The organism is Parahaliea mediterranea, from assembly GCF_003402235.1.
In the GTDB taxonomy this organism is placed as follows: domain Bacteria; phylum Pseudomonadota; class Gammaproteobacteria; order Pseudomonadales; family Halieaceae; genus Parahaliea; species Parahaliea mediterranea.
Genome location: NZ_QEWO01000005.1, coordinates 510,179 through 567,849, shown reverse-complemented (window position 1 = coordinate 567,849; position 57,671 = coordinate 510,179). Strand labels below are relative to the sequence as shown.

Annotated in this window: 43 protein-coding genes (2 of these 43 running past the window's edge); 20 read left to right on the top strand and 23 right to left on the bottom strand. The window is 64.5% G+C overall.

From position 1 onward, the window contains the following. The 3 genes from DDZ17_RS17390 to DDZ17_RS17380 form a co-directional block, all read left to right on the top strand. Positions 1-640, top strand: partial view of a pirin family protein gene (locus DDZ17_RS17390; RefSeq protein ID WP_116368224.1) — the 3' portion only. 302 nt of this gene lie to the left of the window's left edge; 640 of the gene's 942 nt are visible here — the last part of the coding sequence; the start codon falls outside the window, past its left edge; its stop codon occupies positions 638-640. Between the two features lie 2 nt (positions 641-642). Beyond that, the gene (locus DDZ17_RS17385; RefSeq protein WP_116368223.1) at positions 643-2,418 is read left to right on the top strand and encodes a monovalent cation:proton antiporter-2 (CPA2) family protein; all 1,776 of its coding nucleotides are present in this window, start codon (positions 643-645) and stop codon (positions 2,416-2,418) included. Positions 2,419-2,608: 190 nt separating this feature from the next. Further along, complete coding sequence (locus tag DDZ17_RS17380; protein WP_241505936.1) at positions 2,609-4,972, top strand: TonB-dependent receptor; 2,364 nt, start codon at positions 2,609-2,611, stop codon at positions 4,970-4,972. A gap of 24 nt (positions 4,973-4,996) precedes the next feature. Here DDZ17_RS17380 and DDZ17_RS17375 read toward each other — a convergent pair whose 3' ends face one another. Then, on the bottom strand, positions 4,997-6,361 hold the full coding sequence (locus tag DDZ17_RS17375) for a glutamine synthetase family protein (RefSeq protein WP_241505935.1): 1,365 nt from the start codon (positions 6,359-6,361) through the stop codon (positions 4,997-4,999). Between the two features lie 194 nt (positions 6,362-6,555). On the opposite strand from DDZ17_RS17375, the gene DDZ17_RS17370 reads away from it, so the two are divergent. Together DDZ17_RS17370 and DDZ17_RS17365 are read left to right on the top strand one after the other, a co-directional pair. Beyond that, positions 6,556-7,923 carry an aspartate aminotransferase family protein gene (locus DDZ17_RS17370; protein ID WP_116368220.1) on the top strand — a complete coding sequence of 456 codons (1,368 nt, stop codon included), beginning with the start codon at positions 6,556-6,558 and terminating at the stop codon, positions 7,921-7,923. Positions 7,924-8,063: 140 nt separating this feature from the next. Next, complete coding sequence (locus DDZ17_RS17365; RefSeq protein ID WP_116368219.1) at positions 8,064-8,648, top strand: nuclear transport factor 2 family protein; 585 nt, start codon at positions 8,064-8,066, stop codon at positions 8,646-8,648. 2 nt (positions 8,649-8,650) lie between these two features. On the opposite strand, the gene DDZ17_RS17360 is transcribed toward DDZ17_RS17365, so the two are convergent. The 14 genes from DDZ17_RS17360 to DDZ17_RS17295 all read right to left on the bottom strand — a co-directional run bounded on the left by DDZ17_RS17360 (position 8,651) and on the right by DDZ17_RS17295 (position 25,993). Next, complete coding sequence (locus DDZ17_RS17360; protein ID WP_206613579.1) at positions 8,651-9,298, bottom strand: HAD-IA family hydrolase; 648 nt, start codon at positions 9,296-9,298, stop codon at positions 8,651-8,653. Further along, on the bottom strand, positions 9,295-10,713 hold the full coding sequence (locus tag DDZ17_RS17355; protein WP_116368218.1) for an alkaline phosphatase D family protein: 1,419 nt from the start codon (positions 10,711-10,713) through the stop codon (positions 9,295-9,297). The genes DDZ17_RS17360 and DDZ17_RS17355 overlap by 4 nt, the downstream gene beginning before the upstream one ends. Beyond that, positions 10,710-12,095, bottom strand: a complete 1,386-nt coding sequence (locus DDZ17_RS17350; RefSeq protein WP_116368217.1) for a HAMP domain-containing sensor histidine kinase — start codon at positions 12,093-12,095, stop codon at positions 10,710-10,712. Before DDZ17_RS17350 ends, DDZ17_RS17355 begins: the two co-directional genes overlap by 4 nt. Continuing rightward, complete coding sequence (locus tag DDZ17_RS17345) at positions 12,082-12,753, bottom strand: winged helix-turn-helix domain-containing protein (RefSeq protein WP_116368216.1); 672 nt, start codon at positions 12,751-12,753, stop codon at positions 12,082-12,084. The genes DDZ17_RS17350 and DDZ17_RS17345 overlap by 14 nt, the downstream gene beginning before the upstream one ends. Then, a complete protein-coding gene (locus DDZ17_RS17340; protein ID WP_157976706.1) occupies positions 12,753-13,316 on the bottom strand; it encodes a PepSY domain-containing protein in 564 nt (187 codons plus the stop codon). Before DDZ17_RS17340 ends, DDZ17_RS17345 begins: the two co-directional genes overlap by 1 nt. Before the next feature lie 80 nt (positions 13,317-13,396). Then, a complete protein-coding gene (locus DDZ17_RS17335) occupies positions 13,397-14,215 on the bottom strand; it encodes an inositol monophosphatase family protein (protein ID WP_157976705.1) in 819 nt (272 codons plus the stop codon). Then, positions 14,208-14,693 (bottom strand): hypothetical protein, encoded by a 486-nt coding sequence (locus DDZ17_RS17330; protein ID WP_157976704.1) that lies wholly within the window; start codon positions 14,691-14,693, stop codon positions 14,208-14,210. Before DDZ17_RS17330 ends, DDZ17_RS17335 begins: the two co-directional genes overlap by 8 nt. After that, complete coding sequence (locus DDZ17_RS17325; RefSeq protein ID WP_116368269.1) at positions 14,680-16,062, bottom strand: MFS transporter; 1,383 nt, start codon at positions 16,060-16,062, stop codon at positions 14,680-14,682. The genes DDZ17_RS17330 and DDZ17_RS17325 overlap by 14 nt, the downstream gene beginning before the upstream one ends. Before the next feature lie 80 nt (positions 16,063-16,142). Beyond that, positions 16,143-18,983, bottom strand: a complete 2,841-nt coding sequence (locus DDZ17_RS17320; RefSeq protein ID WP_157976703.1) for a TonB-dependent receptor — start codon at positions 18,981-18,983, stop codon at positions 16,143-16,145. A 171-nt stretch (positions 18,984-19,154) separates the two neighbouring features. Next, positions 19,155-20,168 carry an inositol 2-dehydrogenase gene (gene iolG / locus DDZ17_RS17315; RefSeq protein WP_116368211.1) on the bottom strand — a complete coding sequence of 338 codons (1,014 nt, stop codon included), beginning with the start codon at positions 20,166-20,168 and terminating at the stop codon, positions 19,155-19,157. Then, positions 20,165-21,067: a myo-inosose-2 dehydratase gene (gene iolE, locus DDZ17_RS17310; protein ID WP_116368210.1), complete on the bottom strand. Its 903-nt coding sequence runs from the start codon at positions 21,065-21,067 to the stop codon at positions 20,165-20,167. Before iolE ends, iolG begins: the two co-directional genes overlap by 4 nt. Continuing rightward, on the bottom strand, positions 21,064-22,923 hold the full coding sequence (iolD, locus tag DDZ17_RS17305) for a 3D-(3,5/4)-trihydroxycyclohexane-1,2-dione acylhydrolase (decyclizing) (RefSeq protein WP_116368209.1): 1,860 nt from the start codon (positions 22,921-22,923) through the stop codon (positions 21,064-21,066). The genes iolE and iolD overlap by 4 nt, the downstream gene beginning before the upstream one ends. After that, positions 22,920-24,854, bottom strand: coding sequence for a bifunctional 5-dehydro-2-deoxygluconokinase/5-dehydro-2-deoxyphosphogluconate aldolase (locus tag DDZ17_RS17300; RefSeq protein ID WP_116368208.1), 1,935 nt, complete (start codon positions 24,852-24,854; stop codon positions 22,920-22,922). The genes iolD and DDZ17_RS17300 overlap by 4 nt, the downstream gene beginning before the upstream one ends. 2 nt (positions 24,855-24,856) lie before the next feature. Continuing rightward, on the bottom strand, positions 24,857-25,993 hold the full coding sequence (locus tag DDZ17_RS17295; protein ID WP_116368207.1) for a Gfo/Idh/MocA family protein: 1,137 nt from the start codon (positions 25,991-25,993) through the stop codon (positions 24,857-24,859). A 216-nt stretch (positions 25,994-26,209) separates the two neighbouring features. On the opposite strand from DDZ17_RS17295, the gene DDZ17_RS17290 reads away from it, so the two are divergent. The 11 genes from DDZ17_RS17290 (at position 26,210) to DDZ17_RS17240 (ending at position 41,418) form a co-directional block, all read left to right on the top strand. After that, on the top strand, positions 26,210-27,109 hold the full coding sequence (locus DDZ17_RS17290) for a MurR/RpiR family transcriptional regulator (protein ID WP_116368206.1): 900 nt from the start codon (positions 26,210-26,212) through the stop codon (positions 27,107-27,109). An 85-nt stretch (positions 27,110-27,194) separates the two neighbouring features. Continuing rightward, complete coding sequence (locus DDZ17_RS17285) at positions 27,195-28,550, top strand: phytase (RefSeq protein ID WP_170150232.1); 1,356 nt, start codon at positions 27,195-27,197, stop codon at positions 28,548-28,550. Positions 28,551-28,575: 25 nt separating this feature from the next. Beyond that, positions 28,576-29,376: a 5-deoxy-glucuronate isomerase gene (gene iolB / locus DDZ17_RS17280; RefSeq protein ID WP_116368204.1), complete on the top strand. Its 801-nt coding sequence runs from the start codon at positions 28,576-28,578 to the stop codon at positions 29,374-29,376. Between the two features lie 92 nt (positions 29,377-29,468). Continuing rightward, on the top strand, positions 29,469-30,332 hold the full coding sequence (locus tag DDZ17_RS17275; RefSeq protein WP_206613578.1) for a 23S rRNA (adenine(2030)-N(6))-methyltransferase RlmJ: 864 nt from the start codon (positions 29,469-29,471) through the stop codon (positions 30,330-30,332). A 152-nt stretch (positions 30,333-30,484) separates the two neighbouring features. Beyond that, the gene (locus DDZ17_RS17270; RefSeq protein ID WP_116368203.1) at positions 30,485-31,252 is read left to right on the top strand and encodes an SDR family NAD(P)-dependent oxidoreductase; all 768 of its coding nucleotides are present in this window, start codon (positions 30,485-30,487) and stop codon (positions 31,250-31,252) included. Between the two features lie 99 nt (positions 31,253-31,351). After that, positions 31,352-32,650 carry an efflux RND transporter periplasmic adaptor subunit gene (locus DDZ17_RS17265; protein ID WP_116368202.1) on the top strand — a complete coding sequence of 433 codons (1,299 nt, stop codon included), beginning with the start codon at positions 31,352-31,354 and terminating at the stop codon, positions 32,648-32,650. 10 nt (positions 32,651-32,660) lie between these two features. Beyond that, on the top strand, positions 32,661-35,738 hold the full coding sequence (locus DDZ17_RS17260) for a multidrug efflux RND transporter permease subunit (RefSeq protein WP_116368267.1): 3,078 nt from the start codon (positions 32,661-32,663) through the stop codon (positions 35,736-35,738). Next, positions 35,735-38,839 (top strand): efflux RND transporter permease subunit, encoded by a 3,105-nt coding sequence (locus DDZ17_RS17255; RefSeq protein ID WP_277749334.1) that lies wholly within the window; start codon positions 35,735-35,737, stop codon positions 38,837-38,839. Before DDZ17_RS17260 ends, DDZ17_RS17255 begins: the two co-directional genes overlap by 4 nt. Positions 38,840-38,868: 29 nt before the next feature. Beyond that, the gene (locus DDZ17_RS17250; RefSeq protein WP_116368265.1) at positions 38,869-40,275 is read left to right on the top strand and encodes an efflux transporter outer membrane subunit; all 1,407 of its coding nucleotides are present in this window, start codon (positions 38,869-38,871) and stop codon (positions 40,273-40,275) included. Between the two features lie 31 nt (positions 40,276-40,306). Then, positions 40,307-40,855 (top strand): DUF2878 domain-containing protein, encoded by a 549-nt coding sequence (locus tag DDZ17_RS17245; RefSeq protein WP_241505934.1) that lies wholly within the window; start codon positions 40,307-40,309, stop codon positions 40,853-40,855. Continuing rightward, positions 40,852-41,418 carry a chalcone isomerase family protein gene (locus DDZ17_RS17240; protein WP_116368201.1) on the top strand — a complete coding sequence of 189 codons (567 nt, stop codon included), beginning with the start codon at positions 40,852-40,854 and terminating at the stop codon, positions 41,416-41,418. Before DDZ17_RS17245 ends, DDZ17_RS17240 begins: the two co-directional genes overlap by 4 nt. 33 nt (positions 41,419-41,451) lie before the next feature. Here DDZ17_RS17240 and DDZ17_RS17235 read toward each other — a convergent pair whose 3' ends face one another. The 5 genes from DDZ17_RS17235 to DDZ17_RS17215 all read right to left on the bottom strand — a co-directional run bounded on the left by DDZ17_RS17235 (position 41,452) and on the right by DDZ17_RS17215 (position 48,323). Further along, the gene (locus DDZ17_RS17235; RefSeq protein ID WP_116368200.1) at positions 41,452-43,287 is read right to left on the bottom strand and encodes a sulfatase-like hydrolase/transferase; all 1,836 of its coding nucleotides are present in this window, start codon (positions 43,285-43,287) and stop codon (positions 41,452-41,454) included. 94 nt (positions 43,288-43,381) lie between these two features. Continuing rightward, positions 43,382-44,677: an MFS transporter gene (locus DDZ17_RS17230; RefSeq protein WP_116368199.1), complete on the bottom strand. Its 1,296-nt coding sequence runs from the start codon at positions 44,675-44,677 to the stop codon at positions 43,382-43,384. Between the two features lie 75 nt (positions 44,678-44,752). After that, entirely contained in the window at positions 44,753-45,817 is a 1,065-nt protein-coding gene (locus tag DDZ17_RS17225; RefSeq protein WP_116368198.1) for a sugar phosphate isomerase/epimerase family protein, read from the bottom strand. 143 nt (positions 45,818-45,960) lie between these two features. Next, on the bottom strand, positions 45,961-47,121 hold the full coding sequence (locus DDZ17_RS17220) for a Gfo/Idh/MocA family protein (RefSeq protein WP_241505933.1): 1,161 nt from the start codon (positions 47,119-47,121) through the stop codon (positions 45,961-45,963). Positions 47,122-47,306: 185 nt separating this feature from the next. After that, positions 47,307-48,323, bottom strand: coding sequence for a LacI family DNA-binding transcriptional regulator (locus tag DDZ17_RS17215; RefSeq protein ID WP_157976702.1), 1,017 nt, complete (start codon positions 48,321-48,323; stop codon positions 47,307-47,309). Between the two features lie 180 nt (positions 48,324-48,503). Between DDZ17_RS17215 and DDZ17_RS17210 the strand changes: the two genes are divergently transcribed. The 4 genes from DDZ17_RS17210 to DDZ17_RS17195 all read left to right on the top strand — a co-directional run bounded on the left by DDZ17_RS17210 (position 48,504) and on the right by DDZ17_RS17195 (position 53,574). After that, complete coding sequence (locus DDZ17_RS17210; protein WP_116368195.1) at positions 48,504-48,767, top strand: hypothetical protein; 264 nt, start codon at positions 48,504-48,506, stop codon at positions 48,765-48,767. Next, positions 48,764-49,408 (top strand): gluconate 2-dehydrogenase subunit 3 family protein, encoded by a 645-nt coding sequence (locus DDZ17_RS17205; protein WP_116368194.1) that lies wholly within the window; start codon positions 48,764-48,766, stop codon positions 49,406-49,408. Before DDZ17_RS17210 ends, DDZ17_RS17205 begins: the two co-directional genes overlap by 4 nt. Beyond that, positions 49,398-51,107 carry a GMC family oxidoreductase gene (locus tag DDZ17_RS17200; RefSeq protein WP_116368193.1) on the top strand — a complete coding sequence of 570 codons (1,710 nt, stop codon included), beginning with the start codon at positions 49,398-49,400 and terminating at the stop codon, positions 51,105-51,107. The genes DDZ17_RS17205 and DDZ17_RS17200 overlap by 11 nt, the downstream gene beginning before the upstream one ends. A gap of 142 nt (positions 51,108-51,249) precedes the next feature. Continuing rightward, positions 51,250-53,574: a TonB-dependent receptor gene (locus DDZ17_RS17195; protein WP_116368192.1), complete on the top strand. Its 2,325-nt coding sequence runs from the start codon at positions 51,250-51,252 to the stop codon at positions 53,572-53,574. A gap of 18 nt (positions 53,575-53,592) precedes the next feature. Here the strand turns inward: DDZ17_RS17195 and DDZ17_RS17190 are convergent, their stop codons facing one another. The 3 genes from DDZ17_RS17190 to DDZ17_RS17180 form a co-directional block, all read right to left on the bottom strand. Beyond that, positions 53,593-55,092, bottom strand: a complete 1,500-nt coding sequence (locus DDZ17_RS17190; RefSeq protein ID WP_206613577.1) for a sulfatase family protein — start codon at positions 55,090-55,092, stop codon at positions 53,593-53,595. A 64-nt stretch (positions 55,093-55,156) separates the two neighbouring features. After that, on the bottom strand, positions 55,157-56,611 hold the full coding sequence (locus DDZ17_RS17185) for a sulfatase-like hydrolase/transferase (protein WP_157976701.1): 1,455 nt from the start codon (positions 56,609-56,611) through the stop codon (positions 55,157-55,159). Between the two features lie 461 nt (positions 56,612-57,072). Continuing rightward, positions 57,073-57,671, bottom strand: partial view of a glycerol-3-phosphate dehydrogenase/oxidase gene (locus DDZ17_RS17180; protein WP_116368189.1) — the 3' portion only. The gene runs 1,009 nt beyond the window's last position; 599 of the gene's 1,608 nt are visible here — the last part of the coding sequence; its start codon lies beyond the right edge, outside the window; its stop codon occupies positions 57,073-57,075.

Genomic DNA, 57,671 nt, shown 5'->3' with positions numbered 1-57,671 from the left:
AATTCATCCCGGTGACATCAACCTGATGGTGGCCGGGCGGGGCATTGTTCACTCCGAGCGAGAACGCCCTGAAGTCAATGCCAGCCATCACCGGCTGCACGGCCTGCAGCTTTGGCTGGCACTGCCAGAGGCGGACGAGGAAATTGACCCTGCCTTTTATCATTACCCCGCCAGGGATATTCCCCAGGTCGATGTTGCCGGTGTACCCGCAAGGGTAATGATGGGCTCCGCATTCGGTGTTACCTCACCGGTAAAAACCTTTGCCGAAACACTGTACTTTGAAGCGCGACTCAAGGCAGCCCAGTCAATACCGCTACCCGAAGCGGAGGAAAGAGCCGTCTATGTGATACAGGGGCAGGTGACCATTGGTGACACCCTGGTGCCGGAGCACGCCATGGCCGCCTTGTCCGCTAAAGCCGGCATAGTGCTACGGGCCGACTCCGACGCGATTATTGCCCTTGTGGGTGGCGCGGCAATGAGCCACCGCTACCTGGAATGGAATTTCGCATCCAGTCGCAAAGAGCGGATTGAACAGGCAAAAGACGACTGGCGGGAAGATCGGTTTCCGAAGGTGCCGGGCGATGACATCGAGTTCATCCCCCTGCCTGGGGAACAGGTACGCGAGCAGGGAGAAGACTGACTTTGGATATCCTTCAATACACACCATCAGCCCTTGAGCTGATGTTCTGGCATACATTGGCGCTGATCGTCGCAGCGTGCGCGCTGACTCCATTATTCAAGCGCCTGGGGTTAGGTTCGATACTCGGGTATTTGATCGCAGGGCTGGTTGTTAATTTGCTGTTCGCGGGGAACTTCTCGGAACATCCCGAGGAATTACTGCATTTCTCGGAATTCGGTGTTGTGCTGTTCCTGTTTGTGATCGGGCTTGAGCTGAAACCACAAAACCTGTGGCGCATGCGCGGCGACATCTTCGGGCTGGGAACGGCGCAAATGCTCGGTTGTGGCGCCATCCTTGGTGGTGCCGCATTGGCGTTTGGTCTGTCTGGAAAAACCGCCCTCATTGTCGGACTGGGGCTCGCACTGTCATCCACCGCCATTGTCATGAGTCAGTTGGACGAGCGCAATGAGCGCCACACCGCCTATGGCCGCAAATCCTTCGGCATTCTGCTGCTGCAGGATTTGGCCATTGTGCCCCTGCTATTGATGGTTAGCCTGCTCGCTTCAGTCGCCGAGCAGCCCCAGGTCGGCGACCTGCTAATGGGCATCGCCACGGTGTTGGCGGCAATCCTGCTGTTGATACTGATTGGGCGCTATGCACTCGATAGCGTGTTCGCCCTGTTGGCAAAATCTCGCATGCCCGAAATCATGACTGCCGCGGCGCTGGGGGTAGTGATCGGTGCTGCACTACTGATGGATGTTGTCGGCATGTCCTACGCCATGGGATCGTTCCTGGCTGGCGTGATGTTGGCGGAATCGACTTTTCGACACGAGGTAGAGGCCAATATCGAACCATTTCGAGGGTTGTTTCTCGGGCTGTTTTTCATGGCAGTCGGACTGAGTCTTGATCTGGATGTCATCGTGCAATACTGGTATCTCATTCTTGCCATCGCCCCCTGCACTATGCTTATCAAGGGTCTGGCCATCTATGGGGTCAGCCGCGCCTTTCGCAATGAACACGCTACCTCCGTCAAGGTTGCGCTGGCACTGCCGCAACACGGCGAGTTCGGTTTTGTCCTGTTTGCCAGCGCTGCCGCAGCGGGCCTGTTACCGACAACCCTGTCGTCCGTCCTCATCGCCGTGGTGGCCGTGTCCATGGCACTGTCTTCACTCACTGCCCGACTTGAGCCGTTGCTGCTGGCAAGCACCGGCCAGAAGGCCACCATGGACGAGGACTTCTCCGACGCCAACGGCCGCCTGCTTGTTATCGGCTTTGGGCGATTCGGCCAGATTGTCTCCCAACCCCTGTTTGCTCGGGGGCTGGACGTGACCATTCTCGATCACGATGCCCAGCGCATTGATGATGCGCGGCGCTTTGGCTTTCGCGTTCACTTTGGCGATGGCACACGAAGGGACATTCTGCGCATAGCCGGGCTGGACAAGGTAGATGCCGTGGTCGTGTGCACTGATCGCGAGGAAGCCACTACGCGCATTGTCGATGAAGTACGCGCTGCCCATCCGGACGTGCCACTGTATGTACGCGCACGTGATCGGCACCACGCTTTGAAGCTCTTCGACAGGCACCCCACCTACATCGTGCGTGAGACTTTTGAATCTGCGCTGTTGATGGGCAAGCACATCTTGATGGGACTGGGGATCAGCGAAGCGGAAGCGGCTGAAACCAGCTCGGCAATACGCAGCAAAGACCTCAGCCGATTGGACAAGCAACGCAAGGAAGGCCTGTACGCCGGCAACGAGCACCTGTTCGTGAGCGCCGTCAAGCCCGACCCCCTCAATTAGCGCCTGCGCTTGATTTGTGGCCCCGGAAAGACGCAAGCCCATGCCGTAAATAAGTCACAGTAAGCAGCGCAGGGCAATTGGCACGCTTGGGAGTATATTGTTGCCAGCGCCCTATCGGGTCCGAGCGCCACGCCTGGCAGACCCGAATGGCAGATAGACTTATTACACCAACAAAACGGGGAAAGCAGGCATGGGTAAGGCGGCAAACGTTGGCGGACGGACAGCGCTGCACGCTGGAGGCAAAACCACCCTGGCGCGGGCGGTTTCCGCCGCAGTCATGGCCACGGCGCTGGGAGCGCCTGCCTTCGGCCAGTCGCTGGAAGAGGTGGTGGTCACCGCCACCAAGCGCAGCGAATCAGTACAGGATGTGCCCCTGGCCATCACCGCCCTCTCCGGCGACTTTGTCAATAAGGTCAACCTCAACGACGTGAAGGACCTGGTGTCCTACACCCCGGGCATTACCGGCAACAGCCAGGACAGCTTCATCGACGCCATCAGCGTGCGCGGTGTGCGCACCCAGGACTTTGGCGTGGGCGGCGACCCTTCCGCCGCATTCTTCAAGAACGACCTGTACGAAGGACGCAACGGCTCCGCCGTTACCAGCCTTTACGACATCGAACGGGCCGAAATTCTGCGCGGGCCACAGGGCTTCCTCTTCGGCCGCAACTCCATCGGCGGCGCGGTGAGCGTGCACACCCGCAAGGCGGAAATTGGCAGCAGCGACGGCTACGTCGACCTGGACGTGGGCGAGCGCAACCACGGCGTGGCCGAGGGCGCCATCAACCTGCCGATGGGCGACACCTTTGCCATGCGCCTGGCGGGCTACTATTCCACCGAGGACGGCTTCGCCAAGAACGTGTTCGACGGCGATGATGTGATCGAGCACGACAAGTGGGCCCTGCGCTGGTCCACCGCCTTCGAGGCCCACCGCCTGTCCGTCAACACCCTGGTGGAATACGAAGACCGGGAGCAGAGCGGCTCCATGTACCGCGCCATCGATGAGGGCGACATCTGGGAGGCCTTCGATAGCGCCCTGGGCGGCGTGACACTGGGTGGCAGCGACGAGGACATCGACTCCGACCGCACCGTTGGCGATGACGACACCGCCGACATCCTCACCCTGGGCCTGGCCATCGACTACGACCTCGACTTTGCCACCCTCACCTCCAACACCGGCTACAAAGACCACGACTACTACTACAGCGAGGACTACGACGGCACCCCGCTGAACATCAACAACTACCAACAGGACCAGACCGGCGACTACTTCCAGCAGGAATTGCGCCTGACCTCCAACACCGAGGGCCCCCTGTCCTGGTACGCCGGGGTGAGCTATTACAAAGAGAGCATCGACGCCAAATTCGGCTTTATCGGCGAAGAAGACTTTATGTGCCAGTACTACGGCGCCTACTACAACGCCGGCATGACCTTCTCCGGCTGTGAGGACCTGTACGCCTACTACGGCTCCAGCTTTTCACCCGCCGCCGACGGGCTGCTACGCGAAACCGGGCGCATCAAGGGCGACTATTCCGGCTGGGCCACCTACGTCAACCTGGACTACTACATCACCGACAATTTCGATGTGGAAGTGGGCGTGCGCTACACCGACGACGAGAAGGACTTTGCCCTGTCGGTGCCCACGCCCGAGAGCGAGCTTGGCCCCTACTGGGCCTATGGCTTCTCCACCGATGGCTTTATCAGCGACACCCAGAGCTGGGACGACACCACCCTGCGGGTGATGGCCAAGTACCGCCCCACCGACGACATGCTGCTGTTTGCCAGCTTTACCGAGGGCTTTAAATCCGGCGGCTTCGGCAGCTTTAACCTCGGCAACAACGCCGCCGGCGAGCCGGCCATCGGCAACACCGATCTCGTTCAGGCCGACGGCTTTTTGCCCAACCAGTTCGACCCGGAAACGGTGGATTCCTGGGAAGTCGGCTACAAGGATTCCTGGTTCAACGGCAACGCCAACGTGGACCTGACCGCCTTCTACTACGAGTACCAGGACCTGCAGGTAGTGATCGCCGATGGCGGCGCGGCCCTGGTGGAGAACGTGGGCGAGGTGGAGTCCTGGGGCGTGGAGGGCTCGCTCACCACCCGCCTCAGCGAGTACTTCGAGTTCTATCTGGCCCTGTCCTACCTCGACGCCGAGGCCACCGAGCTGCAGTCCATCTGCGGCCTGGAAGACCCCAACGGCTGCGAGGGCAGCCGCCTGTTCTGGGCACCGGAGTGGTCCGGCGCGGCGGTGCTGGATGGCCGCTACCCGCTGTCTGGCGGCTACCTCACCGGCAGCCTGGAGGTGTTCTGGGAAAGCGAGCGCGGCGGCGGCTGGGAAGACTTGAGCGAAACCAAGATCGACGACTACGCCGAATCCGCCCTGCGGGTGGGCTACGAATCCAACGACAACTGGTACGTGCAAGCCTACGTCGAAAACCTCACCGACGAATTCACCTGGGACGGCCAGAACAACAACGGTGGTTTGGTGCCGTCCCACTTCTTTGGCCCCAAGCGCCCGCGCACCTTTGGCATGCGGGTGGGGTTGAGCTGGGAGTAACGGCCCTCGCCAGCCTCTTCTTGCTCAGAGGCTGGCGTCGTACTCCAGCGGCGTGACCTGGCGGTCGAACTCATCCATCTCCTGCTGCTTGATCAGCGTGTAGACACGCTGGAACTCAGCGCCAAAATACTCGCGGATGAAGTCGGAGTTGGAAAAGGCCTCGATGGCCTCCGGCCAGTGCCGGGGCAGACTGGGGGGCACCTGCTCGTAGGCGTTGCCCTCCAGCGGGTCCGGCGCCTCCAACTGGTTCTCGATACCGTGCAGCATGCCGGCCAGAATCGCCGCCAGCACCAGGTGGGGGTGGGCATCGGCCCCGGCGACCCGGTGCTCGAGCCGGGTGGCGGTGGGCGCATCCGCGGGCACCCGCAGCGACACCGTACGGTTCTCGTAGCCCCAGCAGGGGGCCAGCGGGGCATGGGAGTCGCGCTGGAAGCGGCGATAGGAATTCAGGTTGGGCGCCAGCAGCAGCATGCTGTCGGCCATGGCCGCCATGCAGCCGGCAATGGCCTGGCGCAGCAGGGGCGTGCCCATGCCGGTGCCATCGTCAAACACGTTGTTGCCCTCGGCATCCACCAGGCTGCAGTGCACGTGCATGCCGCTGCCAGCCAGGTCGCCAAAGGGCTTGGCCATGAAGGTGGCCAGCAGGCCGTGTTCGCGCGCCACACCGCGAATGGCCCGCTGCAGCATGATGGCCTGGTCGGCGGCGATCAGGGCGTCGTCGCAGTGCAGCAGGTTGATCTCGTACTGGGAGGGCGCGCTCTCCTTGGTGAGGGTATCCACCGGCAGCTGCTGGGCGGTGGCGGCATCGCGCATGGCGTGCATCACCTCGCCCATCTCCGCCATGGTGTCCAGGCTGTAGGTCTGGCCGGCGCAGGTAACGCCGCCCACGCGGTCGGTCTGGGTGTGCAGGGGCCGGCCCAGGTCGTCCTCACCGTCCTTGAGCAGGTAGAACTCCATTTCGCTGGCCATCACCGGCGTGTAGCCCAGCGCCTTGCAGCGGTTCACCAGCCCTTCCAGCAAAAAACGGGTATCCAGGGGGCTCGGGGTGCCCTCGGGGTCGCGCATGGACATCATGATCTGCCCGGTGGGGCGGCTGGCCCAGGGCACCGGCACCAGGGTGTCGATGTCCGCCTCGCAGTAGCTGTCGCCATCGCCGGTGTCGAACACCAGGGCTTCCACATCGCGGCCAAACACATCAAAGGCCAGGGAACTGGCGGGCAGCTTCAGCTCCCCCGCCAGCACGCTGTGGATTTTGTCGCGGGTGACCCATTTGCCGCGCAAACCGCCGGCGATATCGGGGAGAATGACCTCGAACACTTCAATGTCCGGGTGGGCGTCGAGAAAGGCCTGCAGGCGTTCGCCGCTGTCAGCCATGATGATTGCTTCCATCTTTATGTCGTTACGCGGTTACTTGAGACCTGCCAAAACACCACCTTTGGGGTAATGGCGAAAAGTGAGCGCTGTGACAGACTTATGATCACAGCATTAAACACCGAACCGCAAACCGCGACTATAACACTTCCGGGTAGAGTCCCGGCGCCGCGGCGAGCCGCCCGCAGGGCACTGGCACCGGAGGACAGGCCATGAACACAACCGCAGACAGCGCCGCGCTCAAACAGCTCGACCGCGCCCACCACCTGCACCCCTTTACCGACCTGCACACCTACGCCGAGCAGGGCGGGCGCATCGTCAATCGCGCCGAGCACATTTACATCCACGACACCGACGGCAACACCATGCTCGATGGCATGTCCGGCCTGTGGTGCTGCAACCTAGGCTACAGCCAGCAGCAGATCGTAGACGCCGTGTACCGCCAGTTGCAGGAACTGCCCTTCTACAACAACTTCTTCAAATGCTCCAACCAGCCGGCAGTGGAGCTGGCGCAACTGCTGGCGGAGGTCACCCCGGCCCAGTTCAACCATGTGTTCTTCACCAACTCCGGCTCCGAGGCAAACGACACCAACATCCGCCTGGTGCACCGCTACTACGACCTGATCGGCAAGCCCGAGAAGAAGCTGATCATCAGCCGCAAGAACGCCTATCACGGCTCTACCATTGCCGCAGGCTCCCTCGGCGGCATGGCGCCCATGCACAAGCAGGTGATTGGCCTTGATTACGTACACCACATCAACCAGCCGCACTGGTTTGAAAACGGCGGCGACCTGAGCCCGGAAGACTACGGCGTGCAGGTGGCGCGCGAGTTGGAAGCCAAAATCGACGAGCTGGGTGAAGACAAAGTTGCCGCCTTCATCGCCGAGCCAGTGCAGGGCGCCGGCGGGGTAATCATTCCGCCGTCCAACTACTGGCCGGAGGTGCAGCGCATCTGCGACGAGCGCGACATCCTGCTGATTGCCGACGAAGTGATCTGCGGCTTTGGCCGCACCGGCAAATGGTTTGGCAGCGAAACCTACGGCATGAAGCCCCACCTGATGACCTTCGCCAAGGCCATCACCAACGGCTACATGCCCCTGGGCGGCGTGATGGTGGGCGACACCGTGGCCGATGTGCTGCTGGCCGGCGGTGGCGAGTTCACCCACGGCCTCACCTACTCCGGCCACCCCGCCGCCTGCGCGGCGGGCATCGCCACCCTCAAAATCCTGCGGGAAAGCAACATCATCGAAACCGCCGCCAGCGAAGTGGCCCCCCACTTCCAGCGCCGCCTGCGCGAGTTTGAAGGCCACCCCATCGTGGGCCAGGTGCGCGGCGAAGGCATGTTTGCCGCGCTGGAACTGGTGAAGGACAAAGGCAGCCGCGAGCGCCTGGCGCCGGAAAGCGCCGGCGCCGTGTACTGCCGCGACCGCGCCAACAGCAACGGCCTGATGGTGCGCCAGACCGGCGACGCCATGATCATGGCACCGCCCCTGGTGTGCTCCACCGGCGAAATCGACATCCTGATCGAGAAGCTGGGCATGGCGCTGGACGAAACAGCCGGCCACTTCGGCATCCAGTAAGCGTTTTACCTGTGCCCGGCCCCGCGCCGGGCTTTTTTTGCCGGCAACGGCTTAACTATCTAGCCCCCGCTGGCGCGCGCGGCACTTAACCGCCTGGCGCCCCCTCCGTACACTGGTCGCACGTAAACGGAGGATCGACCATGAGCGAACAGCGCCAGGTACTGAACAAGCAGAACATGAACATGGGCGGCGGCCTGCCGCTGGAGGCCGACGGCACCGACCTGGAAGGCCTGCGCCGCAATATCCAGCAGCTGATGGATATCGAGGCCATCAAGCAGCTCAAGCACGCGTATTTCCGCTGTATCGACACCGCCAACCTGGACGAGCTGGCCACCCTGTTCCACGACGATGTGCTGGTGCACTTCATCGGCGGCCACTACGAGTGGAAGGTGGAAGGCCGCCAGGCCTACCTGGACAACATCCAGCACGCCTTCACCAAGGCGTCGGTGGGCCACCACAACGGCCACCAGCCGGAGATCGAAATCCTCAGCGCCACCGAAGCCCGCGGCATCTGGTACCTGGCGGACCACATGTGGATTCTGGCCAACCAGCACCACACTACCGGTACCGCCCTGTACTGGGACAGCTACGAGAGGGTGAACGGCAAGTGGCTGATCAAGGAAACCCGCTACGAGCGGCTCTATGAAATCAACACCCAGCTGCCGGAAAACCCCAACCTGGGCTCACACTACCTGGGAGTGCACGGCACGGCGCCGGCGGGCTGAATTCAGCGCCGGGGCAGACCCAGCAGCGCAGGCAGCTGCGCCATCCGCTGGATAGTGGGCACGTCCCCGGCATCAGACCCTGCATCCGGGCAGTAGCGCAGCACCGGCATACCAGCTGCCCGCGCGGCGCGCACGCCCACCGGACTGTCTTCCACCACCAGGCAATGCTGCGGCGCCACCCCCAGACCGCCAGCGGCGGCCAGGAACAGCCCCGGATCCGGCTTCCAGGCCCCCACCTCGTAGGCGCTGTAAATCCGTTCGCCAAAGTAGCCCCGCAAGCAGGTCAAACCAAGGGAGTATTCTATTTTGGCCCGCGGCCCGTTGGATGCCACGCAAAAAGGCAGGGTGAGCTGGCGCAACACGGACTCGATGCCGCTCACCGGTTGCAGGCGCTCGGCAAACAGCGCCTGCACCCCTGCCCGGTAGCGAGCCTCGAATCCCGCCGGCAGGTCGACACGGTGCCGGCGCTCCATGGCTACAAAAATCCGCGCCAGTTCGACGCCACCAAACTCGGTGTACAGCGCCTGGGCGGGCTCATCAATACCCAGGTCCTGCAGAGCGGCGGACAGCGCCACATGGCAGAGGTATTCGCTGTCCACCAGCACCCCGTCGCAGTCAAAAATCACCGCCTGACAGTGGGTGAATATCACGCGTTGATGTCGTCCCTGCGCGGAGAGGGCAACTCGGGATCCACCTTCTGCCGCCAGCTGGACACACCGTTGCGCAATTCACTGGCGCGCACTGTGACCGGCTCATCCCAGACGCTTTGCGCCCCGGCATTGACCACATTGAAGCGCACCTGCGGGTCATCGAGTGTGAGGTCAAAGTCGACGATGCCGGCGTTGTGACCGCCGGTGAAGGGTTCCCGAAGACGAATTTCCGGCACCTCTATCGATTCGGGTATGGGCGTATCCTGGGCCAGGCCCGAGCTGACAAACTCATAAAGGTCATAGCCTGCCTCGCCGGAACGCGGGATACAGTTGGCTTCCGCCCGGTGAACGTCACCAGACATCAGGATTACCCCGCCGATCTCTTCATCACGAATAAAATCAAACAGGCCGTCGCGCTCGTGGCGGTAGCTGGTCCAGTTGTCTTCGCCAAAGGCCGCCGGGTTGTGTGACCACCCACCGCCGCAGATCAACAACTTGAAGGGGGCCCGGCTCGCCTTCAGCCCGGCCTTCAGCCAGGCCAACTGGCCCGCGCCCAACTGGCTTTTGCCCGGGCCGTCGGGCTGCTCATTAGGGTCGCGATGATAGCGGTTGTCAAGAAAGAAGAAGTCCACGCCGCCGTAGTGATACTGGAAGAATACGCCGGGTGTCTGCGCGGTGCCATAACCCGGATTGGCCCAGTAGCGCTTGAACAGCGCCAGGCTCTCCTCGCGCATCGGATTGTTAACATCGCTGTTGTTCAGGCCGTAATCATGATCGTCCCAGATCGCCAGCTGCGGCACCCGGTTCCCGAAGCGCTGGTATTCCGGCACCGCCCGCTGGATTTTATACAGGTCCGACATAATTCCAGGCTCGACTGTATCGGCATAGATGTTATCTCCCAGCCAGCAGAACAGATCGGGCTCCCAGCGATCCAGTGCATGCCAGATGGGCTGTTGGGGAAATTCCTGCCAGCGAGCACAGGAACCAAAACCCAGGCGAAAGCGCGCCGGCCCCGCCGGGGCTGTGGTGAACTGGAAGGGCGGCACATTGTCCAGGTACTTGGCGGGCTTGCCGTCCACCCAGGGGCGATAGTAGTAGGTGGTGCCCGGTTGCAATCCGGTCAACGCGATACGCGCCACAAAGTCGTCCCCGGGGCCGGCCTGCGCAATCTCGCTTTGCCGTGCATCGGACAGGTCTGGCCGCTGTCCGTATCGCACACTCACAGGATAGCGGCCACTGGCCCGCATCCACAACTGGATACTGTCTGCAGACACTGCCCCGGGCAAGGGGCCGTGTAATAGTCGGGGGTAGCCTGTACTGCCGGCCAGCGCCTCACGCCAGCTACCTGCCAGCAAGCTCAGGGAACCGCCTGCGTAGGCCAGCGATTTAAGAAAATGTCGACGCGCAGGTTTCATAGAGGCTCCTGTGGTGGAAATTCCAGGGTGACGACAAGACCCGGAGCGGCCTCGCCCAGTGTGATATTTGCTCCGTGCAGGCGGGCAATGGCGCGCACCACCGACAATCCCAGACCGGTGCCCGGGTGATGGCGACTCTGGTCCAGGCGGTACAGCCGCCGGAACACCCGCTCGCGCTCAGTGGCGGGAATCCCCGGCCCGTTATCCGCTACGCAAAGCTGCCTGCCATGCTGGCTGATGTGAATATGCGCTTTATCGCCAGCGTGTCGAATGGCGTTGTCGAGCAAGTTGTAGATGAGCCGGAACAGCAAACTGGCGTCTCCCGACACCTGACTCCGCCCGTCGCAGTGGACGGCGACTGTCTGCCCGCGCTGCTCAGCCAGCGGTGTCAGCAGTTCCGCAGCATCGCGGGCAATTGCGGCCAGGTCACAGGGGCGCCCTTCCATCTGCAAAATACCCTGTTCCAGGCGCGCCAGTTCGAGCATGGCATCAAAGGTTTGCAACAAGTCATCGAGATCCGCCTGGGCCAGGCCAAGGGTCTCTGTGGCAGCGGATGCCGGCGCAGTCGGCAGGGCAGAGGCGATATCGTCCAGCCGCAGGCGCAATCGCGAGAGCGGCGTGCGAAGGTCGTGGGCGATGTTGTCAGTAACACCAGCCACCGAGTGCAGCAGTTCGTCGATCTCATCCAGCATCTGATTGACCTGGCCGGCCAGCACGTCGAACTCATCGCCATCCGCCCGGCTCGGCAGGCGGGTATCCAGCCGGCCGCGCTGGATCTGCTCGATGCCCTCACTCAAATCCCGCAGGCGCCGAACCTGGCGCCGGTTAAACAGATAACCCGCCACCAGCGTCAGCAGCAGGGCCAGTACCAGCGCCAGCACACTGGCCAGCAGGTAGTCGCGTCGGTAGGCACCCTGGTCCGCCTCCAACTGGGCCACCATCAATCTGCCTGCGCCCACCTCTATCCAGGTGCCACGGGCCAGCTCTACGGTGGCATCGCCGCTGAGATTGGATACCGCTACAGGAAAGCGGCCCGTATCAGGATAGCGCGGCAACTGGCGCGGCAACTCGCTGAGGTTGCCGCTGACCCCATCGCTACTCTCCAGCGCCAACAGGGTGTTGGCGGCGCCCCGCGCGTGGGCCTCTACCAGTCGGCGAACAGCGACATCACTGCCGCGCTCCACGGCAGCCAGCTGCCGAAAGGTATCGGCGGCCATCAGCACATTGCGCTGTAATTGGCGCTCCTGCTCTGACACCGTCAGCCAGTACACCGCTCCCAGCACCAGGGCGTTCACCAGCAACACCAGCAGGGTAAACAGCAGAGTAAGGCGCCATACGGAGGTGCGCGGGTAGCCAAGACGCCGCGCGCTACCGGATGACATAGCCCGCCCCACGCACGGTATCGATCAGCTGGCTACGTCCTCCGGCCTCAAGCTTTCTGCGCAACTTGGCAATATGCACATCAATCACATTGGTCTTTGGGTCGAAGTGATAATCCCACACGGCCTCAAACAACAGGGTACGGGACACCACCTGCCCCCGGTGCTCCAGCAGATAGCGCAACAGCTGAAACTCTTTTGGCTGCAGGGCGATGTCATCGCCAGCTCGCGTCACCCGGTGGCCCACCAGGTCCATTTCAAGGTCGTCGGCACACAACTGAGTGATGCGGGCCTCACGGTGCGTTGCGCGCTGTAGCAGGTTGTCGATACGCAGCTGCAGTTCGGCGAAAGAAAAAGGCTTGGTCAGGTAATCATCGCCACCCGCCTTCAGCCCGCGGATGCGCTCATCCACATGGGACAGGGCACTGAGAATAATCACCGGCGTGCGGTTGCCCCCGGCGCGCAGCGCAGATAGCACCGCCAAGCCATCCAGCTGTGGCAACATGCGATCGAGCACAATGAGGTCGTACTGGCCAGTGGTGGCCAGATGCAAGGCATCAACGCCGTTGCCGGCTTCATCGGCGGTGTAGCCCTGCTCCCTCAGCCCCTTCGACAGGTAGGCCAGGGTGGTCTGGTCATCCTCTACCAGCAGTAACTTCATCAACCACCGGGACTGGTCAAGGAGGGAATCGTCTGGCCGTTGTCGATATCAATAAGCTGGTCGCGCTCACCCTCCGGGCCAACCCATTCCAGTTTGAAGTAACGCACGCCGCGCTCCAGTTCCACTTCGGCTTCCTCCAGCAGCTGTTTTGTCCCTGCGCCCCCCTCGGCAATGGCCCGCCGTAGGCTGTAGCCGGCGTCCTGCAAGGCGCGGGCCGCCAGCACCTCGTCGTCGCGACATACCACGGCGCAGCTACGCGGCTCCTGCTTCTGGCTCAGACTGCCGTCAGCCACGGCAATGCGCAGCTTGTGCCGCACTTCACCTTCAAGGTCCATAACTTTGATTTCATGGAAGAGCTGGCCGTCGTCATCTTCCAGCTCGTATTCATAGGCAATGCCAGGCACCGCCTGTTCAGCCTGGGCCAGGGCCTTGTCCAGCGTTACCCCGGAGCGCTCGATTGCGTACAGGGCCACCGCGGCCTCTTCAGGATCACTGCCAGCCAGCAGCGGCGCCGCAACAATGGCGGCTGCCAGGGCACCAATACCCATTGATAAGCGATTCATAGTCGTCCTCCTGTGTTGACTGCCCACCTACCCTATCCCGGCGCGGGTTAAACACGCATGAGGCTGAGGTTAACAATTCTTCATGTAAGACCGGTGACAGTCTCGCCGCCACTCACCACTTCCAGCAAGGCTTGGTAGACCCCGGCACCGGCCGCCAGCACCGCGCAGCCGTGCTCCAGCACGCCCTCGCGCTCCAGTGCCGGATTACTTCGGCCGCCCGCCTCACGCACCAGCAACCCACCGGCAACCGCATCCCAGGCATTCATGTGCGGCTCGTAATAGCCAATCAAGCGCCCTGCTGCCACGTAGGCCAGGCTGAGGGCGCCGCTACCGCAGCGATGGAACATGCCCTGCTCCTCCAGCAGGCGCGACAGGGGCCCCACGGTGGCGGCTGGCGCCACTCGATTGGAGTAACCCAGCCCCACCAGGCCATCCGCCAAACTGGCAGCCGGGCTCACTCGCAGCGGGCGATTGTTTATTGAGGCACCGCCACCGCGGCGCGCGGCGAACAGTTCATCCCGCACCGGATCGTATACCACCCCCAGCAGGGTTTGACTGTCACGCACATAGGCCAGGGCTATACACCAGGAGGTGATATTGCTGATAAATGGCTGGGTACCGTCAATGGGATCGACCACCCAGACGCCACGCCCGGCCTGTGACCGGAATTCGCTGCAACTTTCTTCACCAAGAAAAGCGTCCCCGGGGTAGAGTTCGGCCAACCCCTTGCGCAGCAGTGCCTCGGTTTCAACATCGGCCTCGGTGGCCATGTCCTGCACACCCTTGCTGTGCACGGTGAGGCTGCCCAGGTCAGCGAATTTGCCGGACGCAAAGCATCCTGCCTTACGCGCCAAGCCACAGGCCGTTGCCAGTCGCGCATCCAGTTCCGCGTCAGTCACCGGCAGCCTCCCCGCCCACATTGAACAATGCCCGCTCACAATCGCGATGGATGACAAAGTGCTTGCGCACCGCCGGGGTCGTCATAGTCACCTCCATTTCCCGCAGCCCGCCCGGCCCCTCCAGCAATGGAACAGACAAATCCGCCGGTGGCTCATCACCACAGTCGGCCTCAAACCGCAGGCGAACACGCCCGTCGCGGCGGTCCCGCCGCAGCGCGGTTGCAGAGCAGCCGGCAGGCAGCTCGAGAATATCGCGCGGAGCGAGGTCGCTCCCGATTGCACCCCCTTCTGCAGGCAACAACAGCTGCACCGCCAGTTTGCCGCGTGCTGCATAATCAACTACCAGCGCCGGCTGCTGGTCGCGGTGTCGCCAGTGCTCGCCGCCGTGGGTAGCGCAAAAACTGCTCTCTCCCTGCCCGCCGCAGGCAGTCAGCCAGGCGCTTACCACCAACCACCCCCCGCGTTTAATCCGTTGCACGCACCCTCCACAGGCTGCTCGCCAGTACCAGCGACACCACCGACGCGCCGACCCAGAACAGGATGGGCGCACTGTAATCATAGAAGTAGACTACCGTCTCGCCGCCCTCGCGCGGGAAGCGCAAGGCAATTTCGCTGGCAGAAATCAGTCGGCCGCTGATGTAGTCCTGCAGGCCTGCGCCAACATAGCTGAATACGCCAATAAAACCCATGGCCGCCCCTGCAACCCGCTTGGGGGCGATGTCGATGGCAAACAGCCCCCCCAGCGAGGCGAGAATACCGCTGAGGCCAAAGCCATAAACCACCAGCGCCGCCGCCAGTATGAGCGGGTCGTCTGGCCCCCAGAAAATCACGAACAGCGGCAGCAGTTCCATCAGGCCAAACAGCAGGTTGGCCGGTGGACGGCGGGCATTGAACCATTTGTCTGATGCAAAGCCGTAGGCAACACAGCCCAGAATGCCTGCCGCGGTATTGAGGAAAATGAACAGATTGGCATCGAACAGGTCAAATCCGCGAATTTCCTGTAAATAGACGTTACCCCAGCTGTTAATGGCGTAACGTGTGACATACATGCTGGAACTGGCCAGGGCCAGAACCCAGATGGAAGGAATGGCCAGTATACGCAGCTGTGTTTTCCACACGCTGCCATTACTGGCGGCACTGGCGATGGCGCTGTGATCCTGGCGCCAGTCCGCCACACTGGGAAGGCCCAGGGCCCGAGGCCGGTCCGGCAAATAGCGCAGCACCAGCAGGGCGGCCACAACGCAGATTGCGGCGGGCACCCAGAACCCCCAGGGCCAGTCCAGACCCAGCCCCTTGGGAGGTGCGGCAATCAGCCAGGCCACGCCAAGGTAGGTTAGCCCTTCGCCAATGGAGTGCGCCGTGCTCCAGATGCCGTAGTAACGGCCGCGTTCGTGATTGCTGTACCAGTGGGCCAGAGACACCACACTGGAGGGCGCGCCGAAGCCCTGAAACCAACCATTGAGGCCCCACAGCAAGGCCGATAGCCAGAGCAGATCCGACAGGCCCATACCCAGGTTGGCGCAGGCGGACAACAGTAGCCCCGCAGCAAAAAAACGACCGACGTGGGCGTGATCGGCGAGAAAGCCATTGGTGAATTTGCCCAGTGCATAGCCGTAAAGCAGCGTTGAACCGATGATGCCCAGTTGTTCAGGCGTGAAGATACCCGCATCCATCAGCGGCTTTTTTACGACGTTCAGTGCCAGCCGACACACATAGGCCAGGCCGTAGCACAACGTAATGATCACAATCACGTCGCGCCGGTGGCGCTGGTACGCCCAGTCAATCGCGTCACTGTCGGCACTGACCGGCCGGTCCTCCCCGGTGGCAAAAAGCCTGAACCACTGCATGATTACACTATCCCCGCCGCTGGCGCCGAACAAGGCGCCAGGGTCGCCCCGCGATCATCCCCACACCCCTGCCAAGCAGTTCAGTATATGTACTGCACGCCAATTACCGTGGTGGTGCCGTACTCGTCGTATTGCAGCACGCGTTGTGAATTGCCGGCATAGTAGTACTCTGGCTCGTCGTTGAGATTGGATATTTCCGCGTAAACCATCCAGTTGTCGTTGACACTGTACTTGGCGGTGAAGTCCCACTGGGTGTGGGCGTCGGTGGTGCGATCGAGCCCTTCATCCACCAGTTCGTCGAGATAGCTATCGCGATACTTCATCGCCAGGCGCAGATCCAGGCCGTATTTTTCATAGCCCAGTACAAAACCGGCGATGTTGTCTGATTGCTTCGGGAAGGGAATTTCACGGTCGTTCACCTCGGCCTCGCTATCGACATAGGTATAGTTAAGGCTCACCAGCAGGCCGTCAAAAGGGGATGGCAGGAAGCCAAAGTACTGCTGGTAGTTGAGTTCTACCCCTAGCACGTCGGCATTGTCGCCATTCTCTGCGATGGTCGCTTCATCAAAGGTCTGCCCGGCAAAACTGTAGTCATCAAAGGTCTGCAGGAAGATGAAGTCACCAATGTCTTTGTAGAACACGCCAGCCGAAAGAACACTCAGTTCGCTCGGGTAATATTCAAGCGACGCGTCGTAGTTCCACGCGTTATAGGGCTCAAGTTCCGGGTTGCCGATTTCCGCCTCGCCGTCTTCGACGCTGATACGCGATGCCACATCGTTAAACAGTGGTCGCACAATGGAACGCGACACTGCGGCTCGCGCCACAATGTTTTCGGTGGCGTCGTAGCGCAGATTGAGGCTCGGCAGCACATCGGTGTAGCTGCGACTGGCGTCGATGCTCTCGATCACCACCAGGTCATCATCCAGTTCAGCGCCGTTGTACTCATCGCCTTCCTCGAACAACTCTACCGCGTTACCTTCCGAGCTGAAGTCCGTGTACTCCACCCGAACACCGCCGGTGAGGGTGATGCCACCAATAAACAGCTTGAACATGCCATAGGCGGCATAAACATCTTCATTGACGGTCCAGTCATTCGAGGCCGAGGCCAGCGTTGAATCGATATCCTCCAGCTCGATGCCGTTACCGGCGCGCAGGATTTCCCGCACCCCTCGGGTACTTGGTAACGGCTCAATCACATTGCGAAAACCATAATCCCCTGCGGCGCCCGGATCGTAGACATCGGCGATGGTGAATACATCATCGCCACTGTAGATAGCGGCGTCTTCATTGTTTTCCTTCTCCCGCAGGCGGGCCTTGGCGCCAAACTTCAGCTCCCAGTTCTCGAACTGTCGGTTGGCATCGAACTGTAGCGACCACTGGGTATCCTCGGTCAGGCTCTTCTCGTGTTCGATCTCATCCAGTGCGTAGGCGCCGGGGTTGCGCAGCAAGTCAAAGTAGTCAGACTCCACAACCGGCGTTTCCACCGACCCACGGTTCAGGCTCAATACCGGCGCACCGTCCGGGATACCGCCGCTGCCGCTTTCGAATTCGCCAACCCAAGATGAATTCACTACATCCGGGTCATCCTCCTCGCCGTGGGAGTAGCCGAGGTTGGTTTCCAGCCCCCACAGCTCCCACTGGCTCTCGCTACCGAACGACAGCGAGAGTGTTTCTGCGGTCTGTACCCGGTCTTTGGTATTCATATCGATCTCGGTAAAGCCGTAGGCTGTTCGCCGCTTCTCAATGGCTTCGTCGGAAAGCGGCGTGAGATCGCCGTAACCCTGGCCGTAGCGCAGTTCAGTATCCTCAAACCTGCTGTACAGTGAGCGGGCAAAGAGGGTAGTGGTATCGGACCAGTCATAGTCGAGGTTCAACACAGCGCCAATGCGCTCGCGCTCGATACGGTAATAGCGCGGCTCAAAGGACTCGGGAAATTCGTTGCCACTGTCCGCCTGTTCCCAGTCATCGGCCTCGTTGTTGTCCGTCGACATCTTGCGATCCTGCCAGCTGAGTGCAGCTGCCACCCCGAGACGACGGTTATTGGCCAGTTCGAAGATGTCGCTGCCGGCAACGGATGCCTTCGGACTCCAGTCTTCTCGCATTTCGTTATAACCACCCTCCAGACGGGCCTTGAAGTAGGCGTCTTTGCGGCTGAAGGCGCTGAGGGTCTTTACGTTCACCGAGCCGCCAATGGAGTCACCATCCATATCAGGGGTCAGCGACTTCTGCACCTCCAGGCCATCAAGGACGTCCGAGGGAATCACATCCAGTTGCATGGCGCGCCGGTTTTCGGACGCCGATGCCCGCACACCGTTGATGGACGTCGAATTGAGGTCAGGATCCATGCCCCGGATCACTACATAGCGCCCTTCGCCCTGATCGTTTTCCACCGAGATACCCGAGAGTCGACGCAGGGACTCCGCCACGTTCTGATCCGGGAACTGGCCCATGGTGTCAGAATCCAGCACCGATTTGATGTTGTCTGCCGCTCGCTGCTGATTGATGGCCCCCGCCATCGCCGCCGACTGGCCCGTTACCAGCACTTCTTCCAGAGCCATCTGGTTCTCGCTGCCCTCACCCAGCACCAGCGCGCCCAGCACCAGGCCCTCTGGACCGACTGTAATCGGCACGTTGCGCGGTGGAGCACCGACATAGTTGACAGTAAGGGTATAAGTGCCGGGCCTGACGCCTATCAGCCGGAAGCGCCCACGGGAATCCGTGGTGGTCGAAACACCCAGTTCGGCAATGCGAACAATGGCACCCTCGTACACGGCACCACCGCTGCTGTCAGTAACTTCACCGGTTACTGTCTGGGCCAGTGCCGACGGCGCAAGGCCAAGCCCCAGCATGGAGATGGCGCCGGCAAGGACCAGGCGACGGAAGGGCGCGGAGCGGGAGAGGGGAACGCTGCGTTGGGTCACGGTAGAACCTCCGGTTGATTTATCTAGTAATGAGAGGTGTTCCGAAGCTCGGTTTGAGTATAGAGAGAACCGGCCTTCTGGTAAAATATTTATTCTACAAATTTACAATAAATTATATAAATTCCATTTTATAGACGAGCGCATACCGGCCCGACTGCCGGCAAACAGCCCTCAGGGCGCCGCTGGGCCCTGGTAATCCAGTGAAATTACGGCGTTTTTTCGATGGGACCGGGTAGCTGCATCGGCCAGTACCTGGGCCTTGAGCGCATCGCTTCCACTCACCAGCCGCGCCGGCTCGCCCGTCAGGGCGGCGACAAAGGCCTGCAACTCCAGCCGGTAAGCGGCAGCGTAGCGCTCCAGGAAAAAATCCAGTGGCGGGTCGCTTGCAACCGAGCCGGCGCGAAAGCACTGCACCTGGCTGGCACCTCGGTTCTCGGCGCGCAGCATGCCGTGGCTGCCATGCACTTCGATACGTTGATCGTAACCGTACACCGCCCGGCGGCTGTTGCTGATCTGGCACAACTTGCCGCTGGCGGTTTGCAGTGTGACCAGCGCACTGTCGATGTCGCCGACGCTGGCAATCGCCGGGTCTACCAAGCAGCTGGCGCTGGCGAACAGGGTCTTCGGGTCTTCACCCAGCAGCCAGCGGGCCATATCGAAGTCGTGGATCATCATGTCCATGAACAGCCCGCCAGACCGGCGCAGGTAGTCCAGTGGCGGCGGACCGGGGTCGCGGCTGGTGATGGATACCATCTCAACGTCGCCGATTTCACCATCCTGTACCCGCTGCCACAGGCAGGCAAAGTCCGGGTCGAAACGCCGATTGAACCCAAGCGCCAACAGAGTTCCCCGGGCTTCCAGTGTCTGCAGGCACTGGCGGGCACGCGCCAGATCCAGGTCCAGCGGCTTTTCACAGAAAATGGCTTTGCCAGCGGCGCTGGCCGCATCCATCAGTTCAACATGGGTGTCGGTGGAACTGGCAATCAGTACCGCTGCTACCGATGAGTCGTCCAGCGCCAATCGCAATTCGGTGGCGCTGGCACCATGGCGCTGCGCCAGTTGTTCAGCCGCCGCGGCATCTGCATCAACCACGTGAACAAGGCGCGCATTGGCTGCCGCAGCGATATTGTCGGCATGAATAGCGCCAATACGACCGGCGCCAACCAGGCAGATTCCAACTGTCATGTTCTTTCCTCAAAGGCCAGCGGGCGCTGTTTCAAAAGCTGGGCCAGATGGCGATAGCCCATCTGCGCATAAAGCGGCGGATCGGCAATGGCCGGGTCCTGCTCCGCCTCCACCACCACCCAGCCGTTGTAGCTGGTGGGCAGGGCGTCGAGCACCGCACCGAAATCCACGCATCCGTCACCCGGTACGGTAAACACGCCAGCCAGCACCGCCTCGAGAAAACTCCAGTCCCCATCCAGCGCACGCATCAGCACTGGCTGGCGCACATCCTTGCAGTGCAGGTGCACCACACGCTGACGGAAGTCATCCGCCAGCCGCGCCGGATCACCGCCGGCGTAAGTCAGGTGCCCGGTATCCAGCAGCAGGCCAACCTCCGGGCCGGTCATCGCCATCAGGCGGCGTACCTCATCGTCGGTTTCGATAACCGTACCCATGTGGTGGTGATAGGCCAGGGTCAGTCCCTCGTCGGTGAGGTAGCTGGCAAAAGCGGACAGGCGCTCGGCAAAAGCGGACCACTGCCGCTCATCCAGTACCGGGCGCTCTGACAGCGGCCGATGGCGCTCACCATGAATGCAGTGGCTGACCTCGGCGCATACCATCACCGCGCAGCCCATCTCCCGCAGTAGCCTGAGGTGAGGCTGCACCGCGGCAATTTCCCGGGCAACGCTGCGCTGCAGTAACCGCAGGCTGTACCAGCCAGACACCAGCGCCAGGTTGTGCCGCGCCAGCAGCGGCGCCAGCACCGCACTGTCGCGGGGAAATTTATGCCCCAGCTCAAAGCCGGCGTAGCCCGCATTGCGCCCTTCCCGCAGGCACTGCTCCAGCGGGATATCGGCCCCCAATGCAGGCATGTCGTCATTGCTCCAGGTCAGGGGGTTAATACCCACGCGCAAACTCATCGCCCGACATCCCGGCGCTGGGCACGCTTGTGCTCCAGGTAGTCCCTGCGCGCCTGCCGAACGCCTTCGCGGGTCGATACTTCCGCCACGGCCACCTCCCACCAGGCGCCGCCCTCTTCGGTGGCCGGCCCCGGGTCAGTGGCCAGGGCGATGACATAGCAGCCCGCCGCCTCGCGGGCACGCACCAGAGCCTGCTCCAGTTCGGCAATACCGGTTACCGATTCGGCCTGGGCGCCCAGGGCCCTGGCATGGCCTGCAAAATCAATCACCGGGACGCCCGACTCGCCCTGTCCACAGTCAGCCAGCAGGTTATTGAAGGGCCCAGCACCACAGTTTTTCTGCAGGCGGTTGATGCAACCGAAACCACGGTTGTCCAGCACCACCACCACCAGTTTGAGCCCCATCATCACGGCAGTAGCCAGCTCTGAATTCATCATCAAGTAGCTGCCATCCCCCACCAGTACAAACACCTCACGCTGCGGCAGGGCCATCGCCACCCCCAGCCCACCGGCAATTTCATAACCCATGCAGCTGTAGCCGTACTCGACGTGGTAGCCGTTGGGCCGGGCACAGCGCCACAGCTTGTGCAGTTCACCCGGCAGGCCTCCCGCAGCGCACACCACCACCGCATCTTCCGGCGCCTGGCGGTTGACCGCGCCGAGCACCTGGGCATCCGATGGGCGCTCGGCCCCGGTGGCGGCGGTAACCCGCTCCACCACCGCCTGCCAGCCAGCCACCGCCTGCCGACCGCTTGCAACCCAGTCGGCATCCGCCTGCCAGTCCGGCAGTGCCGCTTCGATGGCCGCCAGTCCCTGGGCGGCGTCGCAAACCATGGACAGGGCACCGTGCTTGCCAGCGTCGAAGGCAGACACATTAATTCCCAATAGACGGCAAGCCGGGTGGGCAAACAGTGTGCGCGAAGCGGTGGTGAAATCCTGCAGCCGGGTGCCAACACAGATCACCAGATCCGCCTCGGCGGCCAGTGCATTGGCGGCGCTGCTGCCCGTTACACCAATGGCGCCAAGCTGTGCCGGGTGATCCCAGGGCAGCGCGCCCTTGCCGGCCTGGGTTTCCGCCACGGGTATTCCGGTGCGCCGGGCAAAAGCTGCCAGCGCATCACAGGCGCCGGCGTAGTGAACACCGCCGCCGGCAATCAACAGCGGACGCCGGGCGTTGCGCAGGCACGCCACGGCGCGCGCCAACTCACCGCTATCCGGCGGAGGCTGCCGGTGATAGTGCAGGCAGGGGTCAAAAAAACGGGCGGGAAAATCCCACGCCTCTGTCTGCACATCCTGGGGCAGGGCCAAGGTGACAGGGCCGCACTCGATACTGTCGGTGAGCACCTGCAGCGCCCGGGGCAGGCTGTCCAGCAATTGCTCAGGGCGTTGGATGCGATCCCAGTAGCGGGATACGGGCCGCAGGCAATCATTCACACTGAGCGAAGGGTCACCGGGAACCTCCAGCTGCTGCAGCACCGGGTCCGGCGCGCGCGAGGCAAAGGTGTCGCCTGGCAGCAGCAGTACCGGCAGGCGGTTGACATGCGCAAGGGCCGCGCCGGTCACCAGATTGGTGGCGCCGGGCCCAATGGATGTGGTGCAGGCCATCAGCCGGCGCCGGTTGCTGGCCTTGGCATAGGCGATGGCCGCATGGGCCATCGCCTGTTCGTTGTGTGCCCGCCAGGTGGGCAGGCGTTCGCGTTCCGCCTCCAGCGCTTCGCCGAGGCCGGCGACATTACCGTGGCCGAATATGGCCCATACCCCCGCAATCAGCGGCAGGCGCTGGCCATCGACATCCACCTGCTGGGCCGCCAGATAGCGCACCAGCGCCTGGCTGCTGGTCAGCCTGACTGTTTTCACGGTTGTTCCTCCTCCGGCATTGCGGCCTCGTGCAGGGCGCGCCATGCGCTGACAATAGCGCTGAAGTTCTCTGCCACTGCCTGCCTCAGGCCACTGTCGTCCAGTTGGCCGGCAAGCCAGGCGCTGGCGGCGTCCACAAACAGACTGCGGCCGATTGCAAAACCGCGACAGTGGCGCCGGCCGACGGCGCGGGCAAAGCCGGCAACCAGCTCCTCTACCGGGCGGTTCAAACCCAACAGGACAATACCGCGACACCAGGGGTCGCACTCATCGATCACCGCCTCGATCGCCGGCCAGGCCCGATCAGGGGGCGGCGGCAGCTTCCACCAGTCCGGATAGATACCGAGCTGATAGCATTCGCGCATGGCCCGGGCGGTATCGTCGCCCCGGTCCTCACCGCCCCCTGGCAGAATCAGCTCCAGCAGCAACTCATGGCCGCTCTGGCAGCAGGCTTCAAACAAGCTGCACAGGCGCTGCTGCTGGGCCTGCTTGAGACCCGGCTCATCATCGGGATGATAGAACACCAGGCACTTCACCACCTGCTCACTGGGCCAGCGTTGCAGGGTCGCGGAGAGGTTGTCGCCATACTCAAAAGCCAGCGGTCGTGACTGCGGCGACTCCACCGGGCGCGCAATCCACAGATCCCGACCTGTCAGCGACTCCAGCACGTCTTCGCCGAAGCGCTCGTCCACCAGTACACCGGCGCGACCTTGCAGGCCGTCCCGCTCCACCACCGCCAGAAAGGCATCGGCGATCAGGCGCTTCAGGCGCGGCACCCGGCTCTCGGAGGCGCCACAGGCGGCAGCCAGCTCAACAAACTGACTGCGGTGGTCAAAGGCCAGCGCGTAAATTGCCGGCCAAGCCCGGCGCGGCACGGTGGAGCGGTGCAGCTGATTGAGGCGTGCATCAAGATCCGGCCGCGGCACCTCGGCAAAGCGCGCCAGGTAGTCGTCCAGTTCCACCCGCGAGGGAATCGCCGGTGTGCAGCCGTGACGCGACACCACCAGCGCGCCGCAGGCGTTGCCGTACAAACAGCAGCGCGCCAGCGCTTCGCCGCCCATCCAGCCGCGCATGAATCCGCTCATAAAGGCATCGCCGGCCCCCAGTACGTTGAGGACTTCCACTGATACCGGCGGGCCACTCACACCGCGGTCCAGGTCCTGCGGAATGGCGCCCTCGTAGACCACGCTGCCCAGGGCGCCGCGCTTGAGCACCAGTACGGCATCGGTATGCCCACGCACCACGCACAGGGCTGTGCGGGTGTCGGTGCTGCCCCCGGCGATGTGAAACTCCTCCTCGGTGCCAACTATCAGGTCGAACAGGGGCAGGATGGATTGCAGGTGCCCGGTAACTTCCGCGCTGCCGACAAAGCGACTCTCTCCCTGGCCATGGCCGGCAACGCCCCACAACACCGGACGGTAATCGATATCCAGCACGGTGCGGGTATCACTGGCGCGTGCGAAATCAATGGCCCGGCGGCAGGCCGCAGCAGGGCCGGGCAGGGAGAAGTGCGTCCCGGTGATCACCAGGGCGCGGGCCGAGGCGATAAAGTCTTCATCGACATCACTTGTATCAAGGGCAGCATCGGCGCAGTTCTCCCGATAAAAGATCAGGGGAAAGGTGTCCCGGTCCTTGATGCCCAGCACCACGATGCTGGTGAGGCGCTCCGGGTCGGTATGCACCTGGCTGACATCCACCCCATTGCGCGCCAGTTCCTCACGCACAAAGCGCCCCATGTGCTCGTCGCCCACCCGGGTCAGCATGGCTACCCGCAATCCCTGGCGCGACATGCCAGCGGCCATGTTGGCGGACGATCCACCCAGGTATTTGGCCATGCTGCGCATGTCCTCGAGCCGGGCGCCAAACTGCTGGCCGTAAAAGTCCACGGCGGCCCGGCCCATACAGATCACATCGAAGCGACGCTCTTCCATCCTCACTCCTGACTGTTGCCGCCGGCTCCACCGGCCGCTGGATCACTCACCCCCACCCAACCACCCCGGCGGTGGGAACGCGCCATGGCGTCGGTGACCGCATCGATGCGCGCCGCCGCTGCGAAATCGGGCCACGCTGGCGCCGTCCCGGCCACCGCCGCGAGCAGGTCGCGCAGTTCAATCACTTTCAGGTCATTAAAACCCAGACCGTGGCCAGGCGCCGGGCAAAAAGCCGCGTAGTCTGGCTGGTCCGGCCCAAGCAGAATGCGACGAAAACCCTCCGGACCGCGCTCGTCACTGCGGTACAGCCACAGTTCGTTTTGCCGTTCCTGGTCGAAATACAGGGTACCGGCGCTGCCAGACACCTCCAGGGTCAAACCGTTTTTGCGCCCCCAGGCCATGCGGCTGCACTCGATGGTGCCAGTGGCACCGCCGGTGAAGCGCAGCAGAGCGTGCACCTGGTCTTCGTTTTCCACCGGCCCATCTGGCCGTTCGCTCACTACCGTCTGGAAATCGGCGCACACCTCGGTTGGCTCGCCAACCAGGCGCTGGGTCAGGGATAGCACATGACACAGGTCTCCCAGCGCCCCGAGCCCGGCCTGCGCGCGCCGGGTGCGCCAGCCACCGGGCTTAAAGGCATCGGCGAGGTAATCTTCGACATGCGTGCCGCGCACATGATGAATACGGCCCAGTTCTCCGCACTGAATTAACTCGGCAGCGAGAGTGATTACCGGATTCCTGGCATAGTTAAAACCCACCAGAGTCACGCAATCACGCGCCCCGGCCAGCGACGCCAGTTCCCGTGACTGTCCGACAGCCAGCGCCAGCGGCTTCTCACAATAGACGTGTTTGCCTGCCTCCAGCGCCGCCCTGGCCATCGGGTAGTGCAGATGGTTCGGCGTGCAGATATCCACAATGTCGACCTGCGGGTCAGCCACCAGCGCACGCCAGTCGCCGGTACTGCGGCGAAATCCCAGATTCTGCGCCTGTAGCGCTGCCTGCCCTGGCTCACAATCTGCCAGCAGCTCGCAGACCAGGGCCACAGGCTGCGGAAAGACCAGGCCCACGGCATGCGCGGCAAGCGCATGGCTGCGCCCCATGAAACCGCTGCCAATCAAACCCAGTCTGAGTGTCTGCACCGCTGCGATGCCTCCTGCGCAGTGGGTGACGACCTGTTCTCCTCGCCACCCTAAAAATATTATATGTTCTATTTTTTATTCATTGTGATAAATTTATTCCATAGCGTGGCGCAAGCGCAAGCCTTCATTCTAATTTTGGAGTATTTATTTCAGAATGACAGTGGCCGGCCACCCTTTTGACACGCGCCCCGCCGGCGGCGCCAGGACGACACCAACATGACAGCCAACCCTCCCCAGGACTATGACTCGCTGCGCACTTTGATGTCCGAGCGCTACGAGTCCCTGAGCAAGCGCCTGCGACAGATCGCCAAGTTTGCCTGGGATAACCCCACCATTATGGCCATGGAAACCACCGCTGTAATCGCCGAACGGGCCGGCGTTCAGCCCTCCGCCCTCATTCGCTTTGCCAAGGCTTTTGGCTACTCCGGCTTCAGCGAAATGCAACGTACCTTCCAGGCCCATGTCACCGCCCGTTCCGCCAGCTACAAGGAGCGCTTCCGCGAGGTGGCGGAACGCGAGTCCGCGGCAGGCGGCTCTCCGGCAGGCATGTTGCAGGAATATTGCGAGGCCAATCGCGATGCGCTGACGCACCTGCAAGACGAAACCGACCCGGCGGCGCTGGAACAGGCCGTGGCGCTGCTGCGCGACGCCGAGTTCATCTACGTGATGGGCCAGCGCCGCTCGTTCCCGGTAGCCAGCTACATCTACTACAACCTCAACCACCTGGATTGTCGCGCCCAGTTACTGACCGGCATGGGCGGCATGCTGCTGGAGCACGCCGCCAGTATGGCGCCCGGCGATGTGCTGGTAGCCATCAGTTACAGCCCCTACTCAGAGGAAACCGCAAAAGTGGTTGCCGCCGCACGGGAGAAGAACGTTCCGGTCATTGTACTGACCGACAGCTCGCTCAACGCCATCGCCCGCGATGCCACCGTATTTTTTGATATTCACGATGCCGAGGTATTCAGCTTTCGCTCGCTGGCGGCGTCTATGTGCCTGGCGCAGGCGCTCACCACCGCTCTGGCATCCGAACGCAGTGCTCGCAGCAGCAACCGCGGCAATGGCCGCAACAAGCAAAACGGCGACAAGACAAAAGCCAGGCGCAGAAGAAAATGAACAATTGTTCACCCGCCGCCAGTCTGACGTTAAAGCGCGAGTTGTAGTCTGGACTCAGGATCACAACCCAGAAGGAATCCATAACATGACACAGCACTCCCGACTGAAAGCCCCGATATGCGCCATGACATTGTTCGCTGCCGCCCACCTGGGCGCTGCCGAGCCCATCAGCGTTACCGCCACCTTGGAAACGCGGCCCCATTTTGACGATGCCCCCGGCAATTTTACCGATGTGGATGACCCCGCCATCTGGATTCACCCCCAGCAGCCGGGCGAAAGCCTGGTCGCCGGTACACTCAAGGAAGGGGGCCTGGATCTGTACACCCTGGACGGCAAGCTTCTGCAACACATCCCGGGGCGGCCGGCGCCCGCCTGCCCGAACGACAACAGCGACTGCGACAACGCCCCTGGCCGGTTGAACAACGCCGAGGTGGTGTACCGTTTTCCCCTGCAGGGCAAGCCGACAGACCTCGTTGTCGCCTCCGACCGCGGCCTCGATACCCTGGCGATCTTTGCCATGAGCCCCAACAACGACGGCCAGTATCTGCTGTCGGAGATCACCGCATCCGGTGTCGGGGCGATCTTCAGCGATAGCCAGCAAGCCATCAACGAAGGCTATACCGCCTATGGCCTGGCGACCTACCAGCACCAGGGTAAAACCATGGCGCTGGTCAGCCAGAACAGCACCACCCAGGTTGCAGTACTGGAATTGGGCGAGCGCGATGCCGGCACCATCGGCTACACGGTGGTGGCCAGGCTGGACTTCCCGCATGCATTCGACGCCGGTGACAGCCGCTGGACACCCTGCACCGACGAAGATGCCGACCGACCCCAGTTTGAGGGCATGGTGGCCGATGCCGCCCACAACGCCCTGTACCTGGCGCAGGAAAATGTGGGGATCTGGCGTATCGCCCTGGATGCACCGCAGGATAGCGGCCAGTGGCAACTGTTCGCCCGTGCGGCCGAGTTCGGCGTGCCCTACCAACGCACCTGGGATGACGCCGAAGGGGAATACGCCTGCAAGCTGCTGTTTGACCAGAACCCGGGGCTGGGCGACGAACACCTGCGCGTCGACCTGGAAGGGCTGACGATTTACGATGCTGGCAAGGGCAAGGGCTACCTGCTGGTTTCCAGCCAGGGCGACAACACCGTAGCGGTCTACGACCGTAGCAATGACAACACCTATCTCGGCTCGTTCCGGGTGGACGACGGGGACGGCGTGGATGGCGTGAACGAAACCGACGGCATGATGGTGACCAATGTCGCCCTCGGCGAAGCCTTTCCCGCGGGGCTGCTGGTGATGCACGACGGGGACAACCAGCCCCAGGTCTACGATGAAAACGGCGGCAAGCGCGAAGGCTCCAACTTCAAGTTTGTCGACTGGGCCGACATTGCCAAACCCCTTAACCTGCCCTTGAACACCGGCAACCGGGCGCGCTGAGCGCCCCGCAACCCCGGAGGACACCATGTCTCACCTGCTCTGCCGCCGCCAGGCGCCCGACGACAGCGGGCGCACCCAGCACATCACCCCCGCGTCCGCCGGCTGGCGCTATGTGGGGTTCGACTGCTACCACCTCGAGGCCGGGCGTACGCTCGTGCGCAACAGTGAAGACCGGGAACTGTGCCTGGTGCTGGTGGGGGGGCGTGCCAGCGTGCGTGCCGGTGCCCGGGCCTGGGACGGTATTGGCGATCGCAGCGGTCCGTTTGAAGGCAAAGCCCCCTACGCAGTTTACGTCCCGCCGGGTTGCGACTACACCGTCACCGCAGACACCGACCTGGAACTGGCCGTGTGCTCCGCCCCTGCCAGTGGCCGTTTCCCGCCGCGGCTGATACACCCGCAAGACTGCGAACGCAGCGAGCGAGGCAGCGGCAGCAACCGCCGCTTGATCTGCAATATTCTGTTCGGCAATGGTGATGCAGAAAGCCTGCTGGTGGTGGAGGTCATTACGCCCAACGGCAACTGGTCCAGCTATCCGCCGCACAAGCACGACACCGACGACGCTCCCCGGGAAACCCACCTGGAAGAAACCTACTACCATCGCCTGTCCCCCCCCCAGGGGTTCGCCTTCCAGCGGGTGTATACCGACGATCGCAGCCTCGATGAAACCATGGCGGTGGAAGACGGCGATGTTGTCATGGTGCCACGTGGCTACCACCCCGTTGGCGCGCCCCATGGCTACGACCTGTACTACCTCAATGTCATGGCCGGGCCAAAACGGGAATGGATTTTTCACAACGACCCGGCGCACGCATGGATGCTGGAGTAGACCGAGCGCCGAACCGGCCACCACCACCCTGCTGACACCCCCCCACACCAGCGGTACACTGCCCCACCCCGCGCCCGCGGCGCGCTATGAGGATGTCCGTCCTGCTCTCCTATCAACACGGTTTTCACGCCGGCAATTTTGCCGATGTGCTCAAGCACCTGGTGCTGTGTGGCACGCTGGATTACATGACCCGCAAGCCGGCGCCGCTGCTGTATGTCGATTCCCACGCGGGTGCCGGCTGCTATCGCCTGGACGATGAGCGCGCGCGCAAGACGGCGGAGGCGCGGGGCGGCGTGCTGGGCCTGGATTGGCCGGCCCTGCTGGCGGCCACCCCCGCGCCCGGGCGCAGCCTGATCGGGTGCTACCAGAAGGCGGTATCGCCGCTGCTGGCACAGCGGCAGTATCCGGGGTCGCCGCTGATTGCCCGGCAGCTGCTGCGCGAGCAGGATCGCCTGGCGCTGTTTGAGTTACACCCGCAGGAACACGCCGCGCTGCGCGAGGCGATGGGCCGCGACCGCCGCATCCGTGTGCAGCAGGAGGACGGCTTTCGCTGCCAAGGCCTGCTGCCCGGTGTATACAAGCGCGCGCTGGTGTTGATTGACCCGCCCTACGAGGTAAAGGACGACTACGATCGCGCCGCCGAGCTGGTGATTCGCCTGCACCGGCGCATGCGCGGCGCGGTGATTTTGCTGTGGTACCCGGTGGTGAGCAGGGAGCGGGTCAGGGCGATGGTGCAGCAGCTGGTGGCGGCGGGCCTTGCGGACCTGTGGCAGAGCGAGCTTGGCCTGCAGGCGGACAACGACGGCTACGGCATGACCGCCAGTGGCCTGCTGATGCTGAACCCGCCCTGGCAACTGCCCGAGCAACTGCAGCAGGCGCTGCCGCGGGTGCAGGAGCAGCTGGCGCCGGCCTACGGTTTTCACCGGGTGGAATCGCTCACCGCCGGGCCAGGCTGAGCCGGCGCTTAGCCGCACTTGCCTAAACCTAGCCGCGCTCTGTCTGAGCGCCGACAGTTTGCGCACCCCGGTGCCGCTATACTCGCAGGCGTTTTGTCACCCCGCCTGCAACTCATCCTGCCCCCACCGGGCAAACGGCACAGGAGCGCACCATGACCCACTACAACAAGGTTTTGATCACCGGCTGCGGCCGCGGCATTGGCGCAAGCGTGGCCCGCGAGCTTACCCAGCGCAATGTGGAGCTGGTGGCGCTGAACCGCTCGCGGGAGCCGATGGAAGCGCTGATGGCCAGCCTTGGCGATGGCGCCCGCATCACGCCCTACTACATTGACGTTACCGATTTCGAGGCGCTGGATGCCCTGCTCGAACAGGTGTGCGACCAGCACCCGGACATCGACCTGGTGCTGCTGAACGCCGGCCTGGATACCCCCCAGCGCATTGAGCACTTCGACTGGCGCATTGCGAAGGCCCAGATCGACACCAACCTCACCGCCAACTACGTGTTTGCCGCCCGCCTGCTGCCCGCGCTGCTCAAGCGCGGCGCTGGCCGCTTTGCGGTGGTGGCGAGCCTCGGCGCCTTTGCCGGCTGCCCCTTCGAGCACGCCTACAACGCCAGCAAGGCGGGAGCGCGCATGATGATCGACGGCCTGCGGGCAGAACTGCTGGAATCCCCGGTGGGGGTTACCGGTATCTACCCCGGCTTTGTCGCCACCGAGATGATTGCCGGCAATGCCTTTGATTCCTCCCAGGCGCTCAGCGTTGAAGACGCCGGCCGCATTATTGTGGACGGGCTGTTGCGGGGCGACGAGGAAATCATCTTCCCCGAGGAGATGGGCCAGCTGGTGTCCCAGGTGGTGACCATGGCACCGCTGGAGCGGGCCCAGGTAGTGCGCCAGCTGATGAGCAGTGATTTCGCCTGACCGCCCAGCGGGTAAAATTGTGTAAATCCGGTACTTATCGGCGGTAATCTCCACTAAAGTTCGGCATTCAGTAGCCTCAGCCGACTTTAGACCCCGCCCATGACCGAGTTACCCACGCCCCCTTCGCGCCGCAATAGTCTGATCGCCGGCGGCTGCGCCCTGGCCGTGCTGATCGGCGGCTGGTATCTGCTGAGCGGCAGCCCCGCGCCGGACCCACAGCAAAACTGGCGGCGCATGGCCTTCGACGCCCCGGCGGCGGTGCGCGCCGAGGCGGCCGAGCTGGGCGCGCTCAATGTGCAGCTCAAGTCCATCGGCACCGTAACACCGCTGAACACCGTCACGGTGCGCAGCCGGGTCAACGGGGTGTTGCAGGATATCGCCTTTGAAGAGGGCGCCGCGGTGCAGCAGGGCGACCTGCTGGCGGTGATTGACCCGCTGCCCTACCAGGCCCAGCTGGATCAGGCCGAGGGCCAGCTGCAGCAGAACACCGCCAAACTGGAAAACGCCCGCACCGACCTCGCCCTGTACGAAGACCTGTGGCAGCAGGACTCCATCGCCCGCCAGCAGCTCAGCGCACAGCGCGCCCTGGTGAAGGAGCTGGAGGGCACCGTGCGCGCCAACCAGGCCCAGGTGCAGGACGCCAAACTGCAACTGTCCTGGACCCGCATCGAAGCACCCATTGCCGGCAAGCTCGGCCTGCGCCGGGTTGATGCCGGCAACCTGGTCACCAGCTCGGATGCCGAGGGGCTGGTGAGCATCACCCAGTTGCAGCCCATCGCGGTGAATTTCACGGTGCCCGAGGGCGATGTGCAGGCCCTGCGCCGGGCCTTTGGTGGCGATACGGCCCTGCCGGTACAGGTGCTCGATCGCAACGAGCAGCAGGTGCTGGCCAGCGGCGTGCTCACCACCCTGGACAACCAGATCGACACCACCACCGGCACCCTGCGGGTGCGGGCCCGCTTTGAAAACGACGACGGTGCCCTGTTCCCCAACCAGTTTGTGAACGTGCAGCTGCGCCTGAACACGCTGGCGTCGGTGGTGACCATCCCCGCCGACGCGGTGCAGTACGGCACCGACCGCAGCTATGTGTATGTGGTGGAAGACGGCAAGTCCTTTGTGCGCGAGGTGAGCCTGGGCGTGTCTGCCGACGACCGGGTGGCGGTGAACAGCGGCCTCGCCCCGGGCGAACTGGTGGTGTTGGAAGGGCTGGACCGGCTGCGGGACGGCCGCGCGGTCAGCCTGATTGGCGCCGACGGGGAGGAGATTTCCGCCAACACCACCGGTGCCGCCAGCACAGCATCGCCCGGGGCCGAGCGCCCCGAGGGTGCGCCCCGGGGCCCGCGCGGCGAGCGCCCGGCAGGCGGCGAGCGCCGCGGGCCGCCCCCCGGCCGCAGCTGAGGCCGCCCCTGTGAGCAACCTGTCCCGCCCCTTTATTCTGCGCCCGGTGGCCACCTCGCTGCTGATGCTGGCCTTTCTGGCCACCGGCCTGATCGCCTGGCGCCTGCTGCCGGTGGCGGCCCTGCCCCAGGTGGATTACCCCATCATCCAGATTTTCACCTTCCAGCCCGGCGCCGGGCCGGAGGTGACCGCGCGCACCATCACCGCTCCGCTGGAGCGCCACCTGGGGCAGATTCCCGGCCTCAAGCAGATGTCCTCCACCAGCTCCGGCGGCGCCTCGGTGATTACCCTGCAGTTTGACCTGGGGGTGGATTTGGGCGTGGCCGAGCAGGAGGTGCAGGCGGCCATGAACACCGCCCAAAACCTGCTGCCCGGTGACCTGCCCACGCCGCCGGTGTACCGCAAGGTAAACCCGGCGGATGCGCCCATCCTCACCCTGGCCATTACCTCCCCCAGCCTGCCCCTGCCCCAGGTGCACGACATGGTGGACACGCGCATGGCGCAGAAGCTGGCCCAGCTGTCGGGCGTGGGCATGGTGAGCCTGGCCGGCGGCCAGCGCCCGGCCCTGCGGGTGCTGGTGAACCCGATGGCGCTGGCGGCCTATGGCCTGAGCCTGGACGATGTGCGCCAGACCATTGCCGCCACCAACACCAACCAGCCCAAGGGCAGCTTTGACGGGCCGACCCGCAGCACCATGCTGGACGCCAACGACCAGATTCGCTCGGTGGCCGACTACCGCAAGCTGATCGTCACCTGGCAGGACGGCGCCCCCCTGCGGCTGGGGGATGTGGCCACGGTGATCGACGGCGCCGAGGACCGCTTCCTCGCCGCCTGGGCGGACGACGCCCCCGCCGTGCTGCTGAATGTGCAGCGCCAGCCCGGCGCCAATGTGATTGAGGTGACCGACCGGGTGCGCGAACTGCTGCCCCAGCTCACCGCCACCCTGCCGGACTCGGTGGACGTCACGGTGCTGACCGACCGCACCCACAGCATTCGCGCCTCGGTGCGCGACACCCAGAAGGAGCTGCTGTTCGCGGTCTTTCTGGTCGTGGCGGTCACCTTTGTGTTCCTGCGCAGCCTGCCCGCCACGCTGATCCCCAGCATCGCCGTGCCCCTGTCGCTGGTGGGCACCTTTGCCTTCATGTACCTGATGGGCTTTTCCATCAACAACCTGACCCTGATGGCGCTGACCATCGCCACCGGCTTTGTGGTGGACGACGCCATCGTGATGCTGGAGAACGTGGCCCGCCACCGGGAGATGGGCGAATCGCCCATGGCGGCGGCCCTGAAGGGCGCGGCGGAGATCGGCTTTACCCTCACCTCGCTGACGTTTTCGCTGGTGGCGGTGCTGATCCCGCTGCTGTTCATGCCGGATGTGGTCGGGCGCCTGTTCCACGAGTTTGCCGTCACCCTGGCGGTGGCTATCATCATTTCGCTGGTGGTGTCCCTCACCCTCACCCCGATGATGTGCGCGCGCATGCTGGCCAACCCGCCGGCCGCCGAGGGCGAGGACTTCCTCAGCGGCGTGATTGCCCGCTACGGCCGCGGCCTGGACTGGGTGCTGGACCGCCAGGGCCCGACCCTGCTGGTGATGGTGGCCACCATTGTGCTCACCGGCCTGCTTTACCTGCTGGTGGACAAGGACTTCTTCCCGGTGCAGGACAGCGGCGTGATCCAGGTGGTGACCGAGGCCCCCCAGGACATTTCCTTCAGCGCCATGGCCGAGCGCCAGCAACAGCTGGCCCAGGCGCTGCTGCAAGACCCGGGCATCGACAGCCTGTCGTCGTTCATCGGCGTGGACGGTACCAACATCACCCTCAACAGCGGTCGCATCCTGATCAACCTGCCGCCCCACAGTGAGCGCAGCGAGAGCGTGTTCGCGGTGATGGAGCGCCTGCGCCAGCGCGCCGCAGAGGTTGCAGGCATTACCGCCTGGTTCCAGCCGGTGCAGGAGCTCACCATCGAGGACCGGGTGAGCCGCACCCAGTACCAGTTCACCCTCACCAGCCTGGACAGCGACATGCTCAGGGAATGGGTGCCGCCGCTGGTGGCGGCCCTGAATGCGCGGCCGGAACTCGCCGACGTGGCGGCCGACCTGCAGCAGCAGGGCATGGAGGCCTACGTGGACATCGACCGCGACGCCGCCGCCCGCCTGGGGCTGGATGTGACCGACATTGCCGACACCCTCTACAACGCCTTCGGCCAGCGCCAGATTGCCACCCTGTTCACCCAGGCCAACCAGTACCGGGTGATCCTGGAAGTGGACCCGGCCCTGTTCACCGGCCCCGACAGCCTGCGGCAGATTTTTGTCACCACCGCCAGCGGCACGCCCACGCCCCTGTCCACCGTGGCCACCATCCGCCAGCGCAGCGCGCCGCTGCTGATCAACCACCAGGGCCAGTTCCCGGCCACAACCCTGTCCTTCAACCTCGCCGAGGGGGCATCCCTGGGCGCGGCAGTGGCGGCCATCGAAACCGTGCAGGCCGAGCTGCAACTGCCGCCGGCCATCGAAACCACCTTCCAGGGCGCCGCCGCGGCCTTCCAGAACTCCCTGGCCAACACCCTGTGGCTGATTCTGGCGGCGGTGCTCACCATGTACATTGTGCTCGGCGTGCTCTACGAGAGCACCGTGCACCCGGTCACCATTCTGTCCACCCTGCCCTCGGCCACCGTGGGCGCCCTGCTGGCCCTGCTGCTCAGCGGCCGGGCGCTGGACATGATCTCGGTGGTGGGCATTGTGCTGCTGATCGGGCTGGTGAAGAAAAACGGCATCATGATGGTGGACTTCGCCCTGGATGCCCAGCGCAACCAGGGCCTCAGCCCCCGGCAGGCCATTCACCGGGCCGCGCTGCTGCGCTTCCGCCCCATTCTGATGACCACCCTGGCCGCCCTGTTCGGCGCCTTGCCGCTGATGCTGGCGGGGGGCTCCGGCGCCGAGCTGCGCCAGCCCCTGGGGGTGGTGATGGTGGGCGGCCTGCTGGTGAGCCAGGTGCTGACCCTGTTCACCACGCCGGTGGTGTACCTGTTTTTTGATCGTCTCACCGGCCGTCGCCATGGCGCTGCCGCGCCGGCGCAAGCCCCCGCGTGAACCCGGTATCCGCCATGGTGGGCCGGCCAGTGGGCATTACCCTGCTGGCCCTGGCGCTGGTGCTGTGCGGCCTGCTGTGCTGGCGCCTGCTGCCGGTGGCGCCGCTGCCGCAGCTGGATGTGCCGATGATTGTGGTGAGCGCCAGCCTGCCCGGGGCCAGCCCCGAGAGCATGGCCAGCACCGTGGCCACGCCGATGGAGCGCCAGCTGGGCAGCATTTCCGGGGTTACCGCCATCTCCTCTTCCAGCCGCCAGGGCTCGGTGGATGTGGCCCTGATGTTCGATCTGGAGCGCGACCTGAACGAAGCCGCCCGGGAAGTGCAGGCCGCCATCAACGCGGTGCGCAGCGAGCTGCCCGCGGGCATGCCCGGCAACCCCGAGTACCGCAAGATGGACCCGTCCCAGGCGCCGGTGATGGCCCTGGCGCTCAGCTCCGCCACCCTCTCCCCCAGCCAGCTCTATGACACCGGCTCCACCATTCTGGCGCAGAAACTGGCGCAGATTGCCGGGGTGGCCCAGGTGTCGGTGGACGGCGCCTCGCTGCCGGCGGTGCGAGTGCAACTGGACCCGGGCGCGCTGCTGCAGTACGGCATTGCCCTGGATGAAGTGCGCAATGCCATCGCCCGCAGCAACGCCCTGCGCCCCATGGGCTACACCGAACAGGGCCAGTACCGCTGGCAGGTGCAGACCAGCGACCCGCTGCGCACCGCCGAGGCCTACCGCAAGCTGATTGTGCGCTACAACGCCGGCGCCGCGGTGCGCCTGGAGGATGTGGCCAGCGTGACCGACTCAGTGGAAAACCGCCTCAGCAGCGGCTTTCACAACGACCACCCGGCGGTGATCCTGTCCATCAGCCGCCAGAGCGGCGCCAACATCGTCGAGACCATCGACAACATCAAGGCGCGCCTGCCCCAGTTGCAGCACCTGCTGCCCGAAGACGCCGACCTGACCATCGTCATGGACCGCTCGCCGGTCATCCGCTCCACCCTGCACGAGGCGCAGATCACCCTGCTGCTGGCGGCGGCGCTGGTGGTTGTGGTGGTGTGGCTATTCCTGGGTGATCTGCGCGCCGCGCTGATCCCCTCGGCGGCCATTCCGGTGTCGCTGATCGGCAGCTTTGTGGTGATGTACTTCTGGGGCTTCTCCCTCAACAACCTGTCGCTGATGGCCCTGATCGTGGCCGCCGGGCTGGTGGTGGACGACGCCATTGTGGTGCTGGAAAACGTCGAGCGGCACATTGAAGGCGGCCTCTCACCCTTTGCCGCGGCCACCAGAAGCGTGGGCGAGCTGGGCTTTACCCTGGTGGCCATGACCCTGTCGCTGGCGGTGGTGTTTGTGTCCATCCTGCTGATGGGCGGCATGGTGCGGCAGCTGTTCGAGGAGTTCTCCATCACCCTGGTGGCGGCCATGCTGATTTCCCTGCTGGTGTCTCTCACCCTCACCCCGGCCCTGTGCGCCGCGTGGATTCGCCGGCGCCCGCAGGATGCCGCCAGCCAGTCCGCCACCCAGCCCGCCAGCCGCCGCGCCAGCGCCCTGTTCGCCGGGCTCGCCCGGGGCTACGGCCGCTCGCTCGACTGGATGCTGGGCCACCGCCCCCTGGCCCTGCTGGCGCTGGTACTGGCGATTGCCGCCAGTGTGTGGCTGGCCACCCACCTGCCCGAGGAGGCGCTGCCCCAGCAGGACACCGGCCAGATTCGCGGCTTTGTGCGCGGCGACGACGGGTTTTCCTTCCAGGTGATGCAGCCCAAGATCGAGGTGTTCCGCCAGTACATTCTGGCCGACCCGGCGGTGGAGCACCTGACCGGCACCAGCGGCGGCAGCCGCGGCCTCACCAACGCCCAGCTCACCATCAAGCTGAAGCCGCTGAGCGAGCGCAAGGTATCCGCCCAGGCGGTGGTGGACCGGCTGCGCGACAACGCCCCCAAAGTGCCGGGCGCCATGATGATGCTGGCGGTGGACCAGGACCTGAACGCCCCCCGCCGCCCCTTCGGCAACAGCGAATACGAGGTGGTGCTGCGCTCGGACTCGCTGGCAGCCCTGAAAAAGTGGTCGCGCATTGTCGCCGCCGCCATGGAGCAGAGCCCCCTGCTGAGCGATGTGGATTCGGTGGATGACGACGAGGCCCGCCAGGTGGTGCTGGACATCAACCGCGAAGAGGCCCGCCGCCTGGGCGTGAACATGCAGTCGGTGGCCTCGGTGCTGAACAACTCCTTCTCGCAGCGCCAGGTGGCCACCCTGTACGACGAGCTCAACCAGTACCGGGTGGTGATGGAACTGAACCCGCGGCACACCGCCAGCCCCGCCGCCCTGTCGCGCCTGCAGGTGCTGACCGCCGACGGCCAGCGGGTGCCCTTTGCCACCTTTGCCACCTGGAGCTACGGCATGGCCGAGGACCGGGTGCGCCACGAGGGCCAGTTCGCCTCCATGGGCATTGGCTACAGCCTGGCGGCGGGGGTCACCCAGGCCGAGGCCGACGCGGCCATCGCCCGGATCCTCAACGACGTGGTGCTGCCGAGCGAGGTACACCAGGCGCCGCCCGCGCCCAACGACCTGGGCCAGGCCCTGAACGACCCCTGGGTGTTTGCCGCCGTGCTGCTGGCGGTGTACCTGGTGCTGGGGGTGCTGTACGAAAGCACCCTGCACCCGCTGACCATTCTTTCCACCCTGCCGCCGGCGGGCCTGGGCGCCCTGCTGGCCCTGTACCTGGGCGGGCAGAACCTGAGCCTGATCGCCCTGCTGGGCCTGTTCCTGCTGATCGGCATTGTGATGAAAAACGCCATCATGATGATCGACGTGGCGCTGGAACTGCAGCGCCGGGAGGGCCTGGCCCCGCGGGAGGGCATTCACCGCGCCGCCCTGCTGCGCCTGCGCCCCATCCTGATGACCAACATGGCCGGCATGCTGGGCGCGGTGCCGCTGATTCTGGGTTTTGGCGATGGCGCCGAACTGCGCCGCCCCCTGGGCATTACCATTTTTGGCGGCCTGGCCCTGTCCCAGGTGCTGACGCTCTACACCACGCCCGCCGTCTACCTGTACTTTGAGAACCTGCGCCAGCGCGTGTTGCGGCGGCGCAAGGACCCGGCCGAAGCGGCCGCCACCTGACACTCACCAAATTGCGCCCAGACATCATCATGGCATCGATAAAGACACTGCGACCCATACTGGCCACCGCCCTCACGGCGGGGCTGCTCTCGGCCTGCACGGTGGGGCCGGACTACCAGCCGCCTGAGGTAGCCTCGCCCCCGGCCCTGAAGTACGACAGCGGCTGGCGGCAGCTGCCGGCGCAGCCCTGGGCCGGCAGCGGCAACTGGTGGCAGGCCTTTGCCGATGCCTCCCTGAACACCCTGGTGGAAGAGGCCAGCGGCAACAACCTGACCCTGGCCCAGGCCGAGGCCCGCTACCGGGCGGCCCTGGCCCAGCAGCAGTCCAGCCGCAGCGGCTACTACCCGGAGTTGGGCGCACGCATCAGCCAGTCGCGCAACGATGCTACCGATGCCTTCGTCAACGAGCGCTCCAGCGCCAGCCTGGACATCAGCTGGGAGCCGGACCTGTGGGGCCGGGTGCGCCGCCAGGTGGAGGCCGACACCGCCGCCCTGCAGGGCAGCGCGGCAGACCTCGCCGCCGTGCGGCTGTCCATCCAGCTGGCGGTGGTGAACAGCTACATCAACCTGCGGGCGCTGGATTTACAGCACCAGATTCTGGAGCAGACCCTGGCCGCCTCCGAGCGCTCGGCCCAGCTCACCCACAACCAGTACGAGGCCGGCATTGTATCCCGGGCCGACGTGATCCAGGCCGAAACCCAGCTCCAGTCCCAGCGCTCGGACCTCTACGACCTGCAGGCCCAGCGCGCCATCGAGGAGAACACCGTGGCCGCCCTGCTGGGGCGGGCGCCGGTCAACTTCAGCCTTGCCCCGGCGCCGCTGATGCCCAGCGTGCCCGCCATTCCGGCCCAGATTCCCGGCCAGCTGATTGCCCGCCGCCCCGACGTGGTGGTGGCCGAGCGGGCGGTGGCCAGCGCCAACGCCAGCATCGGCGTGGCCATTGCCGCCTGGCTGCCGGACTTCAGCATCAGCGCCAGCGGCGGCGTCAATGGCACCGTACTGGACGACCTGTGGGACAGCCCCGCGCGCTTCTGGTCGGTGGGCCCGTCGCTGGCCCAGACCCTGTTCGACGGCGGCCGCCGCCGCGCCGCCGAGGATGCCGCCATCGCCCGCTACGACGAACAGGTGGCCGCCTACCGCCAGACCGTGCTGGACAGCCTGCGCGACGTGGAAAACGCCCTGGCCACCACCGCCATCCTCAAGGAAAAGGCAGTGCAGCAGGCGCGGCTGGTGCAGCTGGCGGAAGAGAACGAGCGGGTGATCAAGAACCGCTACCAGAGCGGCCTGGTGTCCTTCCTGGAAGTGGCGGTGGCCCAGAACACCACCCTCAACGCCCGCCGCACCCAGGTGAACGTCACCGCCAACCAGCTGTCGGCGGCGGCGGAACTGGCCGCCAGCATCGGCGGCGGCTGGGCGGTCGAGGAAGACGAGGGCTGATCCACCCCGGCGCTGCCCGCGTATCCCCTGCATGATGGCAGCCCACTCTCCCAAGCACGATAGCGCCGCCCCCGGCGCCGCGACGCCCCTGGTCGAGCGCTGGTGGTTCAACGCCCTGTGGTTCCAGCTATGCTGGCTGTGCGCCGTGCTCGGGCGCGAGCCGCTGCTGGCGGTGCTGGTGGCCTTGCTGGTGTTGCACCTGGCGCTGGTGCGCTCAGCCGCGCAGGAGCTGCTGGCCCTGCTGCCGGTGGCCCTGCTGGGGGCGGGCATCGACAGCGCCTTGAGCCTTGCCGGCGTATTTCGCTTCGACAGCGCCGGCCCCATTCCCCTGTGGCTGCTGGGCCTGTGGTTCGCCTTTGCCACCACCCTGAACCGCAGCCTGGACGCCCTGCGCCGGCGGCCCTGGCTGGCGGCCCTGCTGGGCGCCCCGGCGGCGGGCAACTACCTGGTGGGCGAGCGGTTGGGGGCGGTGGCTTTCGACTTGGGCGCCAGCGCGACCCTGCTGCTACTGGTACCGCTGTGGATGGTGCTGCTGCCCGCCCTGTGCCTTGTCACCACCCGCATCCGGCGGCAGCCATGAAGAGGGCCATTGCCATGCTTACCCTCACCGCGCTGCTTGGCGCCGCTGTGCTCGTGACAGCTCAGACCGAGACAGCTCAGACCGTGCCAACCCAGCCCGAGACAGCCCAGCCCGAGACAGCCCAGCCCGGCAACAACCTGGCACTGGTGGGCGAGGCCCGCCTGCAGGTGCTGCTGTGGGAGGTGTACCACTCCCGCCTTTTTGCCCCCGGCGGCCGTTACCAGCCGGATGCGCGCCCGCTGCGCCTGGAAATTACCTACCTGCGCGACATCGACAGCGCAGCGCTGGTGAAGCAGACCGCCAAGGAATGGCGCCACCTGGGGCAGGAACACCCCTCACAGGCTGAGTGGCTGAGCCTGCTGGCCGGACTCTGGCCAAACGTGAGCGAGGGCGATGTGCTGGTGCTGGATATCAACGAGGGCAGCAGCCAGTTCAGCCATAACGGCGAAACCCTGGGCGAGATTGCCGACGCCGACTTCGGCCCCAGTTTTCTCGCCATCTGGGTATCGCCGGACACCAGCCGGCCGGAGCTGCGGCGGGCGCTGCTGGGCATGGAGCCCTGAAACGCAGCAGCGCCGACTGCGCCGGCGATGCGCTCAGCTGGCGTTGGCCCGCCGCCGGTAGAAGTGCGCCAGATCTTCCAGCACCGCCGCCAATTCCGAACTGAGGCCAGCCAGTACCTGGTCGTCATTGGCCACCGCATCGTCGTCAGCCTCCTCCACCACCGTATCCAGCACCCCGGAGGCCTTGAGCGGCATCACAACTTTGTGGTCCTTGCCGATATAGGCCAGGGCATCCCAGTTCGCCGCCAGCCGGTAGCGCTCGTCGGGCACCTCGTCCAGCGACATGCCCAGGGCATAATCCCGGCGCGGGTTGCGAACGCCAAGCCTGGGCATCAGGGTGGGCACCACGTCCAGGTGGCTGGTGGGGTGGTCAAACACACCGGGCGCCAGGCCCGGGGCGTACAGCACCAGCGGCACATGCAGTTGCTCGTTGTGGAAGGCGGAGTTGTGGCCCCAGCGCCCTTCTTCCAGGAACTCTTCGCCGTGATCGCCGGTCATCACCACGATGGTGTTGTCCAACAGGCCGCTGCTCTCAAGGTAGTCAAACACCCGGCCCAACTGGCTGTCCAGGTGGTGACTGGCGTTGACATAGCGGGCGAAGATGCCATCGATATTGGCTTGCACGTCCACCGTCGCGTAATTGAAGTCGCGCAGGTAGTCCGGGCGCAGCACGCTTTCCGGCGGGAAGTAATACTGGGCGTGGGACGACTCGAAAAACATGAAGGCAAAGAAGGGCCGGCTGGCATCGCGCTGTTCAACAAAGTCCAGCAGTCGCGTTACGTTGCGCCGGTCGCGCTGCCAGCCCTTGCCCTGGTCGTCGCTGGTCATGGTGGATGCCGGCAGCGAGGCAAACAGCGTTTTATCAAACTCGGGATAGCTAAACTTGGCACTGGTATACAGGCCAAACTGGTAGTTCTGCTGCTGCAGGGTAGTGATCAGCATGGGCGGCTGCCGCGCGTCCAAAAATGACGACCAGTAGTTGCCCGGCAGGCCGTAAAACAGGGAGAACATGCCCATGCGGGTGCCGTTGCCACCGCTGAAATGATTGGTGTAGCGCCGCCCCTTGGCGGCAAAGCGCCAGGCGTTGGGCATGATGGTGGGGTCCAGCATGTCCCAGCGCAGGGACTCCCCCACCAGCCAGACGATATTGGGGGTGGGGGCATTTTTGTCGAATTCGATTGGCGCCCGCGGGTACAGCAGGCGGCCGCCGTCGGCAACCCTCATCTCGCTGCGACGCTGCATTTCATAGCCCAGCCGGGCAGCAAAGGTGCGAAAGGTGGTGGGCCGGTAGAAGGGCACCTCGCGCGCGGCCGCCAGCACCGGGCGATAAGCCGTGAGGTGGCTGAGGCCATAGGCAATGCGCTCGATGACCATCACGCACAGCACCAGGGCGGCAATGCGCCCCCAGGGCCAGCGCCGGGCCGGGGCGCGCCGCCCCAGGGTGAGCATCAGCCCAGCCTGCAGCAGCACCACCGCCAGGCACAGCAGGGCCGCGGTGATTTCGGCGCTGGCGCTGCCGCCCATGGAGGCAATGCCGCCGGGGGTGGTCAGCAGGTTCCACACAAAGCCGTTGATATGAAAGCCGTACATTGCGTGAATGCGGCTGTCGGCCAGCAGCAACAACACGGTCGCCGAGGCCAGCACCACAGCACACACCCTGCCCGCCAGGTGGTGAAGGCGCCAGGCCAGGGCGCTGATGGCAATTGTGGGCAGTAAATACAGCAGGCTGTAGGTGGCAAGCACCAGCAGGGCGAAAAGCGCCGCTGGCAGCGCGCCCAGCAGGGCATCTCGCGCTATCCAGGTGGTGATGGCCAGCACCAGCAGGTAATTGGCGACCAGAAAATAACGGAGGGACAGCGCTTGGGTCATAGCGGCAGGCGCCTGGCAGACGGACAAGCCACTCAATGTAAGTGAATTCGCCGGCAGCGTCACCTGCGCGGTGGCGCTTGCGGGCCGTGGCGGCCTATCGCGGGGCGGCCTGGCGCCGGTCGCGCCAGCCGATAAAGGCGAACACCGGAATCAGCGCCAGCGGTATCAGGGCCACGGCAGAGAAGGATTCCACCGAGGCGTAGCGCAGCACGGCGTCCAGCTCTTCACCGGACAGGGTGGCCAGGCGTTCGGCGCCGCCGGCGGCCTCCAGCTTGGCGCGGTCGAAGATGGCCCCGAGTTGCGGCAGCACAAACTGAATGGCCATGCCGCCACAAAAGCCGGTGAGTCCGAGAAACAGCGCGCCGCCACGGGGGAAGCGCTCGGCCACACTGCCGAGCATGGTGGGCCACAGGTAGCACACCCCTACGCCCCACACGGTGGCGGCAACAAAAGCGCTCACCGGGCTATCGGCCCGGGCCAGGCCGTACAGGCCGATCACCGCCAGCACACTGCTGAGCCACAGCAGGCCAATCGAGGAAATACGCACGACGATGGGGCCGGCAAAGTGGCGCATCACAAACATCAGGGCGCTGATGTACACCAGCAGCAGAATGCCATCCATGCCCACCACCCGCGACAGGGCCAGATCCACCCACTGGCCCGGGGCCAGCTCCGCCGCCGCGGTCATGAACATGCACGCCAGCCACAGGAAGAACATGGGCTGGCGCTTCAGCTCGCCGAACATCTCGGCGTAACTCACCCCCGAGGCCACCCGTTCGGTCACCGGGAATTCGGTGCCCAGCACCAGTACCAGCATCACCAACCCCGGCACTATCAACAGCAGCAGGTTGAGCTGCCACGTTAGCCCGAGCGCCGCCAGCCCCACCCCCGCCAGCCCGCCGACCACAATGCCGGCCGGCCACCAGGCGTGGAGGATATTCAGGCGGTGGGTTTTCTCCCGTGGATAGAGGGTGGCGATCAGTGGGTTGCTGGCGGCTTCAACGGCGCCCCAGCCAAGGCCGGTCAGCAGCAGGCCGGCCAGCACCAGCCAGTAGGAATCCGCCGATACCGGCAGCCAGGCGGCGGCCAGCACCAGCGCGCTGCCAAGGATATAGCCCGTTGCCGACAGCAGCAGCATGACGCGCATGCCCACCAGGTCCACCAGGGCCGAGCCGAACAGCAGGGTCAGGGCAAAGCCGGTGAAGGTGATACCCAGCGCCTCGCCCACCATCGCCGCCGAGTTGGCCACATCGAGCACGTCGAAAATGTCGCGCTGCAAATCGCCGGCAATGTTGGCGCGCACGGCAAAGCCCAGGCCAATCATGAAGATGGACAGGTTGCCAATCAGGAACAGGCGCGACAGGTTGAGTGACTGATGTTCGGCATTCATGGTTGAGTCCTGCGTCTTATTGTTGTGGTGCTTGTTGTAGTGATGGTGGTTGAGGTGATGATGGCGGTGCGCGCCTTAAGACCCGCCGCGCCTGGGCCCAAGGCCCAGCACGGCGTTCAGCAGGGCCGGGTCGATGGCGGCATCGGCAAAGTCGTCAAAGGCGCGGTCGGTCAAGCGAATCATGTGGTCGCGAATGAAGGGGGCGCCCTCGGCAGCGCCGTCTTCCGGGTGCTTGAGGCAGCACTCCCATTCCAGCACCGCCCAGCCCTGGTAGCCATGACATGCCAGGCGGCTGAAAATACCGCGAAAGTCGATCTGCCCGTCACCCAGCGAGCGGAAACGCCCGGGGCGGTCAAGCCAGCCCTGGTAGCCGCCGTACACCCCGCTGCGCCCGTCGGGATTGAACTCGGCGTCCTTCACATGGAAGGCTTTGATGCGCTCGTGGTAGATGTCGATAAAGGCCAGGTAATCCAGCTGTTGCAGCAGTAGGTGGCTGGGGTCGTAGAGAATGTTGGCGCGGCCATGCCCGTCCACCGCGTCAAGAAAGCGTTCGAAACTGGCGCCGTCGTGCAGGTCTTCGCCGGGGTGAATCTCAAAGCACACATCCACGCCCTGCTCGTCGAAGGCATCCAGTATGGGCCGCCAGCGCCGCCCGAGTTCGTCAAAGCCCGCCTCCACCAGCCCCGCCGGCCGCTGGGGCCAGGGGTACATGAGCGGCCACAGCAGGGCGCCAGAAAAGGTGGCGTGGGCATCCAGCCCCAGGTTGCGGCTGGCGCGGGCTGCCAGCCGCAGCTGGTCGGTGGCCCAGGCGGTGCGCGCCTCGGGCTTGCCGCGCACTGCCGCCGGCGCAAAGCCGTCGAACAGCAGGTCATAGGCCGGGTGAACGGCCACCAGCTGCCCCTGCAAGTGGGTGGAAAGCTCGCTGAACACCAGGCCGTGTTCGGCCAGTGTGCCCTGCAACTGCTGGCAGTAATCCACGCTTTGCGCCGCTAGTTCCAGGTCCATCAGCCGGGGGTCGGTGGTGGGCACCTGCAGCGCCTCGTAACCCAGGCCGCCGGCCCATTCGGCCAGCCCGGCCAGTGAGTTATAGGGCGCCTGCACGCCGGCGAACTGGGCCAGGAACAGGGCGGGGCCTTTCATGGCGTGATCCTTTTTTGCATTGCGGCTTACCTAGTTAATGGCCTAGTTAATGGCCTAGTTAATGGCCTTGCTGATGACCTTGTTGATGATCGTGCTCAAGGCTCGGCAGCCTGTCCGCGACGTGTAGAGCCACAGGCCCGGCCTCAGGGCCGCAGCGGCTCGCCCGGCGCGCCCACACCATCGGCGGGAAGCGCCAGCCACTTGCCGCCGGCCGCGCTGGATGCCAACACCGTGTCCACAAAGGCCATGCCGCGCCAGGCGGCCTCCAGGCCGCACAAGTGAAACCCGCCTTTCGGCGCGCCGCGCAGGCGGGCGGCAAAGGCGCGGTAGAGGTTGGCAAAGGCCTCGATGTAGCCTTCCGGATGGCCGGCCGGCACCCGCGCCAGCCCCAGCGGGCCATCGCCCAGGCCAGGCCAGCCGGCACGCAATACTTCGGCGGGCCGGTCGTTGTATTGGAGCACCAGGCTGTTGGGCTCCTGCTGGCGCCAGCACAGGCCGGCCCGCTCGCCATAAACCCGCAGGTTGAGGTTGTTCTCTTCTCCCACGCTGATCTGGCTGGCAATCAGCACACCCCGGGCGCCGTTTTCAAAGCGCAGCAGGGCGGTGCCGTCGTCGTCCAGTGTGCGCCCCGGCACCAGCGGGCCAATGTCGGCGCACAGCTGCGCCACATTGAGGCCGGTGACAGTCTCCGCCAGGTTGAAGGCGTGGGTGCCGATATCTCCCATGCAGCAGGAGCCGCCGGCGCGCTCCGGATCCAGCCGCCATACGCTGCTGGCGTCTTCGTTGCCGGCAAGCCAGCCCTGGCTGTATTCCACTACCACCTTGCGTACCCGACCCAGCTCACCGGCCAGCACCCGGCGGCGCGCCTCCTGCACCAGGGAGTAGCCGGTGTAGGTATGGCTCAGGGCGTAGTGCAAACCGCTGGCGCGCACCGCCGGCAGCAGCGCCCGCGCCTCGGCCAGGTTGAGGGTGGCCGGCTTGTCGCTCAGCACGTGAAAGCCCCCCTTCAGCGCCGCCATCACAACCGGCAGGTGCAAATGGTTGGGAGTTACCACGGCAACAAACTCCATGCGCTGCCCGGCCGGCAACGCCGCCTCCTGGCGCATCATCTGCCGATAGTCGCTGTAGCAGCGCGCGGCCGGCAGGCCCAGGGCAAGCCCGCTGCGCTCGCTGCGCGCCGGGTTGCTGCTGAAGCAGCCGCAAACCAGTTCGATCTCGCCATCCAGGGCGGCCGCCATGCGGTGCACGGCGCCAATAAACGCGCCTTCGCCGCCGCCCACCATGCCCATTCGAACTTTCTGCACGTTTTCTCCCTGCTTTCTGCTTTCTGCTTTCTGCTTTCTGCTTTCTGCTTTCTGCTTTCTGCTTTCTGCCGCAGCGCATTGATTCACTGCAGAACGCGAGTCAATGTAAACGTATACATTTTGCTTGGCAAGTGCGCCGGACACGATTCAACAGAACAGAGGAGCGCCCTGCCCGGGCCGATTAGTCAGACACGCGCGACGGATTCGCGCAGTACCAGCTCATGGGGCAGCACGCGGCTTTCGCCACTGCCGCCACTGCCGTCGCGGCCGGCCAGTATGTCCAGCATGATCTGCATGCTCAGCGCGCCGATCTGGCGGCGCGGCTGGGCGATGGTGGTCAGTGGCGGATCGCAGTAGGCGGCAAATTTGATGTCGTCGAAACCCAGCAGCGACAGGTCATCGGGCACCCGCACGCCGCGCTGCTTCAGCACCTGCAGGGCGCCAATCGCCATGGCGTCGTTGGCGGCAAAAATGGCCGTGGGCAACGACTTGAGCTGCAACAGGGCCCGCGCCGCCTGGGCGCCGGAATCCAGCGAGAAGTCGCCGCCAAACAGCAGGTCGCTGGTTTTGCGCAGCCCCAGTTCCGCCATGCCCTTGCGATAGCCCTTGAGGCGGTCGCGGCACAGGGGTGAATCCTGCGGGCCGTTGATGTAGGCAATGCGGCGGTGCCCCTGCTCGCCCAGATACCGCACGCCATCCAGGGCGGCGCGCTCGTTGTCGATGCGCACGCCGGGAATGGCAATGCGGTCGTCGTATTCGCAGGCCATTACCAGCGGCGGCCACTTCGGGTCCAGCGTTTTGCGCGACCTGTTGTAGGCAAAGGGAATGGTGCGCCCCAGGCAGATCAGGCCGTCGGCCTGGCGCTGGGCGCAGAGGTCACCATAAGCGCGGGCATTGGCCGGGTCGTTCTGCATGTCGCCAAGCAGGATGCGGTAGCCATTGGCGCGGGCCACTTCCTCAATGCCTTGGATAATGTTGGAAAAGAAGCTGTTGGTGATGTCTGGCACCAGCACCACCACCGAATGGTTGCGGTTGGTGCGAAAGCTGCGCGCCAGGCTGTTGGTGACATAACCGCTTTGCTTGACCGCGGCAAGCACCTTGTCGCGGGTGTTTGGCCGCACCTTGTCTGGCTCTGCCAGGGCGCGGGATACGGTGGCGATGGATACCCCCGCAAGGCGTGCAACATCCTTGATTGATACCATGAGTTCTTCTTGCCGGTATGTCAGGCTGGCATGGTAGCTGAATCGCCCGGCCTTGTAATGCTTGACGAAAAACACTGTAAACGTTTACATTCTTTGCTGCTAACGATAATAAAGACCCGCAACTACCATGGATGACCTTTCTCACCCGCGCCACCACCGCCCACTGGCAGGGCGCGCACCATGAGCCGCGCCGCTGTTAAAGCCCTGCTCTGGGGCCTGGCGATTGCCGGCTTTGTGCGATTTGGCCTGGCGCCCACTGGCTGGCTGTTCTACGAAGCCAGCTTTGCCCTGGGCCTGGACGGGCTCTATTGGGGCTACCGTATTTTTCGCGGCGGCGACTACCTGCTGAACCAGTGGCCGCCCTTCACCTTTGCCTGCGTGGCACTCGGGCTGCTGGCCGCCTTGCTGGCATACCGGCGCAACCGCCGCAAGGAGACAGCATGAACCGACGCGAATTCTTACAGGCAGCGGCGCTGCTGGTGGCGGGCGCCAGCACCGTGCCGCGTGGCTGGACTATGAGCCACGAGCAACAGGCCTTTTTGGCCGCCCAACCGGACTACATCGACCGCCACACGCCCAGCCTATTCAGCCCCGCCCAGCGCGCCACGGTGGCGGCCATGGCCGAGCAGGTGATACCCGCCACCGACACTCCCGGGGCCATTGATGCCGGAGTGCCGCGTTTTATCGAGCTGATGGTGGCGGACTGGTTTGACGAGGGTGAACGTCAGACCTTTATGCAGGGGCTGGACGCCTTCATGGCCAGCGCCGGCGGCGACTTTGCCGCGCTCGCACCCACCGCCCAGTTGGACCTGCTGGAGCAGGCCGAGGCCGCCGCAGGCGACTCCCACTGGTACGACATGGGCAGCGCCTTGCACCTGTGGGACAGCACCACCCCCTTCATCTGCCAGCTCAAGGAGCTCACCGTGCTCGGGTTTTTCCTGTCGGAAACCGGCGCGACCGAGGTGCTGCGCAACAATCCCATGGGTAGCTTCCAGGGCAGTGTGCCGCTATCGCCGGACGACACCGCCTACAACACCACCATCCCCCTGCGCGTTATGTTCGGAGCGAAAGCCAATGCCATCTGAGTCGCAACAGTTTGACGCCATTGTGGTGGGCTCTGGTATCTCCGGCGGCTGGGCGGCCAAGGAGCTCACTGAGCGCGGGCTGAAGGTGCTGGTGCTGGAGCGGGGCAAGAACATCCGCCACGGAGCCGACTACAGCGGCGAACACGCCGGCACCTGGAAGCTGCCCTACTACGGCCTGCCCGACCGGGAAAAAATGGCCCGGGAATACCCCATCCAGCGCCAGTCCTACGCCTGCAATGAAGCCACCCTGCCGTTCTGGAACAACGACCACGACAACCCCTATATAAAGCTGGAGGACAAGCCCTTCAACTGGATGCGCGCCGACGCCCTCGGCGGCCGCTCGCTGCTGTGGGGGCGCCAGACCTACCGCTGGAGCGCCATGGACTTCGAGGCCAACGCCCGCGACGGCCACGGCATTCCCTGGCCGGTGAGCTACCGGGACATCGCCCCCTGGTACAGCCATGTCGAGCGCTTTGCCGGCATCAGTGGCGAAGCGGAGGGCTGGGATCACCTGCCAGACAGCGAATTTCTGCCGCCCATGGATTACTACGGCATCGAGCGCACCATCAAGCGACGCCTTGGCGAAAAGCTGCCCCAGGTGAAGGTCACCATGGGCCGCGCGGCCGTTCTCACCCGCGAGCACCAGGGCCGCGCGCCCTGCCACTACTGCGGCCCCTGCCAGCGCGGTTGCTCCACCGGCAGCTACTTCAGCTCGCAGAGTTCTACCCTGCCCGCGGCCCGCGCCACCGGCAATCTCACCCTGCTGACCGACCAGGTGGTAGAGAAGCTGGAACACGACGCCAGCGGCCAGCGCATCACCGCCGTGCACTGCATCGACACCCACAACGGCGAGCGCCGCCGCTACACCGCCAGACTGTTCTTCTTGTGCGCATCCACCGTTGCCAGCACCCAGATCATGCTGAATTCCGCCAGCGACCTGCACCCGCGGGGCCTTGGCAACCGCAGCGACGCCCTGGGCCGGCACCTTATGGACCACGGCATGATCACCCACACCGGCATCTTCATCGACGACCTGGACAGCTACTACCAGGGCAACCGCCCCAACGGCCTGTACATTCCGCGCTTTCGCAACCTGCAGGGCCAGGACGACGATGCCAGCTTCCTGCGGGGCTACGGCTTTCAGGCCATGCCCATCCGCCCAGACTGGCAACTCAACTTCAACCGCAAGGGCTTTGGCGCCGGTTACAAGGAGGCCCTCAGCAAGCCGGGGGCATTCTGGATGTGGGCGCTGGCGGGCTTTATCGAAAGCCTGCCCGCGGCGCACAACCGCATCACCCTACACCCCCGCAAAAAAGACCGCTTTGGCATTCCCCAGGTGGTGGCAGCATTCACCTGGAGCGACAACGAGCGCGCCCTGGCGCACGATACCGGGGTGCAGGCTGAGAAAATCCTGCGCGCCGCCGGCGCCATGATCTCCACCATTGCCCCGGCGGAACAGCTCAGTGAGGGCGGCTCGGGCATCCACGAAATGGGCACCGCCCGCATGGGCGATGACCCGAACCAGGCGGTGCTCAACCAGTACAACCGCGCCCATGAGTTGGACAACCTCTACGTGACCGACGGCTCCTTCATGACCTCCAGCGCCTGCGTGAACCCCTCGCTGACCTACATGGCCTTCACCGCCAGGGCATGCGATCACGCGGTCAGGCAGCTGAACGAACAGCAGTTGCGCGCCTAGCGCGCGGCAGCAGAACCCGGCCAGATACCACCATGTACAGATACACCCCGGCTCAGGCACTGCCAATCATGTAAACGTTTACACGATTGGCTTCTGCGGCTAGGATGCACACATAACGATAAAATCCGCATTGGAGGCCCCGATGTTCCAACGTCCCACCCACCAAACCCGCCCACGGCTGCTTTGCGCCATTCACCAGGCCAGTCACTACGTCTTCGGCCTGTGCGCCGCCACCGCTATTGCCCCCGCACTGGGCCAGAGCCTGGCTCTGGAAGAAGTGATCGTGACCGCCACCAAGCGCGAAGCCAGCATGCAAGATGTGTCGGTGGCGGTTACCGCACTGACCGACTCTGCCATCGAGGAAGCGCAGATCACCTCCGCCGAGGACCTCACCCGGCTGGTGCCATCGCTCAACCTGCAAAAGGGCACCAATGCGCGTCAGTCGTCCTTTGTGATACGCGGTATTGGCACCCAGTCCTTCAGCTCGGCGGTGGAGCCCAGCGTGTCCACCATGGTGGACGGCGTGGTGATGGGTCGCTCCGGCCAGGCCTTCATGCAGCTGCTGGACATCCAGCGGGTGGAAGTGCTGCGCGGGCCACAGGGCACCCTGTTCGGCAAAAACGCCACTGCCGGGGTGGTACACATCATCACCAAGGACCCCACCGAGGAGCACAGCGGCGAGGTCATGGCCGGCGTGGTGGAGCAGGGCGAATACCGCGGCGGATTCAGTATCGCCGGCCCCCTCAGCGACACCCTGGGCTATCGCCTGACGGCCTCGGGTGGCTCCATGGACGACTACGTGGACAACGCCTTCGACGGCGGCCAGCTCAACGGCTCGGATGACTGGACAGTGCGCGGCAAGCTGCGCTGGGCGGCCACCGACACGCTGGAAATCAAGCTCAGCGGCGATTACGGCAAGCGCTCATGCAATTGCACGGTGCGCGCCATTCGCAGCCTGGACCCAGTACCGGGCTCAGAAGCCACCACCGATGCCGTGCTAGAGGGGTTGCTGCCGGTGGTGCCAGGCGATGACAACCAGACCGTCAACATCAACAAGGACCCCTTCAGCGACTGGGCCTCCTGGGGCGGCGCGATGGAGGTAAACTGGGATCTCAGCAGCCATACCCTGACCTCCATCACCGCCTATCGCGGTTACGAAGTAGATGGCTATACCGACGATGACGACCAGCCCATCGATGCCCTGGGGTTCAACCAGTACGGCGGCTCCGAGCAGACCCAGTTCACCCAGGAATTGCGCCTGACCTCCACCTTCGACGGCCCCTTCAGCTATGTGGCGGGGCTGTTCTACTTCGATCAGACGGTGGAGCGCCAATTCGAGCGCCAGTTTGAGTTCATTGCCGGCATGCCGGGCAGCGCCCTGGCCGATTTTTCCGTGGACACCGACAACTGGGCGGCCTTTGGCGAGGCCACCTGGTTCATCAGCGACAACTGGCGGCTGATTGCCGGCGCCCGCTATACCGAGGACGAACTGAACTACAACTTTCGCCGCACCACCGAGGGCTTCCCGCTTGCCCTGCCCAGCACCGTGGACCCAACCAGCGGCGGCGTGGACGCCGACGACCTCTCCGGCAAGCTGGCCCTGCAGTGGGACTACAGCGACCGCGGCATGACCTACCTGAGCTACACCCAGGGCTACAAGGGGCCTGCGCTGGACATCATCTTCGAGACCCGGCCGGACACCCTGGAAAAGATTGAACCGGAAACCTCCGAGGCCTGGGAACTGGGCTGGAAGACCACCCTCTGGGACAGCCGCCTGCAGATCAACGCGGCACTGTTCCACGCCACCTACGAGGAGTTCCAGGCCCAGGCCTTCTTTGACCCTGATGGAGTGCCCAACTGCCCCGACGACAACCCCAACTGCGACCCCGACAATGCCGCCGGCAGCTACCAGCTGATCAATGCCGGCGAGGTGGTAACCCAGGGGCTGGAGCTGGACTTCACGGCCCTACTCAGCGAACGGCTGCGGGTGTCCGGCGGGCTGGCACTGATCGACGCCACCATCGAGGACTACCCCGGTGGCCCCTGCAGCGGCGGCCAGAGCTTTCGTGGCGAGTGCCCCGGCGGACTGCAGGATTTGTCCGGCGGCGACCTGCCCTTCTCCCCGGACTGGAAAGTGAACCTGGCGGCGGCCTACACCATCCCCCTGCAGCACGGCTTTGATGTGGTGCTGCGCGGCATGTTGCGCTCCCAGGACGAAGTGCAGTTTTCCATGACCCAGGACGAGAACACCCTGCTGGACGGCTACACCGTTGCCGATGCTTCCATTGCCCTGCAGGACCAGGGCGGACGCTGGGAGGCCACCGTCTACGTGAAAAATGTGACCGACGAATTCTACCCGCTGGGCATTGGCTCCCAGCACCAGTCCATCCTGCCCAATGGCTACGTGCAGACCTTCGACAAAACCGCTAACCGCACCTGGGGCCTGGAGATGCGCTACCGCTGGTAGCCGGCCCTGCCCTGCGCTCTAGCGAATCGAGGCCTCCGGCAGTTCGCGCTTGATGCCCCGGTCGATGGGCATCCGGTCCGGCTGCGCGCCGGTGTCGGCCAACAGCCGGGCCAGGGCGGCGCGCATCCGGGCCAGGTGACGGGCGCTGCCGGCATCGGCGGCCAGGTTGTGCGCTTCGCCCGGGTCGCTGGCCAGGTTGTAAAGCTCTTCTTTATGGCGCAGCGGACCGCCGTCACCGTGGGGGTAGGCCACGTATTTCCAGTCGCCCTGACGAATGCCGCGCACGTTGGGCGTGTAGGGGAATTGCGCCTCGTAGTTGTATTCGTACAGCCACGCCTCGCGCCAGGGCGCACCCGGGTCGGTGAGCAGGCCAACCCACGACATCCCCTGGGCACTCGGCATGTCCGCCCCCAGGGTTAATTCCAGCAACGAGGGGGCCAGGTCGATATTCATCACCTGCTGCGTGACCACCGTGCCGGCTTTGATGCTGGCCGGGTAGCGCACCACCAAAGGCACGCGGATGCTGGCCTCGTGCATGGTGCGCTTGTCGATCATGCCGTGCTCGCCGAACAGGAAGCCGTTGTCCGACGCGAACACGATAATGGTGTTGTCCAGCTCGCCGGCGCGCGCCAGGGCCGCGTACAGGCGCCCGACGCTGTCATCCACCGAGTTGATGGTGGCCAGGTAACTGCGCACAAAGCGCTCAAAATCCGCCACTGCCTCGGGTCGTGTATCCGGGTAGTGTTCGCGAAAGCCGTACAGGGGCCCGTAAATGCCGTGCCAGGTGGACAGGCGTTGGCGAACCCACTCGGGCTTGTCGTCCAGCGCAAAGGCGCTGGCGGGGTAGGGATAGGGAACGTCGTCGTAGCGGTGCGCGTAACGCGGCTCGGGCACAAAGGGGCCGTGGGGCGCCTTGTGGCCCAGCACCAGGGCAAAGGGCTTGTCGCCCTCTCTCTGGGCCAGCCAGTCCAGGGCCATATCGGTCACCCGGTCGGTGTAGTAGCCGGCCACGGTTTTGCGCTCGCCGTTTACGTTGAACCGGGTGTCGTAGTACTGCCCCTGGCCCTTGTGCGTCACCCAGTAGTCAAAGCCGGGGCGGACGCTGTCGTCCTCTTCCCCCATGTGCCACTTGCCGATGTAGGCGGTGTCGTAACCCGCCCGCTGCAGCAGGGCCGGGAAGCTCTCAAGGCTCGCCGGGTAATCGGTAAAGTTGTCGTACACGCCGTGGGTGTGGGTATAGGTGCCCGACAGGTAGGACGCCCGGCTCGGCGAGCACAGCGACGTGCCCACAAACATATTGTCGAAGCGCGCGCCCTCCCGGGCCAGGCGGTCGATATGCGGGGTTTTGATGCCCAGCAGCGGTTTGGAGTGATAACCCACCGCGTCCGCCCTCTGGTCGTCGGTGAGGATGAACAGCACGTTGGGCAGCGCGGCCGCTGCTGCCACTACCACGGGGCCCGTCGCCAGCCCCAGCAGCAGGGCCCCCATTTGCCGGTAATGTCGCCACCGTATACTCACTATGCTCACTCTCCCTTTCAGTATCGAGCCGCCGGATGTCGCTGTTTGGCTGCTCTGGCCAGGCTTACCCACTGGCCACGGCACTGTGCCGGCGCCAGCGGCGCAGGCCGGCGCGCAGCCCGCGATACAACCCCCAGCCGACCAGCGCAAGCAAGCCCAGCGTCAGCAACGCGGTGATGCCCAACGGCACCAGCACCCGGCTGTAGCCTTTTCTGTCGGCTCCCACGCCGCCCATGTGCAGCGGGCGAACGTCCTTGGCATCAATGGCGGCCTGAAAGGCCTCCAGCTGCTGGCGCATTGCACTCACCCGCTCGGGATAGTCCTGCGCCAAGTTGTTGCGCTCGCCCGGGTCGTCCGCCAGGTTGTAGAGCAGGATGTCGTGACTGTACATATTGATGCGCAGCAGGCTATCCAGAAAGCGGGGATAACCCTTGCGCGGCAGCTTCAGCTTCCAGTCACCGTCGCGATAGGCCACGGCGCGCGTGGTGAACGAAGCCAGGTAGTAAAAACCTTCGCTTCGCGCTGCATCGCCACCGCCCAGGCGCGCGGTAAGATCCTGCCCGTCGATCACCCGGTCACCGGGCAGGGCCACCCCCGCCAGGGCAGAAAAGGTGGGGAACCAGTCGAGCATACTCGCGGGCGCGCTGCTCACCTGGCCCGGCGCAATGCCCGCCGGCCAGCGCACCAGAGTCGGCACACGCTGGCCGCCCTCAAAGGTCACCCCCTTGCCATCGCGCAGGGGCCCGGCGCTGCCTGCCTGATCGCGCATCATCAGCCAGGGGCCGTTGTCGCTGGAAAACACCACCACGGTATTGTCGGCAATGCCGAGGGCGTCCAGCGTGTCCAGAATCTGCCCGGTGCTCCAGTCCAGTTCCTGCACCACGTCGCCGTACAGGCCCGCCGCGGAGGCGCCTTCAAACTCCGGCGATGCGTAGATCGGCACATGGGGCATGCTATGCGCCAGGTACAAAAAGAAGGGGCCATTGCGATTGGCCTGGATGAAGTCCAGCGCATGGCGGGTGTAACGCTGGGTGAGGTAGCGCTGGTCGATGGGCGTCCAGTCGATGTCGCGGTTGTGGTAGAAGAAAAAGTTGCCCATGTCGTTGCTGTAGGGCACGCCGTGAAATTCATCAAAGCCCTGGTTCCACGGCATGTAGGGGTCGCGGTGACCCAGGTGCCACTTGCCCACCAGGCCGGTGCGATAACCCACCTGCCGCAATTGCTCGGCCAGGGTGATTTCCGCCGGGGGCATGCCATCCACCGAATCCGCCTGGAACACGTGGCGAATCCCCATGCGCGACGGGTAGCGCCCCGTCAGCAGGCCGGCCCGGGAGGGCGTACACACCGGCGAGGCGGAATAGAAGTCGGTAAAGCGCATGCCGTCCCGCGCCAGGGAGTCGATGCGCGGGGTGGCGATGGTGGTGGAACCAAAGCTGCTGAGATCGCCGTAGCCGAGGTCGTCGGCGAAAATGAAGATGATGTTGGGCGCTGCGGCGGGAGTTGAAGCGGAAGCTGGCACTTGTGCCAGGCCCGGGGCCGCAGCGGTTGCGGTTGCGGTTGCGGTTGCGGTTGCGGTTGCGGTTGCTGACAGCGCGCACACCGGCAGCAGCCATGCCAGCAACGGTACGAGCCTGCGCCGGTTTTGCCGCACTCTGTTATGCGCCCGCCAGGGGAACGCCTTGCGTATCCCGCTATACACACCTGCCCGGACATGTTTTTGCACACCGCCACCCATGATTATTGTTGTTGTGCTGTTGCCTGCGATTGCAGCCTGTCGTTCCCGCCTGTTGCTGCGGCGTGTTGTTATTGCCTTGCGCGCAACGGCATGGAAAAAACCCGGGCCAGCTGGCCCGGGCAAACCGCCTTGCGCTGACACCGCACGCATGCACACCACCTGAGTGTGCGCCGCGCATAATGTAAACGTTTACACAAATTAGCACAGCCACACCACACATCACAAGCCGGGTGTGCATGCCACCCTCAGAGGGTGGCCAGGTACTCCGCCAGCTTTTCCTCGCCGCGCTCGCCGAACAGGATGGCGCAGGCCTCGCGCAGGCCGGGAGCGTCGAGAATTTCCTGCCGGCGCACCACCAGCTCGATTTTGGAGCGCCGGCGCATGAAGTCTTCGAGCTTGACGATCATCTCCCGCCGCGCCGCCAGTTCGATTTCGCAGCGGGTGTACTCCGCGCGCCGTATCAACAACTTGGCCTGGGCAGGGTCTTCGCGAATGTCTTCCAGCAGGCCAAAGGCGGCCTCGCCATAGCGGCGCCAAAAGCGCTCAGACAATGGCTCGGGCGAGCTGGGGTCGGTGAGGGCATCCAGATTCATCAGCTGCGCCTGCAGCATGAATTCGTCGCGCAGTTCTTTGCCGGGCTCGCCGTACCAGCGGTGTTTGGGCATGGGCACATGCACCCCAAGCTCGGCCACCCACTCGGTGATTTCATCGCCCACGTTGAGGCAGTCGGTGAGCTTGCCCCCGAAGATGCTGAGATGGTGCCGCGTGCGGTCGCACTCGATGGCGTGCTTGCGCGACAGCTGCACCCAGTCGGCCTGCCCGTCGCGCCCCTCCACCGCCAGCG

Bases quoted from the DNA above. Each gene is read 5' to 3' on its own strand.
- DDZ17_RS17380 (WP_241505936.1), top strand. From the start codon at position 2,609: ATGGGTAAGGCGGCAAACGTTGGCGGACGGACAGCGCTGCACGCTGGA.
- DDZ17_RS17375 (WP_241505935.1), bottom strand. From the start codon at position 6,361: ATGGAAGCAATCATCATGGCTGACAGCGGCGAACGCCTGCAGGCCTTT.
- DDZ17_RS17370 (WP_116368220.1), top strand. From the start codon at position 6,556: ATGAACACAACCGCAGACAGCGCCGCGCTCAAACAGCTCGACCGCGCC.
- DDZ17_RS17365 (WP_116368219.1), top strand. From the start codon at position 8,064: ATGAGCGAACAGCGCCAGGTACTGAACAAGCAGAACATGAACATGGGC.
- DDZ17_RS17355 (WP_116368218.1), bottom strand. From the start codon at position 10,713: ATGAAACCTGCGCGTCGACATTTTCTTAAATCGCTGGCCTACGCAGGC.
- DDZ17_RS17350 (WP_116368217.1), bottom strand. From the start codon at position 12,095: ATGTCATCCGGTAGCGCGCGGCGTCTTGGCTACCCGCGCACCTCCGTA.
- DDZ17_RS17345 (WP_116368216.1), bottom strand. From the start codon at position 12,753: ATGAAGTTACTGCTGGTAGAGGATGACCAGACCACCCTGGCCTACCTG.
- DDZ17_RS17340 (WP_157976706.1), bottom strand. From the start codon at position 13,316: ATGAATCGCTTATCAATGGGTATTGGTGCCCTGGCAGCCGCCATTGTT.
- DDZ17_RS17325 (WP_116368269.1), bottom strand. From the start codon at position 16,062: ATGCAGTGGTTCAGGCTTTTTGCCACCGGGGAGGACCGGCCGGTCAGT.
- iolG (WP_116368211.1), bottom strand. From the start codon at position 20,168: ATGACAGTTGGAATCTGCCTGGTTGGCGCCGGTCGTATTGGCGCTATT.
- iolE (WP_116368210.1), bottom strand. From the start codon at position 21,067: ATGAGTTTGCGCGTGGGTATTAACCCCCTGACCTGGAGCAATGACGAC.
- DDZ17_RS17300 (WP_116368208.1), bottom strand. From the start codon at position 24,854: ATGGAAGAGCGTCGCTTCGATGTGATCTGTATGGGCCGGGCCGCCGTG.
- DDZ17_RS17290 (WP_116368206.1), top strand. From the start codon at position 26,210: ATGACAGCCAACCCTCCCCAGGACTATGACTCGCTGCGCACTTTGATG.
- DDZ17_RS17285 (WP_170150232.1), top strand. From the start codon at position 27,195: ATGACACAGCACTCCCGACTGAAAGCCCCGATATGCGCCATGACATTG.
- iolB (WP_116368204.1), top strand. From the start codon at position 28,576: ATGTCTCACCTGCTCTGCCGCCGCCAGGCGCCCGACGACAGCGGGCGC.
- DDZ17_RS17275 (WP_206613578.1), top strand. From the start codon at position 29,469: ATGTCCGTCCTGCTCTCCTATCAACACGGTTTTCACGCCGGCAATTTT.
- DDZ17_RS17270 (WP_116368203.1), top strand. From the start codon at position 30,485: ATGACCCACTACAACAAGGTTTTGATCACCGGCTGCGGCCGCGGCATT.
- DDZ17_RS17265 (WP_116368202.1), top strand. From the start codon at position 31,352: ATGACCGAGTTACCCACGCCCCCTTCGCGCCGCAATAGTCTGATCGCC.
- DDZ17_RS17250 (WP_116368265.1), top strand. From the start codon at position 38,869: ATGGCATCGATAAAGACACTGCGACCCATACTGGCCACCGCCCTCACG.
- DDZ17_RS17245 (WP_241505934.1), top strand. From the start codon at position 40,307: ATGATGGCAGCCCACTCTCCCAAGCACGATAGCGCCGCCCCCGGCGCC.
- DDZ17_RS17240 (WP_116368201.1), top strand. From the start codon at position 40,852: ATGAAGAGGGCCATTGCCATGCTTACCCTCACCGCGCTGCTTGGCGCC.
- DDZ17_RS17235 (WP_116368200.1), bottom strand. From the start codon at position 43,287: ATGACCCAAGCGCTGTCCCTCCGTTATTTTCTGGTCGCCAATTACCTG.
- DDZ17_RS17230 (WP_116368199.1), bottom strand. From the start codon at position 44,677: ATGAATGCCGAACATCAGTCACTCAACCTGTCGCGCCTGTTCCTGATT.
- DDZ17_RS17225 (WP_116368198.1), bottom strand. From the start codon at position 45,817: ATGAAAGGCCCCGCCCTGTTCCTGGCCCAGTTCGCCGGCGTGCAGGCG.
- DDZ17_RS17215 (WP_157976702.1), bottom strand. From the start codon at position 48,323: ATGGTATCAATCAAGGATGTTGCACGCCTTGCGGGGGTATCCATCGCC.
- DDZ17_RS17210 (WP_116368195.1), top strand. From the start codon at position 48,504: ATGAGCCGCGCCGCTGTTAAAGCCCTGCTCTGGGGCCTGGCGATTGCC.
- DDZ17_RS17205 (WP_116368194.1), top strand. From the start codon at position 48,764: ATGAACCGACGCGAATTCTTACAGGCAGCGGCGCTGCTGGTGGCGGGC.
- DDZ17_RS17200 (WP_116368193.1), top strand. From the start codon at position 49,398: ATGCCATCTGAGTCGCAACAGTTTGACGCCATTGTGGTGGGCTCTGGT.
- DDZ17_RS17195 (WP_116368192.1), top strand. From the start codon at position 51,250: ATGTTCCAACGTCCCACCCACCAAACCCGCCCACGGCTGCTTTGCGCC.